Annotated in this window: 49 protein-coding genes and 1 riboswitch (1 of these 50 only partly in view); of the genes, 19 read left to right on the forward strand and 30 right to left on the reverse strand. The window is 70.9% G+C overall.

The window, feature by feature from the left end; all coding sequences use genetic code 11:
- Positions 1-73: 73 nt before the first annotated feature.
- The 3 genes from ACFVUT_RS33930 to ACFVUT_RS33940 all read right to left on the reverse strand — a co-directional run bounded on the left by ACFVUT_RS33930 (position 74) and on the right by ACFVUT_RS33940 (position 3,477).
- Positions 74-1,630, reverse strand: a complete 1,557-nt coding sequence (locus ACFVUT_RS33930; RefSeq protein ID WP_389659047.1) for an ABC transporter substrate-binding protein — start codon at positions 1,628-1,630, stop codon at positions 74-76.
- A 186-nt stretch (positions 1,631-1,816) separates the two neighbouring features.
- Entirely contained in the window at positions 1,817-3,202 is a 1,386-nt protein-coding gene (locus tag ACFVUT_RS33935; protein WP_389659050.1) for a metallophosphoesterase, read from the reverse strand.
- Positions 3,203-3,231: 29 nt separating this feature from the next.
- The gene (locus tag ACFVUT_RS33940; protein WP_079182603.1) at positions 3,232-3,477 is read right to left on the reverse strand and encodes an SCO4848 family membrane protein; all 246 of its coding nucleotides are present in this window, start codon (positions 3,475-3,477) and stop codon (positions 3,232-3,234) included.
- Positions 3,478-3,598: 121 nt separating this feature from the next.
- Here ACFVUT_RS33940 and ACFVUT_RS33945 point away from each other — a divergent pair, with 121 nt between their 5' ends.
- Positions 3,599-4,858 carry a D-alanyl-D-alanine carboxypeptidase family protein gene (locus ACFVUT_RS33945; RefSeq protein ID WP_389659054.1) on the forward strand — a complete coding sequence of 420 codons (1,260 nt, stop codon included), beginning with the start codon at positions 3,599-3,601 and terminating at the stop codon, positions 4,856-4,858.
- On the opposite strand, the gene ACFVUT_RS33950 is transcribed toward ACFVUT_RS33945, so the two are convergent.
- Positions 4,806-5,735, reverse strand: coding sequence for a YihY/virulence factor BrkB family protein (locus tag ACFVUT_RS33950; protein WP_389659057.1), 930 nt, complete (start codon positions 5,733-5,735; stop codon positions 4,806-4,808). The two genes, ACFVUT_RS33945 and ACFVUT_RS33950, sit on opposite strands and share 53 nt — an antisense overlap.
- 140 nt (positions 5,736-5,875) lie before the next feature.
- On the opposite strand from ACFVUT_RS33950, the gene ACFVUT_RS33955 reads away from it, so the two are divergent.
- Complete coding sequence (locus ACFVUT_RS33955) at positions 5,876-7,225, forward strand: FAD-binding protein (RefSeq protein ID WP_389659060.1); 1,350 nt, start codon at positions 5,876-5,878, stop codon at positions 7,223-7,225.
- A 166-nt stretch (positions 7,226-7,391) separates the two neighbouring features.
- Positions 7,392-8,201, forward strand: coding sequence for a decaprenylphospho-beta-D-erythro-pentofuranosid-2-ulose 2-reductase (locus tag ACFVUT_RS33960; protein ID WP_389659063.1), 810 nt, complete (start codon positions 7,392-7,394; stop codon positions 8,199-8,201).
- Between the two features lie 60 nt (positions 8,202-8,261).
- On the opposite strand, the gene ACFVUT_RS33965 is transcribed toward ACFVUT_RS33960, so the two are convergent.
- Positions 8,262-8,852 (reverse strand): 2'-5' RNA ligase family protein, encoded by a 591-nt coding sequence (locus ACFVUT_RS33965; RefSeq protein ID WP_389659066.1) that lies wholly within the window; start codon positions 8,850-8,852, stop codon positions 8,262-8,264.
- Positions 8,853-8,981: 129 nt separating this feature from the next.
- On the reverse strand, positions 8,982-9,995 hold the full coding sequence (gene trpS, locus ACFVUT_RS33970) for a tryptophan--tRNA ligase (protein WP_389659069.1): 1,014 nt from the start codon (positions 9,993-9,995) through the stop codon (positions 8,982-8,984).
- Between the two features lie 232 nt (positions 9,996-10,227).
- On the opposite strand from trpS, the gene rocD reads away from it, so the two are divergent.
- Positions 10,228-11,433 (forward strand): ornithine--oxo-acid transaminase, encoded by a 1,206-nt coding sequence (rocD, locus tag ACFVUT_RS33975; RefSeq protein WP_389659072.1) that lies wholly within the window; start codon positions 10,228-10,230, stop codon positions 11,431-11,433.
- 120 nt (positions 11,434-11,553) lie between these two features.
- On the opposite strand, the gene ACFVUT_RS33980 is transcribed toward rocD, so the two are convergent.
- Positions 11,554-12,864: a glutathionylspermidine synthase family protein gene (locus ACFVUT_RS33980; protein ID WP_389659075.1), complete on the reverse strand. Its 1,311-nt coding sequence runs from the start codon at positions 12,862-12,864 to the stop codon at positions 11,554-11,556.
- A gap of 6 nt (positions 12,865-12,870) precedes the next feature.
- A complete protein-coding gene (locus ACFVUT_RS33985) occupies positions 12,871-13,146 on the reverse strand; it encodes a hypothetical protein (protein ID WP_389659078.1) in 276 nt (91 codons plus the stop codon).
- 140 nt (positions 13,147-13,286) lie between these two features.
- Here ACFVUT_RS33985 and ACFVUT_RS33990 point away from each other — a divergent pair, with 140 nt between their 5' ends.
- Complete coding sequence (locus tag ACFVUT_RS33990) at positions 13,287-14,159, forward strand: hypothetical protein (protein ID WP_389659226.1); 873 nt, start codon at positions 13,287-13,289, stop codon at positions 14,157-14,159.
- 221 nt (positions 14,160-14,380) lie between these two features.
- Here ACFVUT_RS33990 and ACFVUT_RS33995 read toward each other — a convergent pair whose 3' ends face one another.
- Positions 14,381-15,784, reverse strand: coding sequence for a PLP-dependent aminotransferase family protein (locus ACFVUT_RS33995; protein WP_389659081.1), 1,404 nt, complete (start codon positions 15,782-15,784; stop codon positions 14,381-14,383).
- A 47-nt stretch (positions 15,785-15,831) separates the two neighbouring features.
- On the opposite strand from ACFVUT_RS33995, the gene ACFVUT_RS34000 reads away from it, so the two are divergent.
- The gene (locus ACFVUT_RS34000) at positions 15,832-16,344 is read left to right on the forward strand and encodes a carboxymuconolactone decarboxylase family protein (protein ID WP_389659084.1); all 513 of its coding nucleotides are present in this window, start codon (positions 15,832-15,834) and stop codon (positions 16,342-16,344) included.
- Positions 16,345-16,499: 155 nt separating this feature from the next.
- Complete coding sequence (locus tag ACFVUT_RS34005; protein ID WP_389659087.1) at positions 16,500-17,240, forward strand: isocitrate lyase/phosphoenolpyruvate mutase family protein; 741 nt, start codon at positions 16,500-16,502, stop codon at positions 17,238-17,240.
- Between the two features lie 74 nt (positions 17,241-17,314).
- Here ACFVUT_RS34005 and ACFVUT_RS34010 read toward each other — a convergent pair whose 3' ends face one another.
- The 3 genes from ACFVUT_RS34010 to ACFVUT_RS34020 form a co-directional block, all read right to left on the reverse strand.
- On the reverse strand, positions 17,315-18,691 hold the full coding sequence (locus ACFVUT_RS34010) for a B12-binding domain-containing radical SAM protein (RefSeq protein WP_389659090.1): 1,377 nt from the start codon (positions 18,689-18,691) through the stop codon (positions 17,315-17,317).
- A 183-nt stretch (positions 18,692-18,874) separates the two neighbouring features.
- Positions 18,875-19,864 carry a malate dehydrogenase gene (locus tag ACFVUT_RS34015; RefSeq protein WP_389659093.1) on the reverse strand — a complete coding sequence of 330 codons (990 nt, stop codon included), beginning with the start codon at positions 19,862-19,864 and terminating at the stop codon, positions 18,875-18,877.
- Positions 19,865-20,014: 150 nt separating this feature from the next.
- Positions 20,015-20,215: a hypothetical protein gene (locus ACFVUT_RS34020; protein WP_389659096.1), complete on the reverse strand. Its 201-nt coding sequence runs from the start codon at positions 20,213-20,215 to the stop codon at positions 20,015-20,017.
- Positions 20,216-20,657: 442 nt separating this feature from the next.
- Here ACFVUT_RS34020 and ACFVUT_RS34025 point away from each other — a divergent pair, with 442 nt between their 5' ends.
- Positions 20,658-20,828, forward strand: a complete 171-nt coding sequence (locus tag ACFVUT_RS34025; RefSeq protein WP_389671105.1) for a hypothetical protein — start codon at positions 20,658-20,660, stop codon at positions 20,826-20,828.
- Here the strand turns inward: ACFVUT_RS34025 and ACFVUT_RS34030 are convergent.
- Positions 20,815-21,660, reverse strand: a complete 846-nt coding sequence (locus ACFVUT_RS34030) for a DUF3017 domain-containing protein (RefSeq protein WP_389659102.1) — start codon at positions 21,658-21,660, stop codon at positions 20,815-20,817. The two genes, ACFVUT_RS34025 and ACFVUT_RS34030, sit on opposite strands and share 14 nt — an antisense overlap.
- Before the next feature lie 29 nt (positions 21,661-21,689).
- Positions 21,690-22,553: a bifunctional methylenetetrahydrofolate dehydrogenase/methenyltetrahydrofolate cyclohydrolase gene (locus ACFVUT_RS34035; RefSeq protein ID WP_389659105.1), complete on the reverse strand. Its 864-nt coding sequence runs from the start codon at positions 22,551-22,553 to the stop codon at positions 21,690-21,692.
- 236 nt (positions 22,554-22,789) lie between these two features.
- Here ACFVUT_RS34035 and ACFVUT_RS34040 point away from each other — a divergent pair, with 236 nt between their 5' ends.
- A complete protein-coding gene (locus ACFVUT_RS34040; RefSeq protein WP_389659108.1) occupies positions 22,790-23,413 on the forward strand; it encodes a hypothetical protein in 624 nt (207 codons plus the stop codon).
- 200 nt (positions 23,414-23,613) lie between these two features.
- Here ACFVUT_RS34040 and purH read toward each other — a convergent pair whose 3' ends face one another.
- Positions 23,614-25,188, reverse strand: a complete 1,575-nt coding sequence (gene purH, locus ACFVUT_RS34045) for a bifunctional phosphoribosylaminoimidazolecarboxamide formyltransferase/IMP cyclohydrolase (protein WP_389659111.1) — start codon at positions 25,186-25,188, stop codon at positions 23,614-23,616.
- Positions 25,175-25,831, reverse strand: a complete 657-nt coding sequence (gene purN, locus ACFVUT_RS34050; protein WP_389659114.1) for a phosphoribosylglycinamide formyltransferase — start codon at positions 25,829-25,831, stop codon at positions 25,175-25,177. Before purN ends, purH begins: the two co-directional genes overlap by 14 nt.
- A 331-nt stretch (positions 25,832-26,162) precedes the next feature.
- On the opposite strand from purN, the gene ACFVUT_RS34055 reads away from it, so the two are divergent.
- Positions 26,163-27,164 carry a hypothetical protein gene (locus tag ACFVUT_RS34055; protein ID WP_389659117.1) on the forward strand — a complete coding sequence of 334 codons (1,002 nt, stop codon included), beginning with the start codon at positions 26,163-26,165 and terminating at the stop codon, positions 27,162-27,164.
- 128 nt (positions 27,165-27,292) lie between these two features.
- On the opposite strand, the gene ACFVUT_RS34060 is transcribed toward ACFVUT_RS34055, so the two are convergent.
- Together ACFVUT_RS34060 and ACFVUT_RS34065 are read right to left on the reverse strand one after the other, a co-directional pair.
- Entirely contained in the window at positions 27,293-28,897 is a 1,605-nt protein-coding gene (locus ACFVUT_RS34060) for a DUF6350 family protein (RefSeq protein ID WP_389671107.1), read from the reverse strand.
- A gap of 85 nt (positions 28,898-28,982) precedes the next feature.
- Positions 28,983-29,219, reverse strand: coding sequence for a hypothetical protein (locus tag ACFVUT_RS34065; protein ID WP_389659123.1), 237 nt, complete (start codon positions 29,217-29,219; stop codon positions 28,983-28,985).
- 133 nt (positions 29,220-29,352) lie between these two features.
- On the opposite strand from ACFVUT_RS34065, the gene ACFVUT_RS34070 reads away from it, so the two are divergent.
- Positions 29,353-30,177 carry an RNA polymerase subunit sigma-70 gene (locus tag ACFVUT_RS34070; protein ID WP_389659126.1) on the forward strand — a complete coding sequence of 275 codons (825 nt, stop codon included), beginning with the start codon at positions 29,353-29,355 and terminating at the stop codon, positions 30,175-30,177.
- A gap of 212 nt (positions 30,178-30,389) precedes the next feature.
- Here ACFVUT_RS34070 and sucD read toward each other — a convergent pair whose 3' ends face one another.
- From sucD to ACFVUT_RS34100, 6 genes are all read right to left on the reverse strand, one after another.
- Positions 30,390-31,274: a succinate--CoA ligase subunit alpha gene (sucD, locus tag ACFVUT_RS34075; protein ID WP_389659129.1), complete on the reverse strand. Its 885-nt coding sequence runs from the start codon at positions 31,272-31,274 to the stop codon at positions 30,390-30,392.
- Positions 31,275-31,295: 21 nt separating this feature from the next.
- Positions 31,296-32,477 (reverse strand): ADP-forming succinate--CoA ligase subunit beta, encoded by a 1,182-nt coding sequence (gene sucC / locus ACFVUT_RS34080; protein WP_389659132.1) that lies wholly within the window; start codon positions 32,475-32,477, stop codon positions 31,296-31,298.
- Positions 32,478-32,955: 478 nt separating this feature from the next.
- Entirely contained in the window at positions 32,956-34,203 is a 1,248-nt protein-coding gene (locus tag ACFVUT_RS34085) for a VWA domain-containing protein (RefSeq protein ID WP_389659135.1), read from the reverse strand.
- Positions 34,200-36,659: a DUF5682 family protein gene (locus tag ACFVUT_RS34090; RefSeq protein WP_389659138.1), complete on the reverse strand. Its 2,460-nt coding sequence runs from the start codon at positions 36,657-36,659 to the stop codon at positions 34,200-34,202. The genes ACFVUT_RS34085 and ACFVUT_RS34090 overlap by 4 nt, the downstream gene beginning before the upstream one ends.
- Entirely contained in the window at positions 36,656-37,765 is a 1,110-nt protein-coding gene (locus ACFVUT_RS34095; protein WP_389659142.1) for an AAA family ATPase, read from the reverse strand. Before ACFVUT_RS34095 ends, ACFVUT_RS34090 begins: the two co-directional genes overlap by 4 nt.
- A 174-nt stretch (positions 37,766-37,939) precedes the next feature.
- Positions 37,940-38,395: a hypothetical protein gene (locus ACFVUT_RS34100; protein ID WP_389659145.1), complete on the reverse strand. Its 456-nt coding sequence runs from the start codon at positions 38,393-38,395 to the stop codon at positions 37,940-37,942.
- 133 nt (positions 38,396-38,528) lie between these two features.
- Here ACFVUT_RS34100 and ACFVUT_RS34105 point away from each other — a divergent pair, with 133 nt between their 5' ends.
- Both ACFVUT_RS34105 and ACFVUT_RS34110 read left to right on the forward strand, forming a co-directional pair.
- On the forward strand, positions 38,529-40,064 hold the full coding sequence (locus ACFVUT_RS34105; RefSeq protein WP_389659148.1) for an SWIM zinc finger family protein: 1,536 nt from the start codon (positions 38,529-38,531) through the stop codon (positions 40,062-40,064).
- Positions 40,065-40,093: 29 nt separating this feature from the next.
- Positions 40,094-41,704, forward strand: a complete 1,611-nt coding sequence (locus ACFVUT_RS34110) for a DUF5691 domain-containing protein (RefSeq protein ID WP_389659151.1) — start codon at positions 40,094-40,096, stop codon at positions 41,702-41,704.
- A gap of 381 nt (positions 41,705-42,085) precedes the next feature.
- On the opposite strand, the gene ACFVUT_RS34115 is transcribed toward ACFVUT_RS34110, so the two are convergent.
- Complete coding sequence (locus ACFVUT_RS34115; RefSeq protein WP_389659154.1) at positions 42,086-42,499, reverse strand: cobalamin B12-binding domain-containing protein; 414 nt, start codon at positions 42,497-42,499, stop codon at positions 42,086-42,088.
- Positions 42,500-42,934: 435 nt separating this feature from the next.
- Between ACFVUT_RS34115 and ACFVUT_RS34120 the strand changes: the two genes are divergently transcribed.
- The gene (locus ACFVUT_RS34120) at positions 42,935-43,927 is read left to right on the forward strand and encodes an esterase/lipase family protein (RefSeq protein WP_389659157.1); all 993 of its coding nucleotides are present in this window, start codon (positions 42,935-42,937) and stop codon (positions 43,925-43,927) included.
- On the opposite strand, the gene ACFVUT_RS34125 is transcribed toward ACFVUT_RS34120, so the two are convergent.
- Positions 43,918-44,415 (reverse strand): HIT family protein, encoded by a 498-nt coding sequence (locus tag ACFVUT_RS34125; RefSeq protein WP_389659160.1) that lies wholly within the window; start codon positions 44,413-44,415, stop codon positions 43,918-43,920. The genes ACFVUT_RS34120 and ACFVUT_RS34125 overlap by 10 nt on opposite strands.
- Before the next feature lie 307 nt (positions 44,416-44,722).
- On the opposite strand from ACFVUT_RS34125, the gene ACFVUT_RS34130 reads away from it, so the two are divergent.
- Positions 44,723-46,381 carry a M23 family metallopeptidase gene (locus ACFVUT_RS34130; RefSeq protein ID WP_389659163.1) on the forward strand — a complete coding sequence of 553 codons (1,659 nt, stop codon included), beginning with the start codon at positions 44,723-44,725 and terminating at the stop codon, positions 46,379-46,381.
- Between the two features lie 178 nt (positions 46,382-46,559).
- Here ACFVUT_RS34130 and pcrA read toward each other — a convergent pair whose 3' ends face one another.
- On the reverse strand, positions 46,560-49,004 hold the full coding sequence (pcrA, locus tag ACFVUT_RS34135; RefSeq protein WP_389659165.1) for a DNA helicase PcrA: 2,445 nt from the start codon (positions 49,002-49,004) through the stop codon (positions 46,560-46,562).
- 257 nt (positions 49,005-49,261) lie between these two features.
- Positions 49,262-49,427: riboswitch (cyclic di-AMP (ydaO/yuaA leader) on the forward strand.
- Here pcrA and ACFVUT_RS34140 point away from each other — a divergent pair.
- A complete protein-coding gene (locus ACFVUT_RS34140; protein WP_389659168.1) occupies positions 49,426-50,571 on the forward strand; it encodes an NlpC/P60 family protein in 1,146 nt (381 codons plus the stop codon). Its footprint overlaps the riboswitch before it by 2 nt.
- 255 nt (positions 50,572-50,826) lie before the next feature.
- Here ACFVUT_RS34140 and ACFVUT_RS34145 read toward each other — a convergent pair whose 3' ends face one another.
- Positions 50,827-51,180: a hypothetical protein gene (locus ACFVUT_RS34145; protein ID WP_389659171.1), complete on the reverse strand. Its 354-nt coding sequence runs from the start codon at positions 51,178-51,180 to the stop codon at positions 50,827-50,829.
- Positions 51,181-51,536: 356 nt separating this feature from the next.
- Between ACFVUT_RS34145 and ACFVUT_RS34150 the strand changes: the two genes are divergently transcribed.
- Both ACFVUT_RS34150 and ACFVUT_RS34155 read left to right on the forward strand, forming a co-directional pair.
- The gene (locus ACFVUT_RS34150) at positions 51,537-52,583 is read left to right on the forward strand and encodes an NlpC/P60 family protein (protein ID WP_389659174.1); all 1,047 of its coding nucleotides are present in this window, start codon (positions 51,537-51,539) and stop codon (positions 52,581-52,583) included.
- A 185-nt stretch (positions 52,584-52,768) separates the two neighbouring features.
- Positions 52,769-53,524 (forward strand): GNAT family N-acetyltransferase, encoded by a 756-nt coding sequence (locus ACFVUT_RS34155; RefSeq protein WP_389659178.1) that lies wholly within the window; start codon positions 52,769-52,771, stop codon positions 53,522-53,524.
- Positions 53,525-53,598: 74 nt separating this feature from the next.
- Here ACFVUT_RS34155 and ACFVUT_RS34160 read toward each other — a convergent pair whose 3' ends face one another.
- Positions 53,599-54,294: a LuxR C-terminal-related transcriptional regulator gene (locus ACFVUT_RS34160; RefSeq protein ID WP_389659181.1), complete on the reverse strand. Its 696-nt coding sequence runs from the start codon at positions 54,292-54,294 to the stop codon at positions 53,599-53,601.
- Positions 54,278-55,576 carry a PspC domain-containing protein gene (locus ACFVUT_RS34165; RefSeq protein ID WP_389659185.1) on the reverse strand — a complete coding sequence of 433 codons (1,299 nt, stop codon included), beginning with the start codon at positions 55,574-55,576 and terminating at the stop codon, positions 54,278-54,280. Before ACFVUT_RS34165 ends, ACFVUT_RS34160 begins: the two co-directional genes overlap by 17 nt.
- A 286-nt stretch (positions 55,577-55,862) precedes the next feature.
- Between ACFVUT_RS34165 and ACFVUT_RS34170 the strand changes: the two genes are divergently transcribed.
- Positions 55,863-56,580: the 5' portion of a PspC domain-containing protein gene (locus tag ACFVUT_RS34170; protein WP_389659188.1), read on the forward strand. 620 nt of this gene lie beyond the right edge of the window; 718 of the gene's 1,338 nt are visible here — the first part of the coding sequence; the start codon lies at positions 55,863-55,865; its stop codon lies off the right edge, out of view.

A 56,580-nucleotide genomic window follows, 5' to 3' on the forward strand; every position in this document is an offset into this window, starting at 1 on the left:
CGTCCCGGCAGTGCCGGGACGGGCCGCCCCCTCAACGCTTGTCCGTCCGTGCCGGATCCGGCACTGCGGGCCGTCAGATCCGCTTCAGTTCCCACAGCCGCCAGATGCCGGTGCCGTCCGAGAGGTACTGCGAACCGGAGACGTCGGTCGTGCTGACGACGTAGTCCTTCTTCTGCCACAGCGGCACGAGCGGAACGTCCTCACCGACCAGCGCCTGGAGCTCCTTGAAGTCCGCCGAGGTGCGGCTGCGGTCGCCGTACTCCAGCGTGGCGCTGATCAGGGCGTCCATCTTCTTGCTGGTGTAGCCGTTGTGGAGGCTGTTGGTGCGGCCGACCAGCGGCTGGCTGAACGTGTCGGGGTCCGGGTAGTCGGGCAGCCAGCCGACGGTGTACACGTCGTACTTGCCGGACGCGTACCCCTTCTGGAACTGCTGCCAGTCGACGGCCTTGACCGTGACCTTGAACAGTCCGGTCGCCTCCAGCTGGCGGCTCAGCTCCGCGGTCTCCTTCTCGTACGCCTCGTCGCCGCCGCGGTAGGCGTAGGTGATGTGCAGCGGCGTCTGCACCCCGGCCTCCTGCATCAGCTGCTTGGCGCGCGCGGTGTCGGGTGAGGGGTAGGCGTCGAAGAACGGCGTGCTGTGCCCGATGAAGCCCTGCGGGATCAGCGAGTAGAGCGGTTCGACCGTGCCCTTGTAGACGTCGGTCACCAGCGGCCCGCGGTCGATGATCGACGCGACGGCCTGCCGGACCTTCTTGTCGGCGAACGGGGAGTTGTCGCGGACGTTGAAGACGAGGTTGCGGATCTCGGCGCTGTCCGCCTCGGTGACGCGCAGGTCGGGGTCGCCGGGGTTCAGTTCGGCGAGCGTGGCCGGCGGGAGCTGGCGGTGCGTCACCTCGACCTCTCCGGTCTTCCAGGCCGCCAGGAGCGCGTCCGACTCCTTGTAGTAGCGCACGGTGACCGGAACGCCGGTCTTGCTCAGCGCGCCCTTGTAACGGGAGTTGGGGACCAGTTCGGCGGTGACGCCGGGCCGGTACGACTTCAGGATGTACGGACCCGAGCCGTCGACCGTGTTTCCGGTCCGGAGCTTGTCGGCCGGGTACGACTCGCGGTCCACGATCGAACCCGCCCCCGTGGCGAGCTTCTGCGGGAAGGTCGCGTCACGCGAGGAGAGGTTGAAGGTGATGGTGCGGCCCTCGGACACCACGTTCTTGAGGCTCGGGAACAGCACCGCCGGACCGACATCCGTCTTGATCCTGATCATGCGCTCGATGGAGTACTTGACATCGGCGGCGGTGATCTTGCGGCCGTTGGAGAAGGACAGGTCGTCGCGCAGCTTGCACTGGTACGTCTGAAGCTTCTGGCCGATGAACTGGCAGCTCTCGGCGGCGTCGGGTTCGGGGACGATCGCCCCGGACTTGAACGTCAGGAGGGACTGGTAGAGGTTGCTGTACATCGCCCAGGAACCGGCGTCGTACGCACCCGCCGGGTCCAGCGAGGTGACCTCGTCCGTCGTACCGACTGCGATCGGTTCCTGCTTCGCCTTGTCCGAAGGAAGCAGCTGCCAGGCTCCGACGCCTGCGATGACCAATACCGCAAAAATCGCGAGAATCCGTGTCCGGATCGACCGCATTGCCGTGCTCTCCCTTGCCAGCCCCACCTCGGCGTTGCGCTCATACGCACATCACCGCATGCTCGCGCTCAGCAAATCACACGATTTTCACAACTGGAAGAGCAAAACTAGGACTCATAACCTTTTGTTCGACACTTGAAACATTGGGGGATTCTTCAGGGTCTGTAACCGGCCAACGACGGAACGTCAGATCTGCCCGGAGGCAAGCTCCACGACGGTGATGTCGGAGGGTGCGCCGACCCGTACGGGCGGCCCCCAGGCCCCCGCGCCCCGCGAGACGTACAGCTGGGTGTCGCCGTAGCGGTCGAGTCCGGCGACCGTGGGATTGGCCAGCTCGGCAACGTAATTGCCCGGCCAGAGCTGGCCGCCGTGGGTGTGTCCGGAGAGCTGGAGGTCCACCCCGTGGGCGACGGCGTCGTGGATGACGACGGGCTGATGCGCGAGGAGGACGGCGGCGCGGGTACGGTCCCGGTCACCGAGCGCCGCGGCGAAGTCCGGCCCCTGCCCCTCGCTCTCCCCTCCGATGTCGTTGACGCCCGCGAGATCGAATCCGGCGATCTCGACGCGGGCGTTCTCCAGGGGGTGGAGCCCCAATTCCCGCACGTGATCGACCCATTGGGCGGCCCCGGAGTAGTACTCGTGATTCCCCGTGACGAAGAAACTTCCCTGACGGGCGCTCAGCCGCGCGAGCGGCTCCGCCGCCGGACCGAGGTCCGCGACGGTTCCGTCGACGAGATCTCCGACGACGGCGACCAGATCCGGCTGGGTGCGGTTGATCGTGTCGACGATCCGCTGGGTGTGGGCGCGGCCGAGGATGGGGCCGAGATGGATGTCGCTGACGACCGCGATGCGGAAGCCGTGCGCGGAACGGGGCAGCTTGGCGAGCGGGACGGTGATCCGCTTGACCCGCGGCCCGCGCAGCACACCGTACGTGCCGTAACCGACCGTGCCGAGCCCGGCGACGGCGGCGGCACCCCCGACGGCCCGCGCGACGAACAGACGACGCGTGGGAACGGCGAGGCGACCCGCGGCGGGGGCGTCGGCGACGAGGACGTCCGTGGCGGGGGCGCCTGCGGCGGGGGCGCCTGCGGCGGGGGCGTCCGCGGCGGGGGCGTCCGTGGCAGGGGTGACCGTGCCGGCGGCCTCCGCGGCGGCGGAGGCGACCGCAGCGGGCGTGTCCGTGGCCGCGGTTCCGGGCGCGGGCGCATCCGGAGCCGACGGGCTGTTCGCGCCGTTTGACCGTTTCGCCCGGCCGGCCAACACCCGTCGGAGGATCGGCCGCACCACCTCACCCACCAGCAGAGCCAGTGTCAGATACAGCAGCGTGGCCAGCCACAGATAGCCCGGCCAGGCCAGCACCCGCTGGAGCCAGAAGGGCGCGCCCGTCCGGCCGGAGACCAGGGCGCCGACGCTCAGCAGCGGCAGGAGGAAGGCGGCCACCGTGCCGACGGTGCGCAGGACGCTGCCCTCGGCCGTCGTGTCACCGACGAGGCGGCGCCAGAGGTAGCGGTGCACGCCGACGAGCAGCGCGATCACCACGACCGCCATCACCACGAGACCGGCCACTGCCATGTGTACTCCCCCACCCGCCGTACGGCCTGTTATGCGCGCTCGCGGCGCAAGGCCCTGACGCCACGGAACCCGATCACACCAACGGCCGTCCCCAGGAGAAAGGACGTGATGGCGAGCAGCAGATGAACCCAGAAGTACGTGGTCGGGTCACCCGCGTCGTCGAAGGCGAGTCCGCTGCCGTCCTTCCACAGGTTCTTGACGAAAGTGATCCAGATGAACCAGCTCCACACCCCGAACGCGAGCAGGAACCAGGAGACGGGGCGGCTGAGCTTCATGGACTCAGTATCTCCGCCACGCCGCGGCGGAGTCGTCCGGGGTGGGCTGTCGCGGCGGTACGCGCGGCGGGTCACACAGTCCGACCCCATTTTCATATCGTCACCCTGTACGTTTCCGACCGTGCCTGCTCTCAAAAAGACCGCAGTGACGGTCCTCTCCGCCGCCTTGTTGTCCTCTTTTGTCGTCAGTCCGGCGTGGGCGGTCGACAAGGACGTTTCCGTCAATCAGCCGAAACCGCCGGCCGGCATGTCCCAGCTCGGTGGCGAACTGCTGGGGCGGACCGGCACGCAGGTCACGCTGGGGCCCGGCGCCCCGGTCCTTCCCAAGGACCTCACGGGCAGGTCCTGGATCGTCGCGGACGCGGAGAACGGCGAGGTCCTCGCCGCGCACAACCCGCACTGGCGGCTGCCTCCCGCCTCCACCCTGAAGATGCTCTTCGCGGACACGGTGATGCCCGGACTCCAGCCGAAGACACGCACGTACACCGTCCAGGAGGAGGACCTCGCCGGTGTCGGCGAGGGCAGCAGCCTGGTCGGCGTCAAGGAGCACCTCACCTATACGGTGCAGGACCTGTGGCTCGGGGTGTTCCTGCGATCGGGCAACGACGCGGTGCACGTGCTGTCCTCGATGTACGGCGGCGTCGCCAAGACCGTCGCCGACATGCGGGCGCACGCCGAGGAGTTGCAGGCGCTCGACACGAAGGTGGTGTCACCCGACGGCTACGACGCGCCGGGTCAGGTCTCCAGCGCGTACGACCTGACGCTCTTCGCCCGCAGCGGGCTGCAGAAGGCGGACTTCCGGGAGTACTGCTCGACCGCCGAGGCGGACTTCCCCGGTGAGGAGAAGAAGGGCAAGCGCGAAACCTTCAAGATCCAGAACACCAACCGGCTGCTCACCGGCGCGGACGGCGTCGACCCGTACAAGGGCATCGCGGGCGTCAAGAACGGCTACACCACACAGGCGGGCAACACCTTCACCGGTGTCGCCGAACGCGACGGCAAGGTGCTGCTCGTCACCGTCATGAATCCGTCGTCCAAAGAGCCGCACGCCGTCTACAAGGAAGCCGCGAGTCTTCTGGACTGGGGCTTCGACGCGAGCGGCAAGGTGACCCCGGTCGGCGAACTGGTGCCCCCGAGGTCCGCCGCCACCGGCACCGACAGCGGAACCGGTAAGGGCCCTGCGGCACAGGACAAGAACACAGGCAGCAACGGTCCTTCGCAGACCACCGGGGCCGCTGCCGCGACCGGGGGTGGTGGCGGGGGCATCGGCATCGCTCTGGGCATCGCCGGAGGTGTCCTGGTGCTGCTGTCGGCCGGGGCGTTCCTGGTCAACCGGCGCTGGCCGCTGCCGGACCTGGTGCGCCGCCTGCCCCGTCACTGACGGCTCCGGCCTCCTTCCGGGTGTCCTCGCTGCTCCGCGTCGCCGTCCAGGCGGCGCAGAACAGCAGCAGCTTGGCCGTGAAATTGATCCACAGCAGCAGCGCGATCGGCACCCCGAAGGCGCCGTACATGCTCTTCGACGCGACGCCCTTCATATAACTGCCCAGCAGCAGCTTGAGCAGTTCGAAGCCGACCGCGCCCATCGCCGCCGCGACCAGCAGCCTGCGGCGCGGAGGTTCGACGCCGGGCAGCAGCGTCAGCAGATAGAGCAGCAGCAGGAAACCGGCCAGGGCCGCCACGACCAGGGTGGCCACCTGGAGCACCACACCGCCCGCGCCACGGTCCGAGATGCCCAGCAGACGAGCGGTCCATCCCACGGCGACGGAACCGGCCGAGGAGACGGCGAGGGTCGCGAGCGCCGCCCCGCCGAGACCGATGAGCAGTCCGACATCCTTGAGTTTACGGATGACCGGATTGCCCAGGTCCATGTCGTCCATGTCCCACACGGCGCGCAGACAGCCCCGCATCGCACCGATCCAGCCGACACCGGTGAAGAGCAGCAACGCACCGGCGACCAGCCCGACCGTGCCGGCGTGGGCCACCAGGCTGCTGATGCCGAGCTGGTCGGAGATGCCCGGCACCTGCTCGACGACCTTGTTCTCGATCTTGTGGACCTGCTCGGTGGAGAGCAGCGCGGCACCGATCGCGGCACCGACCGCGATCAGCGGGAAGAGTGCCAGGAAGCTGATGAAGGTGATCGCGGCGGCGAGCCTGCTCCAGTGGACCCGTTCCAGCGTCTCGTACGAGCGCCACGCGTGCGTCGCCATCAGCCGGGAGACGATCGGCCCGATGACAGGGAGTTTCTTCAGCCAGTCCATGACGTACGACTACCCTCCCCGGCACGGAAAACCGGCGCCCCTTCACTGCCGCACGAGTCGAAACTTCCCCAATCACCCATATCGGTGAGTGCTGTAACAAATCCCTCGAATGGGTTTTGTCGGGCGATACGGTCACAGGCATGTCTGTCGACACCGTGTCCCTGACCGGCTGGGGCCGTACCGCCCCGACGGCCGCCCTGCGTTTCCGCCCCCGTACGTACGAGGAGGCGGCGGCGACAGTACGCGGCTGCGGACCCCGCGGCTCCATCGCCCGGGGCCTCGGCCGGGCCCACGGCGACGCCGCCCAGAACGCGGGCGGCTCCGTCCTCGACATGACCGCGCTGAACCGGATCCGTACCATCGACGCCGGGGCCGGCCTGGTGGTCTGCGACGCCGGGGTCACCCTGCACCGGCTGATGGAGGTCCTGCTGCCGCTCGGCTGGTTCGTGCCCGTCACACCGGCCACCCGTCAGGTCACCGTGGGCGGCGCGATCGGCACGGACATCCACGGCCGCAACCACCACTTCTCCGGCTCCTTCTCCCGGCACGTCCAGGAACTGGAACTGCTGACCGCCGAGGGCGAGATCCGTACGGTCCGGCCCGGCACGGACCTCTTCGACGCGACCGCGGGCGGCCTGGGCCTGACGGGTGTGATCCTCTCGGCCGCGCTCCGGTGCCACCGCGTCACCAGCTCCTGGATGTCGGTCGACACCGAACGGACCGTGGATCTGGACGACCTGCTGGCCAGGCTCTCCGCCGGAGACCACCGCTACCGCTACTCGGCGGCCTGGATCGACCTCCTCGCCCGCGGCCGTTCCACGGGACGTTCCGTACTCACCCGGGCAGAGCATGTGCCGCGGTACGCGCTCCCGACGCGCGCTCGGCGCGCACCGCTGGCGTTCCGCCCCGGACAGCTGCCGGCCGCACCCGCTCTCGTGCCGGAAGGGCTGCTGGGCCGCACCTCCGCCGCCCTCTTCAACGAGTTCCAGTACCGCGCGGCCCCCGCGTACCGCATCGGCGAACTCCAGAGACTGTCCACGTTCTTCCACCCCCTGGACCGGCTGCCGCACTGGAACCGGCTCCATGGCCGCAGCGGATCCGTGCGGTACCAGTTCGTCGTCGGACACGGAAAGGAGGAGGCGCTGCGCCGGATCGTGCGCCGTATCTCACAGCGGCGCTGCCCGTCGTTCCGCGCCGTGCTCAAACGATTGGGCGAGGGCGACCCCGGATGGCTGTCGTTCGCCATGCCCGGTTGGACGCTCTCCCTCGATCTGCCCGCCGCACTACCGGGCCTGGCCGGGTTCCTGGACGCACTGGACGAGGAGGTGGCGGGCGCGGGCGGCCGGGTCTGCCTGGCGAAGGACTCCCGGCTGCGGCCTCAGATGCTGGCCGCGATGTATCCACGACTGGCCGAATTCCGGTCGCTGCGCGCCGAACTGGACCCGAACGGGGCGTTCCGCTCGGACCTCTCGCGCCGTCTGTCGCTCTGACCGCGCCGGAGCCGTGCGCCCGCCGGTCACCTCACCCGCCGTCGCCACGCCCTCGTCCTATCCCTGTCTGCCCTCGTCCTATCCCTGTCTGCCCTCGTCCTATCCCTGTCTGTCCTCGTCTGCCCTCGTCTGCCCTCGTCTGCCCTCGTCTGCAAGGAGCGTCTCCGTGAAGGACGCCTTCGGTGCCCCGCAGTCCCTGCTCGTTCTCGGCGGCACGTCAACGATCGCTCTTGCCACCGCACGGCGGCTGATCGCCCGCCGGACCCGTACGGTCTGGCTGGCCGGCCGCCCCTCCCCCGCCCTCGACTCGGCCGCTGCGGAACTGCGCACACGCGGCGCCGACGTGCACACGGTCGACTTCGACGCCCTCGACCCCGAGTCCCACGAGACCGCACTCGGCAAGATCTTCGCCGAGGGCGACGTCGACATGGTGCTCCTCGCCTTCGGCATCGCGGGCGACCAGGGCCGTGACGAGGAGGAACCGCTCGCCGCGGTCCGCGTCGCCCGGACCAACTACACGGGGGCCGTCTCCGCCGGGCTGGTGTGCGCCGGTGCGCTCCAGGCGCAGGGGCACGGTTCGCTGGTGGTGCTGTCCTCGGTTGCGGGCGAACGCGCCCGCCGCGCCGACTTCATCTACGGGTCCAGCAAGGCGGGCCTGGACGCGTTCACACAGGGGCTGGGGGACGCGCTGTACGGCACGGGGGTGCATGTGATGGTCGTGCGCCCCGGCGTCGTACGGACGGCAGCGACGGCAGCGACGGCGCGGCCGGCGACACCGCGGCTCGCCGCGGCGCGGTTCGCCGCCGCCCCGCTGGAGGCGTCGCCTCTCGCGACGACTCCGGACGCGGTCGCGGCGGCGATCGTGACGGGGCTGCGGCGGCGTTCGGAGACGGTGTGGGTGCCGGGGTCACTGCGCGTAGTGATGTCGGCCCTGCGGCATGTGCCACGCCCGCTGTTCCGGCGCCTGCCGGTCTGACCGGAATCCCGGGGCGGGGGCCTCAAGGAGCGGGAACGGCCCGTCGGAGCCGTTCCCCCCTCAGGAGTGCAGTGAGGGCTCGTCCACGGAGGAGCCGCCCTGGGCGGGCACGGCGGGAGCGCCGTCCCCGGCGCCGAGCGGGAACTCGTTGATCTGGCGCCAGACGCCGTCCGGGCCCTGCTCGTACAGGGCGAAGGAGCGGCAGGTCCAGGCGGCCTCGTATGCGGCGAGCTCCTCGTACGCCCGGTCCATCGCCTGCTCGGCGATGGCGTGCGCCACGGTCACATGCGGGTGGTACGGGAACTGGAGTTCGCGCACCAGCGGCCCGGAGGTGTCCCTGACCCGCTTCTGCAGCCACGAGCAGGCCGAGACCCCCTCGACGACCTGGACGAAGACGACCGGTGTGAGCGGCCGGAAGGTCCCTGTGCCGGACAGCCTCATCGGAAAGGGGCGGCTGCCCGTGGCGATCTGCGCGAGATGCGCCTCGATCGCGGGCAGGTCCGCCGCCTCGGCCTCGGTCGGCGGGAGGAGGGTGACGTGGGTGGGAATGCCGTACGCGGCAGGATCCCCGAAGCTCGCGCGCCGCTCCTGGAGCAGGCTGCCGTAGGGCTCCGGGACCGCGATCGAAACGCCGAGCGTTACGGTCCCCACGTCGTTCTCCTCAATCCTCGGTGAGCGAGGGTGTTCAAGGGCCGACAGCCTGTTTTCGGCCATCGACCGGATCAGCTTCCCCTCGCCAGTGTGACGCCTCCGGCCGTCAATCCGCCAGGGTCCTTGGACTCAGTGCTTCGCGGGCAGAAAGCCCATCCGGTCGTACGTCCGGGCCAGCGTCTCAGCGGCTACGGAGCGGGCCTTCTCCGCGCCCTTGGCCAGGATCGAGTCCAGCGTCTCCGGATCGTCCAGGTATTCCTGGGTGCGGGTCCGGAACGGTGTGACGAACTCGACCATGACCTCGGCAAGGTCGGTCTTGAGCGCACCGTAGCCCTTGCCCTCGTACTTCTGCTCCAGATCCGTGATACCGGTGCCGGTCAGCGTGGAGTAGATGGTAAGGAGGTTGCTGACGCCGGGCTTCTCGGCCCGGTCGAAGCGGATGACCGTGTCCGTGTCGGTGACGGCGCTCCTGACCTTCTTGGCGGTGGCCTTCGGCTCGTCGAGGAGGTTGATCAGGCCCTTCGGCGTGGCCGCCGACTTGCTCATCTTCGACGACGGGTCCTGAAGGTCGTAGATCTTCGCCGTCTCCTTGAGGATGTACGGGTCCGGCATGGTGAAGGTGTCGCCGTAGGTGCCGTTGAACCGCTCGGCGAGGTTGCGGGTCAGCTCCAGGTGCTGGCGCTGGTCCTCGCCGACCGGGACCTGGTCGGCCTGGTACAGGAGGATGTCCGCGACCATCAGCATCGGGTACGTGAAGAGACCGACCGTGGTGCGGTCGGCACCCTGCTTGGCGGACTTGTCCTTGAACTGCGTCATGCGGGACGCCTCGCCGAAGCCGGTGAGGCAGTTCATGATCCAGCCGAGCTGGGCGTGCTCGGGGACATGGCTCTGTACGAAGAGCGTGCAGCGCTCCGGATCGAGACCGGCGGCGAGGAGCTGGGCGACGGCGAGCCGGGTGTTCGCCCGCAGCTCCGCGGGGTCCTGCGGGACGGTGATCGCATGCAGGTCCACGACCATGTAGAAGGCGTCGTGGGATTCCTGCAGCGCCACCCACTGGCGGACCGCGCCGAGGTAGTTGCCGAGGTGGAACGAGCCTGCGGTGGGCTGGATTCCGGAGAGCACGCGGGGGCGTTCAGAGGCCATGAAACCCATTGTCTCAGGTACGGAACCGATGTCCGGCAGCCGGTACGGAAGGTGCGCGGAGGCGGGACGCGCACCGCGGGGGCTGAGACCAGGAACACACTCGGACCGGCGCCGAGGGCCGTGCGCGGCCGACGGGCGCGCCGTGAATCGAAGGTTTCCTCGCCCGGGTTCCGACCGACGATAAAAAGTGGGCACCACCCTCCGCCCACGCCGCACGACGAACGGAGATCCCGTGTCGACCACGGAAAACGCCATCGCCTCCGCCGAGGCACACAGCGCGCACAACTACCACCCGTTGCCCGTCGTCGTCGCTTCGGCGAACGGGGCCTGGATGACCGACGTGGAAGGCCGGCGCTATCTGGACATGCTGGCCGGATATTCGGCGCTCAATTTCGGCCACGGCAACCGGCGCCTGCTCGACGCGGCCAAGGCACAACTGGAGCGGGTGACCCTCACTTCGCGCGCCTTCTACCACGACCGGTTCGCCGATTTCTGTACGCAGCTCGCCGAGTTGTGCGGCATGGAGACGGTACTGCCGATGAACACGGGGGCGGAGGCCGTGGAGACCGCGGTGAAGACCGCCCGCAAGTGGGGCTACCGGGTGAAGGGCGTCCCGGACGGCATGGCGAAGATCATCGTCGCCTCGAACAACTTCCACGGCCGGACCACCACGATCATCAGCTTCTCGACCGACCAGGAGGCGCGGGAGGACTTCGGTCCGTACACGCCGGGGTTCGAGATCGTGCCGTACGGGGATCTGACCGCGCTCGCGGAGGCGATGACCGAGAACACCGTGGCGGTGCTGCTGGAGCCGATCCAGGGCGAGGCCGGGGTGCTGGTGCCGCCGCCCGGCTATCTCCCCCGGGCGCGTGCGCTCGCCCGTGAGCGGAATGTGCTGTTCATCGCGGACGAGATCCAGTCGGGCCTGGGCCGGACCGGGAAGACCTTCGCCTGTGAGCACGAGGGTGTGGTGCCGGACATGTATGTGCTCGGCAAGGCGCTGGGTGGCGGTGTGGTGCCGGTGTCGGCGGTGGTCTCGTCGCAGGAGGTGCTCGGGGTGTACCGGCCCGGTGAGCACGGTTCGACGTTCGGCGGCAACCCCCTCGCCTGCGCGGTCGCGCTGGAGGTCATCGCGCTGCTCCGTACCGGCGAGTTCCAGCAGCGGGCGACCGAGCTGGGCGAGCACCTCCACCAGGAGCTGGGGCTGCTGGTGGGCGGGGGTGCGGTGGAGGAGGTCCGGGGCCGCGGACTGTGGGCGGGCGTCGACATCGCGCCGAGCCACGGAACCGGCCGGGAGATCTCCGAGAAGCTGATGGACCGTGGCGTGCTGGTCAAGGACACCCACGGCTCGACGATCCGGATCGCACCGCCCCTGGTGATCAGCAAGGAGGACCTGGACTGGGGGCTGGAGCAGCTCCGCGGAGTCCTGCGCGGCTGAGATCCCTCGCCGGTCGCGGGGCGGCCGGGATCCCCCGCCGGTCGCCCCGCCCGTCGCTGCGAGCAGCAGACGGCAGACGGCAGACAAGGCAGCAGGCGGGGGTGGGGCAGCAGGCAGGCTTCAGAGGATCACGTGGGGCAGGAAGCGGGCGTACTCGTCCGTGACCAGCCCCGCCGATTCACGGATACCGAGCCCGGCCGCCTCGTCCTCGACGACCCACGCGCCCAGCACCACCCGGTTGCCGTCGAAGTCCGGAAGCGGCGCCAGTTCCTGGTAGCAGCACGGCTCGTCCCGCAGCACCGCCGGGCTTCCCGGCTCGTGGACCGTGACCCCGTCCCCCTCACGGCCGAGCAGCGGCTTGGCGACGTAGCCGTGGCCACCACCGCCCGCCGCGACCTCGCCCGAACCCGACACCCCAGCCTCGCCCGAACCCGACACCCCAGCCCCGCCCGGACCCGACACCCCAGCCCCGCCCGGACCTGACGCGGCGGCCTCGCCCGAACCCGGTGCGGCAAGTTCGCGCGGACCGTCGAGGTACGAGGGGAGCAGATTCGGGTGGCCGGGAAACAGCTCCCAGAGGATCGCCAGCAGCGCCTTGTTGGAGAGCAGCATCTTCCAGGCCGGCTCGATCCAGCAGGTGGTGCCGGTGCCGCCACCGTTGTCGAGGGTGTCCAGCACCTGCGGCCCGAAGCGGTCGGTCGCCAGCCACTCCCACGGGTACAGCTTGAAGCAGCTGCGGATGAAGCGGAGCCGCTCGTCCACGAACCGCCCGGTCAGCCGGTCCCAGCCGATCTGTTCGACGGAGAGCGCCTCCGTGTCGATGCCGGCCTGCTCGGCGGTCTCCCTCAGGTAGGCCACCGTCATCAGGTCCTCGCCCAGTTCGTCGCCCTCGGAGTGCGCGAAGTGCAGCGGTCCGGGCGGCAGCAGGGCAGCCTGCCGCCGCCACGCGTCGACGAGGCGTTCGTGCAGGGAGTTCCACTGGTCGGCGCCCGGGAAGCGGTCCTCCATCCAGAACCACTGGGCGCTCGCGGCCTCCACCAGAGAGGTGGGGGTGTCCGCGTTGTACTCCAGCATCTTCGCCGGGCCGCTCCCGTCGTAGCGCAGGTCGAACCTGCCGTACAGGGAAGGCAGTTCGTCACGACGGCGCCAGGACTGGGCGACGAGCCCGGCCAGCCGGCGGTCGGTGATGCCGAGTTCGGCGTAACGGTCCTGCTCCACGATGTGCGCGGCTGCGACCAGACACATGGAGTGCAGTTCCTCGACGACGTCCTCCAGTGCCTCGACTTCGGACAGCGAGAAGACGTAATAGGCGCTCTCGTCCCAGTACGGACGCAGTGATCCGTCCGGGTAGCGGGTGAGCGGGTAGACGATTCCCTGCTCCTCCACGATCTGCTGCCAGTTGGGACGCGGCTGTGCGGTGCGGCGCTCCATGCCGGTTCAGCCGCCGCCGATGCCCGAGCAGCCGAAACCGCCGCGGTCGACCGCGGACTTGTTGAAGCTGCCGCCTTCCACCTTGCCGTTCTTGTTGCTGCCGCCGTAGTAGTACGACCCCTTGCCGTCGCTGTTCTTGCACTCGTAGCTCGGCAGCTTGTCCCGGGTCAGCGGGTCGACGCACCGCTTGTCCGGTTCCGAACCGCAGGAGGTGATCATCGCCGCGAGCACCCCCATGCCCCCGAGCACCACGGTGCTCGACCTCAGCCTGCGTATGGCCATGCTTCCGTCTCCCCCGTACGAATCAAGCCAGTGTGGCCACTCGTCAGATTAAAGGGCTGCCGATGGCGACGGGAAGCGGGTGCACCGGACGTGCCCACGTACCGGACGTGCCCACGTAGAGTCCCTGTGTGTTCTTGGGGATGATCTGCGCGCTCGGTGCCGCCGTCTGCTTCGGTACGGCCTCCGTCCTCCAGGCCGTCGCCTCACGGGCCGCCGCCCAGCCGGGGTCGGACGCGGGAGTCGATCCCGCGCTGCTGCTGCGCGCCCTGCGCCAGTGGCGCTACCTCGCCGGACTCGCCCTCGACGGCTGCGGTTTCGTCCTCCAGATCATCGCCCTGCGGTCCCTGCCGATCTACGCGGTGGGCGCCGCCCTGGCCGCGAGCCTCGCAGTGACGGCGGTGGTCGCCGCGCGGCTGCTCACGGTGCGGCTGAGCGCGGTCGAATGGACGGCGGTCGGCGTCGTCTGCGCGGGCCTCGGCATGCTGGCCCTCGCCTCCGGCGGCGAGGGCCACGGCACCGGTCCGGCGGCCCTGGCCTGGTGGATGCTGGGGATCTCCCTCGGTATTCCGCTGATGGGTGCCGCGGCCGGGCGACTCCCGGAGAGGTCGCGGGCCCTGGTCCTGGGGCTCGGCGCGGGGTGCGGTTTCGGTGTGGTCGAGGTCACCGTCCGGTTGATCAACGACGTGTCCTGGGCGGCGCTGCTCACCAACCCGGCCGTGTACGCGCTGCTGTTGGGCGGCGCTTCGGCGTTCCTGCTGCTCACCTCGGCGCTGCAGCGCGGTTCGGTGACGACGGCGACGGCCGGCATGGTGCTGGGAGAGACGATCGGCCCGGCGCTGGTGGGCGTCTGCTGGCTCGGGGACCGCACCCGTGAGGGTCTCACCTGGCCGGCGGTGGCCGGCTTCGTGGTGGCGGTGGCGGGCGCACTGGCCCTGGCCCGGTTCGGCGAGGCCCCGGCGGACACCCACGATCCGGCCGGACCGTCCGAGCCGACCCTCCCGGACACGCGGTAAGGCGTACATCTGCGCCCAGTTCGCCACGGGGACATCCCACCGCCGCGCGGCCCCGCCCTGACCGGACCACTTTTTCGGGCCGGGCTGCCGGGCTTTCGCGTTCCCAACCTCATGACCTCATGACCTCACGACCTCATGGCCTCATGGCCTCATGGCCTCATGGCCTCATGGCCTCATGGCCTCATGGCCTCATGGCCTCATGGCCTCATGGCCTCATGGCCTCACGAGAGCACGCGCACCAGCGCCTCCAGCGCCCCCGCCCAGGCGCTGTCGGTCGGCGTCCCGTAGCCGATGACCAGCGCGTCTCGTTCCGGCGCCGCCTCCGGGTGCCGGAAGCGCGACATCCCTTCCAGCGCCAGCCCCTGCCAGGCTGCCGCACGCAGCACCGACGGCTCGCTGCCCGCCGGGAGTTCGAGCACGGCGTGCAGCCCGGCGGCGATGCCGCTGACCCGGACATCGGGGACACGCTCCGCCAGCACCGCGACCAGCTCGTCACGACGGCGGCGGTAGCGCAGCCGCATCGAGCGCACGTGACGGTCGTACGCACCCGACGCGATGAACTCCGCGAGCGTCAGCTGCTCCAGCGCGCTCGACGACCAGTCACTCAGCCCCTTGGCCTCGGCAACCTCCCCCACCAGCCCCTCCGGCAGCACCATCCACCCCAGCCGCAGCCCCGGCGCCAGCGACTTGCTCGTCGTCCCCAGGTGGACGACACGTTCGGGGTCGAGGCCCTGGAGCGCGCCGACCGGCTGCCGGTCGTAGCGGAACTCCCCGTCGTAGTCGTCCTCCAGGATCAGCCCGCCCGTGGCGCGCGCCCAGTCGACCGCGGCGGCCCGCCGGTCGGGATGGAGCGGCACGCCCGTCGGGAACTGGTGCGCGGGCGTCATCAGGACCGCGCCCACGCCGCGCAGACCGGCCAGTTCACCGGTCCTGGCCCCGAGTCCGTCGACCGCCAGACACGGCGTGCGCAGCCCGGCGTCCGCGAACAGCTTCCAGTGCACGTCCAGTCCGTACGACTCGACGGCCACCTCCCGCACCCGCCGTTCGCGCAGCACCGTCCCCATCAGCTTCAGTGCCTGTACGAATCCGGCACAGACCACGATCCGCTCCGGGTCCGCGTACACGCCGCGGGCACGGGCCAGGTAGTCGGCGAGTACGGTGCGCAGCTCGATGCGCCCGCGCGGATCTCCGTAACCGAAGGCGTCGTTGGGCGCGGTGGCCAGGGCGCGGCGGGCCGCCTTGAGCCAGTCGGCGCGGGGGAACGTCGCGAGGTCGGGCGATCCGGGCATCAGGTTGTGGTCGGGCCGCGACCGCACCGTCCGGGTCCGCGCCGCCCTCGTAACCACCCTGCGCGGCTCGGCCCGCTGCGCCACCCTGGTCCCCGATCCCTGCCGGGCGGTGAGCCAGCCCTCGGCGACCAGTTCCGCGTACGCGTCGGCGACGGTGTTCCGGGCGATACCGAGGTCGGCGGCGAGGCCGCGTGAGGACGGCAGCCGGGTGTCGGGGGCCAGCCGCCCCGTCCGTACGGCCTCGCGCAGGGCGTCCATGAGCCCGGCCCGCAGCCCCGCCGCACCGGCCGTTTCAAGATGCAGGTCGGCACCGAAAGTGGCCCATGAATCTGTCATGCAAATGGACCATACCGTTGTGCCATTCCGCGCGTAACGTCGTACCCATGACGACGAACGAGCACAGCCACCCGACCTCCGCACTCTGCCCCGAGCACACCCCCCGCACGCGCTGGGCCGAGCTCGCCCCCGACGTCTACAAGGCCATGGTCAGGCTGGATGCGGCATCCCGCAGAGGTCTCGACCCGGTCGTCGGGGAGCTGGTGAAGATCCGGTCCTCGCAGCTCAACCACTGTGCGTTCTGTCTCGACATGCATACCAAGGACGCCCTTGCGGCGGGCGAGTCCATCGAGCGGATCGTCCAGCTCAGCGCGTGGGAGGAGTCGCAGCACTTCTACACGCCCAAGGAGATCGCGGCCATCGAGCTGACCGAGGCGGTGACCGTGCTGACCGACGGCTTCGTGCCGGACGAGGTGTGGGAGAAGGCCGCCAGGCACTTCGACGAGACCGAGCTCGCCCACCTCGTCGCGGCGATCACGACGATCAACGCCTGGAACCGGTTCGCGGTGACCACCCGCATGGTCCCCGGTCACTACAGGCCGGGTGACATCAAGCACTGATCCGGCACGCCCGGCCCACGCGCAATCCACCCGCCCGGCCCACACGCGATCCACCCGCCCCGCCCTTCAACCGGCCCACGCGCAATCCGGCACGCCCGGCCCACGCGCAATCCACCCGCCCCGCCCTTCGACCGGCCCACCCCGGGAGCCCCGCGATGACCGCATCCGTCCTCCGTGCGCTGCACCACGACCGCGCCCCCGGCGACCCACTGGTCCTGCCCGGCCCCTGGGACGCGGCGAGCGCCCGCGCCTTCGCCGACGCGGGCTTCCCTGCGCTCGCCACGCCCAGTGCCGGGATCGCGGCCTCGCTCGGTTACGAGGACGGGGCGACGCCCGCCGCCGAGATGTTCGCCGCCGTGGCCAGGATCGTGCGCGCCGTCCCGGCCGCCGTCCCCGTCTCGGCGGACATCGAGGCGGGGTACGGGCTGGCGCCGGAGGAACTCGTGGAACGCCTCCTGGCCACCGGAGCCGTCGGCTGCAACCTGGAGGACTCCGCCGACGGCACCCTCGTCGACGCGCGGCGGCAGGCGGACCGTCTGGCCGAGGTACGGGCGGTCGCGGGCGACCGGCTCTTCGTCAACGCCCGCGTCGACACGTACATCCACGGCGACCCCGCAGGCACAGCCGAGGAGACGGAGGCGGAGACGGTCCGCCGTGCCCTGCTGTACGTGGCGGCGGGTGCGGACTGTGTCTACCCGATCGCGGCCCCTCCCGAGGTCCTGCCCCGGCTCGCCGCCGCCGTACCGTCCCCGCTCAACGCCCTGTCCCGGCCCGACGGCCCGGGGCCGCGCCGGCTGGGGGAGCTGGGCGCCACCCGGATCACCTTCGGCCCCGGGCTGCAGCGCCGGGCCATGGCAGCCGTGCGCGAGATCGCGGACGAGCTGCGGAAGGCGTAGGCGCCCTCCCTGGGCCGCGGGCGCTCACGCCCTGCAGCCACCGCCCGGCAGCCCGCCCTCCCGGAACCGCACGCTCACGCCCGTCTGTTGCCGAAGGCCGCCAGGGTCCGCTCCAGCATCGGCATCGCCCGCACCACATTGCGGGAGCGGATCAAGGCGTCCCAGGCGGGCTCGAACTTCTTCCAGCCGCCCGCGTACGCCAGATGCCGCAGCCGCTCGTGCGTGCCCGGCTGGACCGCCGCCCCGCGCCAGATGTTGGACCATCGGTAGAAGTCCCGGTACGCGCGCCAGTAGCCGGTCTCCAGCTGGCGCGGAGTCATTCCCTTCGGGCGGTACACGACATGGCGGGTGTCATAGAGATCCCAGTCCCGGTGGACGATCCGGTCCTCGGCCACCATCTGCTTCCACAGGCCGGTGGACGGATACGGGGTCATGATGTGGAACGTCGCCGTCTCGATGCCCTGCCCGACGGCCCACTCCACCGTGCGGTCGAAGACGTCCGGGCCGTCGTGGTCGAGCCCGAAGACGAAGCTGGCGTTGACCATGACACCGGCGTCGTGCAGCCGGCGCACGGCCGCCGCGTAGTCCTCGCCGATGTTCTGGTCCTTGCGCCGCTCGGCGAGGTTCGCACGGTTGACGGTCTCGAAGCCGACGAACAGGCTGCGCAGCCCCGCGTCCACGGCCCGCTCCAGCAGATCGGGCTGGAGCACGGACTTGACCGTGCCTGCCGCCTGCCAGAGCCGCCCCATTCCGGCCATCCCGTCGAAGAGCGCCTCCGCGAAACGGCGGTTGCCGAGCAGATGGTCGTCGAGGAAGTACAGATGCCTGCCGGGCAGCCGCTCGATCTCGGCGAGCGCGTCGTCCACGGCCTGGGTGTAGAAGGACTTGCCGCCCTCGAAGAACGCGTCCTTGTAACAGAAGTCGCAGTGATGCGGGCAGCCGCGCGAGACGACGAGCGAGTTGGGCACCAGATACAGATGTCGCTTGATCAGATCCCGCCGCACGGGCGGCAGTCCGGCCAGGGTGCGCAGCTTCGAGTCGTATCTGCGCCCCGGCACACCGTCCCGGAACTCCTTGAGGAACAACGGCCAGGTGTCCTCCCCCGGCCCGGTGAAGATCGTATCGGCGTGTGCCGCGGCCTCGTCCGGGAGTGAGGTCACGTGCAGGCCGCCCATGGCGACGTGTACGCCGCGGGCGCGGAAGTGGTCGGCTATCTCGTAGCCGCGCCGGGCGGAGGTGATGTACGGCTGGACCACCAGCAGATCGGGGCTGTCGAGCGCCTCGATGTCGACCCGCTCGACGTGCTCGTCGAGAAGCGTCACCTCGTCGTCCGGATCCAGGTAGCCGGCGAGGGTCGCCAGGCCGAGTGGCGGGAAGAGCGAGTACTTGATGGGCCGGAACAGCGGGCTCGTCGCCTCGGTCAGGGCCGGAAGGATCATCGTCACACGCATGACAACCCAGACTCGGGAAGTGGTGCGGTCAGTTCCCGGCCACGTACCCGTCCACGCGGGACGGGCCGGACGGGGGGAAGCGGTGCGGTCGGCTCCCGGCCGCGGTCCCGTACCGACACAGCCGCCCCCGCCGACAGCGACTGTCGGCGGGGGCGGCTGCGGTACGCCTCGGCGGCGTACGGATCAGATCAGGCCGAGCTCGCGGACGGCGTCGCGCTCCTCGGTGAGCTCCTGCACCGACGCGTCGATGCGCGCACGGGAGAACTCGTTGATGTCCAGGCCCTGGACGATCTCGTACGTGCCGTCCTTCGTGACGACCGGGAAGGACGAGATGAGGCCCTCGGGCACGCCGTAGGAGCCGTCCGACGGGATACCCATCGAGGTCCAGTTGCCGGGTGCGGTGCCGTTGACCCAGGTGTACACGTGGTCGATGGCGGCGTTGGCCGCGGAGGCGGCCGAGGACGCGCCACGGGCCTCGATGATCGCGGCGCCGCGCTTGGCGACGGTCGGGATGAAGGTGTCGGCCAGCCACGCCTCGTCGTTGACGACCTCGGCGGCGTTCTTGCCGGCGATCTCCGCGTGGAAGATGTCCGGGTACTGGGTCGCCGAGTGGTTGCCCCAGATCGTGAGCTTGCTGATGTCGGAGACGGCGGCACCGGTCTTGGCGGCCAGCTGCGAGATCGCGCGGTTGTGGTCGAGGCGGGTCATCGCGGTGAAGCGCTCGGCCGGTACGTCCGGGGCGGCGGCCTGCGCGATGAGCGCGTTGGTGTTGGCGGGGTTTCCGACAACGAGGACCTTGATGTCGTCCGCGGCGTTGTCGTTGATGGCCTTGCCCTGCGGCTTGAAGATGCCACCGTTGGCGGAGAGCAGGTCACCGCGCTCCATGCCCTTCGTACGCGGGCGGGCACCGACGAGCAGGGCGACGTTGGCACCGTCGAACGCCTTGTTGGCGTCGTCGGTGATCTCGATGCCGCGCAGCAGCGGGAAGGCGCAGTCGTCGAGTTCCATGGCGGTGCCCTCGGCGGCCTTCAGGCCCTGCGGGATCTCCAGGAGGCGCAGGTTGACCGGCACGTCCGGGCCGAGCAGGTGGCCGGAGGCGATGCGGAAGAGCAGCGCGTAGCCGATCTGGCCGGCTGCGCCGGTCACGGTGACATTCACGGGAGTGCGGGTCATGGCGATCTCCGTTAGACAGCTGGCGGTGGGGGTCCCTGCCCCTGGTGCGGGACATCCCTGAATCTTGATGTGAAGAGATATCCGGCGTTCAGGCTATCCGACCGGGAACCTTCCGACAGTCCGGCCCCCTGTGGCACCGCACACAACCCGTCACACAGCGCTCACCCGGCCGTACGTGCTCACCCGGGAGGCGGTCGTTCGCAACGCGGTCGCCCGGAAGGCGGTGCGCCACGGGGTTCTCACCACCGCGGCGATGCTCATCCCCCCGCGGTCCACGAGCCTGCGCAACTGACCGGCGAACTCCCGCACCTGCGGATCGAGTTCATCCGACAACGCCTTCCAACGAGGCATCGCTTCCCCCTGCGCGGATCCGGTCCTGCTTACGTCTCCGTTCCGGACTGCCCAGGAGGGCGCGCGAGCGCAGGGCGGATGTTCCCGAAGACGGGGCGCACAGGGGCGTTCGGGATTCCCGGCGCAGCCGCGCACGCCCCGGCGTCGGCGTGATGCGGCGATCGCGCCGTGAATGGTCCTGCGGCGCCCCGAGGCTCCGGGCGGCTCCATGACCTGCCGCGATGTACACAATGTGCCGTGCTGTGCCGTGCTGTGCCGTGCTGTGTCTTCACATCGTTGCGTCGCGATCACACCGTGGCGGAATGGTCACTTCCGTGCCACAGGCCACAGGGTTCTCTTGTACCGGTCTCCGCCGTCCAGGAGGCTGAAGCCAGGACGGGGGCAAGGCCGCTCAACTCGCCGCATTCCGGAGCGCGTGCGCTCCGATGGCCCCCGCTTCCGGGTGTCCGTCCCTTCTCGGGGGAGGGGACGGGCACCACCCTCAAGCAACGCAGCCGCGGCCACGCCGCACGGCTACGGCTACGGCTACGGCTACGGCTACGGCTACGGCTACGGCTACGGCTACGGCTACGGCTACGGCTACAGCCGTACAGGGTGCTTCAGCGGATCGTGAAGTGGACCGCGTCCTCCAGGAACGGAACGTCGAGCCACGGTTTGGGCTGCGCCAGGAGCGCCAGCATGACGATGAGGAAGCCGAGCACCCCGTACGTCACCAGGTCGGTGAAGCGGGAGCGGACCGCCAGCATCCCCACCGACGGGACCACGAGCCGCAGCACGGCGCCCCCGATGAGACCCGCACCGATCACCATCACGCCGATCCTGAACGCCTCGGCGAAGGGGTCGGCAGCCACGATCAGCAGCCCGATCGCAGCCGTGCCGAGCACGGCGAGCAGCGGCCACTGGCGCGCCGGAGCGGGCGCTTCCCCCGACGCTGCCCGGCCGCCACCCTCGGGTCGGGCAGTGTCCCGGGTGAACGACGGAAACCTCCGCGAAGGACGGGGACCGCCGTCCGGGGCGTCGGTGGGTGCGCTGCCGCCGGGACCGGCGACCGCGGCAGTCTCCGGGGTGCCCTCGCCCCGGCTCCCTCCGCCGGACTCCTTACCGGCGTCCGCGCCGGAGTCCTCAGCGGAGCCCTCAGCGGAGCCCTCAGCGACATCCGCGTCCACGTCGGCCCGGACGGTCGCCCCCTCCGCAGCAGCCGCCTCACCGGCCCCGCTGTCACCGGCCTCGGCCTCCTCACGGGGCTCGGCCCGATCCGGCTCGGCCCGATCCAGCGCGGCACCATCCGACGTGACCCCATCCGACGCGGCCTCGGCCGCCGTGATCCGATCCGACGCGGCCTCGTCCGCCGTATCCGTACCGGACACGCGTGCGTCCGACGGCACCGCCGAAGACGCCCTGCCCGCCTCAGCGGCCGGGTCGGCCGGACTCGTACCAGCACCCATGGGGTTCCTTCCGGATCGGATCGGTCGGCTCAGACAGCGTCGGCTGCGGTGCGCTCGGCCGCCTCGACCACATTGACGAGCAACTGGGCGCGCGTCATCGGGCCGACACCGCCCGGGTTCGGGGAGATCCAGCCGGCGACCTCGGCCACACCGGGGTGGACGTCCCCGACGATCTTGCCGTGCTCGTCCCGGCTGACGCCGACGTCGAGAACAGCCGCGCCCGGCTTCACGTCCTCGGGCTTGATGATGTGCGGCACCCCGGCGGCGGCGACGATGATGTCGGCCTGCCTGAGCTGGGCGGAGAGGTCACGCGTACCGGTGTGGCACTGGGTGACGGTGGCGTTCTCGGACTTACGGGTCAGCAGCAGCGGGATCGAGCGGCCGATGGTGACACCGCGGCCGACGACCACGACGTGCGCCCCGTTGATCTCCACGTCGTGGTGGCGGAGCAGCTGGACGACACCCTGCGGGGTGCAGGGCAGCGGCGACGTCTCGTTCAGCACGAGTCGGCCCAGGTTCATCGGGTGGAGGCCGTCGGCGTCCTTGGCCGGATCCATCAGTTCCAGGATCCGGTTGGTGTCGATGCCCTTGGGGAGCGGAAGTTGCACGATGTAACCCGTGCACTCGGGGTTGTCGTTCAGCTCCCGTACGACGGCCTCGATCTCCTCCTGGGTGGCGGTGTCGGGGAGTTCGCGCTGGATGGAGCCGATGCCGACCTGCGCGCAGTCGCGGTGCTTGCCGTTCACGTACCAACGGCTGCCCGGGTCGTCCCCGACGAGCAGGGTTCCCAGGCCAGGGTTGATGCCCTGCGCCTTGAGGGCCGCCACGCGGACGGTCAGATCGGACTTGATCGCGGCTGCGGTGGCCTTGCCATCGAGAATCTGGGCAGTCATGCACCCATACTCGCGGATGACCCCGCCCCCATACCAATTCAGGGTGTCGACGATGGCCATCAGGTTGCGCTTGCACAACACATTCCGCAGTTGACTGGACAAAAAGTCGCTGTCAAGACCACGATGAGCCGCGCAGTACCGCGGACCGTGCCGGGGGGACAGACCGTATCAATTGCGCATGCTTCCTCCGTTCGGACCGCGTCGTCCCCGCACTTTTTCAACGGAGGAACTTCGCCATGAGCTTCGGCGACCCGAACAACCCCTACGGCCAGCAGCAGGGCGGGCAGCCGGGGTACGGCTATCCGCAGCAGGGTGGTGGACAGCCGGGGTACGGCTATCCGCAGCAGCCCCCGCAGGGCGTGCCGCAGCAGGGCGGCTACCCCGCGGCCCCGCCCGTGCCGGGCGGTTACGGCTTCCCCGGCGTGCCCACCGAGATGCCCGGCGGCGTGAAGGCCGCTCGCGTCATGCTCTACGTGATCACCGGTCTTCAGGTCATCGGCGCGGTGATCTTCGCGATCGCCGCCGCGGCCGTGCACGCGGCCAAGAACGACGAGACGCTGAAGGACGACGTCCAGTTCCAGCAGCTTGCGGACTACTCCGGCAATGCCCTGTGGGGCATCGTCGTCTTCGCGGTGCTGTGGGGTGTCTTCGCCGTGTTCCTCGCCGTGAAGTTCGGCAAGGGCGGCAACGGCATACGCATCACGGCGATCGTGTTCGGTGTGATCACCGCGATTCTCGGTATCTACCCGTTCGTCATCTTCGGTCTCGTCCACACGGTTCTCGCCGTGCTGATCGTCGTCTTCGTCGCGAAGTCCGACGGCGGCGCCTGGTTCAACCGCCAGCAGCAGCCGCAGTACTGATCCGGCCGCGGGCCGGCCGGCCCGCAGTGTCACGGCACCGGAACCGCACGAAGGCCGTACCCCCGCGAATGCGCGGAGGTACGGCCTTCGGCCGTTCTGCGGGTCAGCCGAAACGGGTCACTGGACGCGGGTCACCGGAAGCCGGTCGCTGAAAGCCGGTCAGTGAAAACGGCTCACTGAAGCGGGGCAGTGAAATCGGGTCAGTGGAAGAAGTGCCGCGTGCCCGTGAAGTACATCGTCACGCCCGCCTTCTTCGCGGCTTCGACAACCAGCTCGTCACGGACCGAACCGCCCGGCTGGGCGACCGCCTTGACGCCCGCCGCGGTCAGGATCTCCAGCCCGTCCGGGAACGGGAAGAACGCGTCGGAGGCGGCGTACGCACCCCGTGCGCGCTCCTCGCCCGCCCGCTCGACGGCCAGCTTCGCGGAGTCGACCCGGTTGACCTGGCCCATGCCGACGCCGACCGAGGCACCGCCCTTGGCGAGCAGGATCGCGTTGGACTTGACCGCGCGGCAGGCCTTCCACGCGAAGGCGAGCTCCTTCAGCTCGTCCTCGGAGAGTGCCTCACCGGTGGCGAGGGTCCAGTGGGCCGGGTCGTCGCCCTCGGCCTGGAGACGGTCGGTGACCTGGAGCAGCGCGCCGCCGTCGATCGGCTTGACCTCGACCGGAGCGATGGGGGCGTCGGGGCAGCGCAGCACGCGGATGTTCTTCTTGCGGGCCAGGATCTCGACGGCGCCGTCCTCGTACGCCGGGGCGACGATGACCTCGGTGAAGATCTCCGCGACCTGCTCGGCCATGGCGACGGTCACCGGACGGTTGACGGCGATGACCCCGCCGAAGGCCGACAGCGGGTCGCAGGCGTGCGCGTTGCGGTGCGCCTCGGCGACGTCGTCGGCGATGGCGATGCCGCACGGGTTGGCGTGCTTGATGATCGCGACACACGGCTCGGCGTGGTCGTACGCGGCCCGGCGCGCGGCGTCGGTGTCCGTGTAGTTGTTGTACGACATCTCCTTGCCGTGCAGCTGCTCCGCCTCGGCCAGGCCACCGGAGCCGGAGGTGTACAGCGCGGCGGGCTGGTGCGGGTTCTCGCCGTACCGCAGGACGTTCTTGCGCGCGTACGTGGCGCCGAAGAAGTCGGGGAAGCCCGAGTCGTCGGCGGGCGCGTACGCGTCGTCGGCTTCGCCGCCGGAGCCGGCGAACCAGGAAGCGACGGCCACGTCGTAGGCGGCGGTGTGCTGGAACGCCTCGGCGGCCAGCCGCTTGCGGGCGGTCAGGTCGAAGCCGCCCGCCCGGACCGCGGCGAGGACGTCGGCGTACCGCTCCGGGCTGGTGACGACGGCCACGGACGGGTGGTTCTTGGCAGCGGCGCGGACCATGGACGGACCGCCGATGTCGATCTGCTCCACGCACTCGTCGGCGGACGCGCCGGAGGCGACGGTCTCCTTGAACGGGTACAGGTTGACGACGACGAGGTCGAAGGGCTCGACACCCAGCTCGGCAAGCTGCTCGCGGTGGGCGTCCAGGCGCAGGTCGGCGAGGATGCCGGCGTGGACGCGCGGGTGCAGCGTCTTGACGCGGCCGTCGAGGCACTCGGGGAATCCGGTGAGCTCCTCGACCTTGGTGACCGGTACCCCGGCGGCGGCGATCCGCCCGGCGGTGGAGCCGGTGGAGACGAGCTCGACACCCGCCTCGTGCAGACCGCGGGCGAGGTCTTCGAGCCCCGTCTTGTCGTAGACACTGACCAGGGCGCGGCGGATGGGCTTATTCACCGACATGACCGAGATGAACCTTTCGTCCCTCAATGCGATAGCCGTCGCGGGCGAGCCGCCCCACGGCCTCGACGAGCAGCTTGCGCTCGACTTCCTTGATGCGTTCGTGGAGAGCGGCTTCGCCCTCCGCCGTGTCCTCTTCGGCCACCTCGACCACGCCCTGCGCGATGATCGGGCCGGTGTCGACGCCGTCGTCGACGAAGTGGACGGTGCACCCGGTGACCTTCACGCCGTACGCGAGTGCGTCACGCACCCCATGGGCACCGGGAAAGCTGGGGAGCAGGGCGGGGTGGGTGTTGATGAAGCGGTCACCGAACCGGGCGAGAAACGCCTTGCCCACGATCTTCATGAACCCTGCGGAGACCACCAGGTCCGGACGGTGCTCGGCCGTCGCGGCCGCCAGGGCCGCGTCCCACTCCTCGCGGGTGGCGTGGTCCTTGACGCTGCACACGAAGGTCGGCAGGCCGGCGCGCTCCGCCCGTTCCAGACCGGCGATGCCGGACCGGTCGGCACCGACCGCGACCACCTGTGCGCCGAACCCCTCGGGGTCGTCAGCGATGGCGTCGAGCAGGGCTTGAAGGTTCGTACCTGAGCCGGACACCAGCACGACCAGACGGGCCGGTGCGGCGGAAGGGGGCGGGGAGGCCACGGCTGGGCCCTTTCTCGCGTGGTGAAGCAGAGCAACGCTGATTTGTATGGTCGTACGAATGGACCGAGCCCCTCGATACGGGGAACTCTACGAACGATTCGACCGTCAGCAACGATACCGGCACCTCGCGGGCCCTCCGCGGGACGGGGGTGACAGGCTGCGGTCAGGCTGCGGATCCGCCCCGGCGGACCGCGACGGGGCCCGGAGCGAAGGCTGCCGCCCACCTGTGCCGCGCTCCCAGCTTTCGGCCCCTCCTGGCCGGGAGGTAGCGTCTGGGGACAGGGAACCGCCCGCGAGGCGGAAATGACGAGATGGGGAAGACGTTCACCACATGCCGGACCGACGCCGCCGCACCGCCTTCCGCCACCCGCTGCCCGAGCGGGCCTCACTGCTGCTGCGGGAGCGCCAGTCCCCCACGGGCCCTTCCTCCTCTTCCTCTTCTTCCTCCTCACCTTCCGGATCTTCGGGTCCTGCCGGATCTTCGGGCTCTCCTGCCGGGGCTTCGGGCACCGGGGACGACAACCCGTTCGCCGCACCGCCCGAGGGTCGGCCCGACCAGCCCTGGCAGCCCCGGCATCCTTCGAACACCGGTCACCACGGCAACAACGGCAACGGCCAGGGGAACGGCGGCCGGGGCGACGGCGACGGATCCGCCGAAGGCGGCTCCTCCGACGACCGGCCGGTCTGGGGCAGCCAGTGGAGCAGCCGTCAGCCCGGTCGCCAGAGCGGCGGCTTCGGCGGGCAGCCCGGAGGCCCAGGAGGCCCCGGCGGGCCGAACGGCCGGGGCGGCCCCGAGGGCAACCCCGGCGGGCTGCGCTGGGATCCGACCGACCCCGCCCAGCGCCGCGCGCGCTACGCGCTGCTCTGCGGCATGTGGGCCTTCTTCTTCGCACTCTTCGACTTCCCGGAGATCGCCCTGCTGCTCGGCGCGCTCGCCGTGTACTGGTCGATCAGCTCGCTCCGGGCGAAGCCGAAGGGCACGTCCGCGCCGGGTGGCGCCGCCGGAGCACCCGGGGCGGCCCCGGCTTCCGGACCGCCGGCCGCCGGCCCCCTCCAGGGCTCCGGTTCCGGACGCGCCCCGGCGTCCGCGCCCGGCGCCGCCACAGCTCCGGGTTACAACAGCCCGGGTTACAACAGGCAGACCACGGCCGCGGTCAGCGGACTGGTCACGGCACTGCTCGCGCTCTCGATCGTCGCGACGACCTTCACGGTGCAGCTCGTCTACCGCGACTACTACACCTGCGTGAACGACGCCCTGACCAAATCGGGGCAGCTGGCCTGCAACGACCTGCTGCCGAAGCCCCTGGAGCCCTTCTTCGGCATCCGGAAGTAACCCCTCACGCACGGATCACGTACGCGCAGATCACAAACGCGCAGATCACGTACGCGCACATCGCAAACGCGCGGATCGCGGATCGCGGACACGCGGATCGCGGACACGCGGATCGCGGACACGCGGATCTACGGCTTCATGGACGGACCGGTCTCCCGAGGCGGGTCCGTCCGCGCGTGCCAGGGGTCGGTCGGCAGGAAGTCATAGACCTCGGATGCGTCGTCGCTCTGCTCTTCCGGCTGCTCTTCCGGGGCGGGCTCCGGGGCGGACTCCGATCCACTGCCGCCGGCCGTGGAGGGAGCCGCTTCGGCGGTCGTGTTCCCGGAGGTGCGGGCGGACACGGATACGGATACGGGCATGGGGACAGTTCCCGGACCGGGCACCGGCTCGGTCTCCCCGCCCTCGTCCCGGCGGCCGGATCGCCGCGCCCCCCACCGGTCGCCGCCGGCCGGTTCCTGACGCACCTGTCCACGCAGGCGCCAGGCCCGCAGCAGCAGTGCGCCGGAGATGCCGAGCAGCGCCGTCCACGCCAGGGCCGCCGCTCCTGTGAGCCACCACACCGGACCGAACTCCACCAGCTTCCCGGTGCCGAGCGGTCCCCCCGCCGCCGCGGCGAGCACTGCCGTTCCGGCCCCGCACGCCACCGCCCCCAGCCCGGCCGTCAGCGCGGTCTCCGGCAGGCTCCATGCCTTCTCCCGCGTGACGCGGACGGGCGCGGCCCTCCGTACGGTGAACCAGGCGACCGTCAGCCCTGCCACGACCGGCACCGCTCCTGCCGCCCAGTTCAGGACCGTCCCCGGCCCCCGGTCCGGCACCGCGGCGAGCAACGGGAAAACCGGCAGCGCCGGGCGCCCCGAGAAGGCCAGCGGGGTGACTGTGGACGCCGTACCGAGCGCGAACCCCGGCCCGAGCCCGTACGCGGCGCCCCACACCGCCGCGTTCGGCACCAGCACGAGAGCGAGGAGCAGGACCGAGACCCCGCCCGCCCAGTCGCCCGAGAGCTGGACGAACGACTGCTGAGCCGCCTGTGCATGCCACACCAGCGCCACCGCGACCAGCAGCGCCCCGCCGCCGAGCAGCACCGCGACCCCGGCCGCACCCGACCGGTACACCGTCTCCGCACACTCCGTGAACCGGCCGCCCGCCACCTTCTCGCGCAGGCGCACCGGAGCCCACACAGGCAGCGGCCCGAACGGGCGCCCGGCGGCCGTCCAGACCCCGGCAGCCGCCGCGCCCATCACCACGAAGACCGGAGGAAGGAGCGAGGCCGGCCCGTCCACGGACAGCCAGCCCTCCCGCGCATAGACCGCGACAGCGGCGCCGACGAACAGGTACCCGCCGCCGACCATGGCGAACGCGCCCAGCGCCGAGGGCGTCCGGCGACCCTCGACAGGCACCAGGACATCTCGGGCTGTGCGGTGCACCAGCCACACCGGCACCACCGCGAGCAGCAAGGGGAGGAGGCCGACCGGGGCGGGGGCTCCGCCCGTGGTGTCGACCCTGGCCAGCTCGACACCATGGGCGAGCAGCCAGAGCCCCGCGGCCGCGTGGAGAGCCCCGCCGGGGCCGTCGTCCGGGGCCGGGGAGCTGATCCACAACACCATGACGAGCACGGTGAGCGCCCCCAGTCCCAGCCCGGCCGCGAGCATCCCCCGCAGGAAGGTGATGGCCGACACGGCGGACCGGCCCTGCTCTCCGGACAACGACAGGCTGTTTTCGGTCACTTGGGTCACACCGCCATGCTCCCAACGACACGCGCTCAATCCGTGTAACGGGCGAACAGCCGCTGTGTCGCTCAATATACGGTTATGTACTTTTTCACCCGGTGCCGGGCTGCGGGGGATCCTTCATGACGGCGACGCCGATGACGGTCGTCGCAGGACCGTCCGAGCCAGTGGCGTCCGCGAAGCCGACGCCACGTCCGCCGACCCTCGTCGAAGCCACCGGGAGCACCGTCATGGCGCCGACCGAGCCGGGCACCACCCCAAAACCGCCCGTCACACCCGACACGTCCGACACACCCGTCACGCCCGGTGCGTCGAGCGCGCCTGTCACGGACCGGGCATGCGCCGGCCCTACGGCACGTGCCGCAACCGACGTGCCTGACGGACCCGCCTCATCCGACGTACCTGACGTGCCCGAAGTGCCCGAAGTGCCTGACGTGCCTGGCGTGCCTGGCGTGCCTGGCGTGCCCGAAGCAGCCGTCGAGGCGTTCGACACCTTGTACAGGAGCTGCGCCGCGGACCTGTTCCGTCAGACGTTCCTGCTGACGGGGCGCCGGAGTCTCTCCGAGGAGTCGGTCGCACGGGCCTTCGCGCTGGCCTGGGAGCGCTGGCCGGAGGTTTCGGTGGACGCCGATCCGCCGGGCTGGGTACGCGCCGCGGCGTACGAGTACGCGCTGTCGCCGTGGCACCGGCTGCGCCGCTCGCACCGCCGGTTCGACCCGCCGCCCGCCGATCCCGGTGCGCACGCGCTGCTCGACGCGCTGCTCGGCCTGCCGCCGTCGTACCGCCGCACTCTGGTGCTCTTCGACGGCGTCGGCCTGGGGCTGCCGGAGACCGCGGCGGAGACGGAAGCGAGTACCCCGGCGACGGCGAGCAGGCTGACGAACGCCCGGGCCGCGGTCGCCGAACGGCTGCCCGAACTGGCGGAACGATCATCGTCCACCGAACAGTCGGCGCTCCTGCGTCAGCGGCTCGACACGCTCGCCCAGGCCCAGCCGCCCGCCTCGCTCCCCTCGCCCGACGCGGTCCGCACGGGCAGCGAGCGCAGGGCCCAGCTGTGGACCAGAGCGACCATTTCCTTCACGGTGCTGCTCATCGGCCTCACGCTGTTCACCCTGGCGACGGCTCCGACACGGTACGAAACCCCGGAGTCGCCCGCGCAGGAGGTCGTCGGAGTGCCGCCGCGAGGCGGTCCGCCGCAGCTGACGCCACAGGACCTGAAGCTGCGGCAGGATCTCCAGAGCGAACTCGTGCAGGGGCCGGCCCGGCTGGTTCCCGAAGCCGGCTGACCCACAGGCGCGGCAGACAGGCGCGGCAGGCGCAGGCGCAGGGGCACGGGCGAAAACGGCGCGGGCCCGTACCCCTGACCGGGGTACGGGCCCGCGCCGTCTGTGCGGTGACGCGATACTGCGCTGCTGCTCCTTCGCGGTGCAGCTCCGTCGCGGTGCAGCTCCTTCGCGGTGCAGCTCCTTCGCGGTGCTGCTCCTTCGCGGTGCAGCGATCAGGCGCTGAGGATCTCGCGCGCCAGCTTGGCGGTCTCGGTCGGCGTCTTGCCGACCTTGACGCCGGCGGCCTCAAGGGCCTCCTTCTTCGCCTGCGCGGTGCCGGAGGAGCCGGAGACGATGGCGCCGGCGTGGCCCATGGTCTTGCCCTCGGGGGCGGTGAAGCCCGCGACGTAACCGACGACCGGCTTGGTGACGTTCTTCGCGATGAAGTCGGCCGCGCGCTCCTCGGCGTCGCCGCCGATCTCGCCGATCATCACGATCAGGTCGGTCTCGGGGTCGGCCTCGAACGCCGCGAGGGCGTCGATGTGCGTCGTACCGATGACCGGGTCGCCACCGATGCCGACGGCGGACGAGAAGCCGATGTCCCGGAGCTCGTACATCATCTGGTAGGTCAGCGTGCCGGACTTGGACACGAGACCGATGCGGCCGGGCTTGGTGATGTCACCCGGGATGATGCCGGCGTTGGACTGACCGGGGGTGATCAGGCCGGGGCAGTTCGGGCCGATGATCCGGGTCTTGTTGCCCTTCGAGCCCGCGTACGCCCAGAAGGCGGCGGAGTCGTGGACGGCGATGCCCTCGGTGATCACGACGGCGAGCGGGATCTCGGCGTCGATCGCCTCGACGACGGCGGCCTTGGCGAAGGCCGGCGGCACGAAGAGAACCGACACGTTCGCGCCGGTCTTCTCGATCGCCTCGGCGACGGTCCCGAACACGGGTACCTCGGTGCCGTCGAAGTCGACCGACGTTCCGGCCTTGCGCGGGTTCACGCCGCCGACGATGTTGGTGCCGTCAGCGAGCATGAGCTTGGTGTGCTTCATGCCGGTGGCACCGGTCATCCCCTGGACGATGACCTTGCTGTCCTTGGTGAGGAAGATAGCCATGCTGTTGGAGTCCCTCGTCCCTTACTTCGCAGCCGCGGCGAGCTCGGCGGCCTTGTCAGCCGCGCCGTCCATGGTGTCCACGCGCTGAACGAGCGGGTGGTTGGCGTCGGAAAGGATCTTGCGACCCAGCTCCGCGTTGTTGCCGTCGAGGCGCACGACCAGCGGCTTGGTGACTTCCTCGCCCTTGGACTTGAGCAGCGCAAGCGCCTGGACGATGCCGTTGGCGACCTCGTCGCACGCGGTGATGCCACCGAAGACGTTGACGAAGACGGACTTGACGTCCGGGTCGCCGAGGATGATCTCCAGGCCGTTCGCCATGACCTCGGCGGAGGCACCGCCACCGATGTCGAGGAAGTTGGCGGGCTTCACGTTGCCGTGGTTCTCACCGGCGTACGCGACGACGTCCAGCGTCGACATGACCAGACCGGCACCGTTGCCGATGATGCCGACCTCGCCGTCCAGCTTGACGTAGTTGAGGTTCTTCGCCTTGGCGGCGGCCTCCAGCGGGTTGGCCGCGGCCTTGTCCTCAAGCGCCTCGTGCTCGGGCTGGCGGAAGTCGGCGTTCTCGTCGAGCGAGACCTTGCCGTCCAGCGCGAGGATGTCACCGGAGGCGACCTTGGCGAGCGGGTTGACCTCGACGAGGAGCGCGTCCTCGGCGACGAAGGTCTCCCACAGCGTGACCAGGACCTCGGCGACCTTCTCGGCGACCTCGGCCGGGAACTTCGCCTGGGCGACGATCTCGCGGGCCTTCTCGATCGTGACTCCGGAGTTGGAGTCGACCGGGACCTTCGCGAGGGCCTCGGGGGTCTTCTCCGCGACCTCCTCGATGTCCATGCCGCCCTGCACCGAGGCCATGGCCAGGAAGGTGCGGTTGGTGCGGTCGAGGAGGTACGAGACGTAGTACTCCTCGATAATCTCCGGCGCGGTCTCGGCGATCATCACCTTGTGGACCGTGTGGCCCTTGATGTCCATGCCGAGGATGTCGGTCGCACGGGCCACCGCCTCGTCGGGGGTGGCGGCCAGCTTGACGCCGCCGGCCTTGCCACGGCCGCCGACCTTCACCTGCGCCTTGATGACCGACTTGCCGCCCAGCCGCTCGGTCGCCTCGCGGGCTGCCTCAGGCGTGTCGATGACTTCACCGGCCAGCACCGGTACACCGTGCTTGGCGAAGAGGTCCCTCGCCTGGTACTCGAACAGGTCCACGCGCGTCCGTCCCTTAATCAATGGTCTCGCGGTTCGTTTTCAGCGTGGGCGTGCCGCGAGGGGCAACGTGACTGCTCTGTCACAAGGAAGGCGCACACGGTGACCCCGGTACGCGGCATGTCCATCTCGCAGGTTATCCCCGCGCTCCGCAGGACCCTAAATCGCAGATCCCACCTGAGCGGTGATTACGGTCACAGATCGCGCTGGTGACCGGGTCGCAGTGGACAAAACACCACTCGTGCGGGGCAGCAGGTACGAGCCCCGGGACCGGAGGGCCGACCGGCCCGTGGAGCGGGTCCGCTGGTCCGGCGAGCAGGGTCCGCTGGTCCGGCGAGCAGGGTCCGTTGGTCCGGCGAGCGGGGACGGCGGTCCGGCGAGCTGGGGGCGGCTGGTACGGCGAGCGGGAGGCGGCTGGTGCGGCTGGTCCGGCGAACGGGAGACGACTGGTCCGGCGAGCGGGGGGCGGCGAGCCGCCTGGTCAGCGACCGGCCTCCTTGTCCGGGACGGGAAGCGGCCTCTTCTCGATCGCCGCTGCCATCACCTCCGGGAAGAGGTCCGGCGTGCACGCGAACGCCGGTGCGCCCAGGGCGCCGAGCGCGGCCGCATGGTCACGGTCGTAGGCGGGTGCGCCCTCGTCGGACAGTGCGAGCAACGTCACGCACTGCACACCGGACGCCTTCATCGCGGCGACCCGTTTCACCATCTCGTCGCGTATACCGCCCTCGTAGAGATCGCTGATGAGAACGACGACGGTGTCGGCGGGGCGGGTGATCTTCGACTGGCAGTAAGCGAGCGCCCGGTTGATGTCGGTGCCACCGCCGAGCTGGGTGCCGAAGAGGACGTCGACGGGGTCGTCGAGCTGGTCGGTGAGGTCGACCACCGCTGTGTCGAAGACGACGAGTCTCGTCCGGAGGGTGCGCATGGAGGCGAGCACCGCGCCGAAGACGGAGGCGTAGACGACGGACGCCGCCATCGACCCCGACTGGTCGATGCAGAGGATGACGTCCTTCTTCACGGACTGCGCGGCCCGCCCGTAGCCGATGAGCCGTTCGGGGACGACGGTGCCGTACTCCGGGAGGTAGTTCTTGAGGTTGGCCCGGATGGTGCGGTCCCAGTCGATGTCGTGGTGACGGGGGCGGTTGATCCTGGCCGAACGGTCCAGCGCACCGGTGAGTGTGGCCCGGGTGCGGGTGGCGAGCCGCTTCTCCAGATCGTCGACGACCTTGCGCACCACCGCTCTTGCGGTTTCCTTCGTCGTCTCGGGCATGGCCTTGTTGAGCGAGAGGAGCGTCCCCACGAGATGGACGTCCGCCTCGACGGCTTCCAGCATCTCCGGCTCCAGGAGCAGCGCGGAGAGGCTGAGCCGGTCGATCGCGTCACGCTGCATGACCTGGACGACGGAGCTGGGGAAGTACGTGCGGATGTCGCCGAGCCAGCGGGCCACGGAGGGCGCGGAGGCGCCGAGCCCGGCCGAGCGACTGCTTCCGCCGCGGGCCCCCGGCTTGGCTCCGCCGCCGTACAGCGCGGTCAGCGCGTCGTCCATCGCGGCGTCGCGTCCGGTGAGGGTGCAACCGGTGCTCTCGGCGCTGTCCCCGCCGAGGACCAGCCGCCACCGGCGCAGCCGCTCGTCATGCGCCGGAGCACCGTGGGCCGTCGTCCGGTCCGCTCGGCCGGACGGCGAGCTGTGGGCCGGGCGCGATGCGCTGCCGGCTGTGTCCGTGGTCATCCCGTTGCCCCCAGCGGTTCCGGATCGGTGTCGGTGTCCATGCCGAGCAGCAGGCGCAGCACCGGCACCACCGCGTCGGCCCGGGCCCTGTCGAGTCCGGGTCCGAAGCCGGGCGCCGTCGCCGCGGTCACGGCGGCCGGTGCTCCGTCGGCGGCCGGACCACGCCGCACGAGTTCGCCGAGTGTGCGCCGTACGCCCGCTTCATACGCCGAGAAGGTGCGGCGCAGCAGGGGCAGCACATCGGCGAAGGTGTCGGCGGGAACCCCGGTGAGCCAGGCGTCGACCAGGCCCAGCAGCCGCTCGTCGTGGACGAGGAGCATGCCTCCCCCGGCGGACCCGCCGACGAACCCCTCGATCCAGGCTGCCGCGTCGGCCGGGGGTGTGCCGGGCGAGAGGGCCAGGCCCATCAGCCGGGCCGCGTCATCCTCCGCGAGCCGTCCTTCGTCGAGGAGCAGACGGACCGCGCGGCCCCGGATGACGCCCGCGACCGTGTCCCGCGAAGCGAGCTTGTGCAGGACGCCGGTCCAGCGCTCGCGCAGCCCGTCCCCGTCGGCGTCCGCATGAACGGCTCCGGCGAGCAGTCCGATCGCGGTGTGGACACCGTCCACCCGGCTGCGCAGTTCGGCGGCGCCGTCGGCGTCCAGCCCGGTGCAGGCGGGTGGAAGGCCGACGCAGATCCGCTCGGCCAGTCCGGCCGCGACCTCGCGGAGCGCCGCGGTGCCCGTGGACCGTACGTCGCCGTAGCGCAGGGTGCGGGCCAGCGCGGGCAGGGCGTCGGCGAGACGGCCGACATCGGCGTCGAGTGCGGCACGGTCGGCGAGGGCCCGCATCACCACGGGCAGTGCGTCGGGCAGCTCTGCGAGGAGACAGTGCTCGGCAAGTGCGGTCACCTCGGCGAGGGCGGTCGCCGAAGCGGCCTGGGCCTCGGCCTTGGCGGTCGCCGCGGAGAGCACGGTGGTGCCCCATGTCCCGGCCTCCGCGACCCGTACGTACAACTCGGGTTCCCAGCGCAGCCGCCAGCTCTCGCGGAAGGTGCCGGTGCTCGCCCGGCCCGTGGTGGGCTCGCCCCAGCCGACGGCGAGGATCCGCAGCCGGTGGAGCAGCCGGCTGCGGGCCGCGTCGGTGTCCTTGCGCAGGTCGAGTTCCAACTCCCGCTCCAGCGCTTCCGGTTTGAGCCGGAGTGTGCGCTGCTGTCGGGTGAGGTCGCGCTGAAGGGGTACGACGGGGGCGGTGTCCGGTACCTCACCGAGTGTCTCGCCGACGATCAGCCGGTCCTGTACGAGCGCGAGTGGCACATCGGAGCCTTCGCACATCACGGCCCGGATCGCGTCGGTCGTCTCGCTCAGCCCCGCCAGCGGTCGGCCGCGCAGCGCGGCGAGGGTCTCGGCGAGCCGGACGGCCTCGATGACATGGGCGGACGACACGAACCGGTCCTCGTCGCGCAGGAGTCCGGCGACCTTGGTCATCCACCTCTCGATCGGACGGTCGGTGGCCTCGAAGAGGTGTCCGTACCAGCCGGGCGAGTCGATGCCCGCGCCGTATCCGCTGTGCCGGGCGAGCCGCCGATGCGACCAGGGCACCCACGTCAGCTCGGCCTTGACCTTGGGCAGCCCCTTGAGCAGGGCCCGGTCGGCGGCGAGTGTGGTCCGCGTGCCGAGTGCGGGTACGTGCCATGCGCCGCAGACGACCGCGATGTCGTCACCGAACTCCTTGCGCGCCTTGCGCAGTTGGATGCGCATGTACGCCTCACGGAGGGTGTCACGGGGGCGGTCGCCGTCCCCGTACACCTCGCGCAGCGCCGTCATTGCCTCGGCGAGCGCGGCGAACGGTGCCCGTGGGTCGGCGGCGTCGCCGTCCTGGGTGCGGTGTTCGACGACGTCCTCCCACCAGCGCTCCGGGTCGTCGTAACCCGCTGTCTCGGCCAGTACACCGATGGGGTCGATCGGGGCAGGCGTGGCCGGGCGGCCGGGCGGCGGCTCCCCGGCTGCGGACCGGTCCGGCGCCCGGTCTCCCTCCGCTTCACCGTTCCCGTCCGCCGCCCCTGCCTCGTCTCCTTCTCCTTCCCCTCCCGACACCCCGTTTCCGTCGTGGTCGGGTTCGTGTTCCGCCGCCTGCGTCATGGCGAGGGAGTTCGCCGCGGGCAGGTCGATGAAGCGGACCGGCACGTCGTGGGCCAGGGCCCAGCGGATCGCGACCCACTCGGGCGAGAACGCGGCCATCGGCCAGAACGCCGCCTGCCCCGGGTCGTCCACGGCATGGGCGAGCAGCGCGACCGGCGGTCGCATGCCCTCGTCGGCAGCGAGCCGCAGGAGCGCATCGCCCTCGGGAGGTCCCTCGACGAGCACCGCCTGCGGACGGGCGGCCTCCAGAGCGGCACGGACGGCTCGGGCGGAGCCCGGCCCGTGGTGCCGCACCCCCAGCAGCAGCGGTCCGGCAGGACGCGCGTCCCGGGTCATGCGGATACCTCGCGGCAGGCGCGGTAGAAGTCCTTCCACCCGTCCCGCTCCCGGACCACGGTCTCCAGGTACTCCTGCCAGACCACGCGGTCGGCCGCGGGATCGCGGACGACCGCGCCGAGGATGCCCGCCGCCACGTCACCGGGGCGGAGCACCCCGTCGCCGAAGTGCGCGGCCAGGGCCAGGCCGTTGGTCACGACGGAGATCGCCTCAGCCGTCGACAGCGTCCCCGAGGGGGACTTGAGCTTGGTGCGGCCATCGGTGGTGACACCGTCGCGCAGTTCACGGAAGACGGTGACGACGCGCCGGATCTCGGCCAGGCCGTCGGGGGCGGCCGGGAGGTCGAGCGAACGCCCGATCTGGTCGACGCGTCGGGAGACGATGTCGACCTCTGCGTCGGGGGTGGCCGGCAGGGGCAGCACCACGGTGTTGAACCGTCGGCGCAGGGCGCTGGACAGCTCGTTGACGCCGCGGTCACGGTCGTTGGCGGTGGCGATGACGTTGAAACCGCGGACCGCCTGGACCTCCTGGCCCAGTTCGGGGACGGGCAGCGTCTTCTCCGAAAGGATCGTGATCAGTGAGTCCTGCACATCGGCGGGGATACGGGTGAGTTCCTCGATCCGCGCGGTCATGCCGTCGGACATGGCGCGCATGAGCGGGCTCGGCACGAGGGCGTCCCGGCTGGGCCCGTGGGCGAGCAGTTGCGCGTAGTTCCAGCCGTAGCGGACGGCTTCCTCCGGGGTGCCCGCCGTGCCCTGGACGAGCAGCGTCGAGTCGCCACTGACGGCGGCCGCGAGGTGCTCGGAGACCCAGGTCTTGGCCGTGCCGGGAACGCCGAGGAGCAGCAGGGCCCGGTCGGTGGCGAGTGTGGTCACGGCCACCTCGACGAGTCGCCGCGGTCCGACGTACTTGGGCGTGATCACCGTGCCGTCGGACAAGGTGCCGCCGAGCAGGTAGGTGGCGACAGCCCATGGGGACAGCCGCCAACGTGCCGGCCGTGGACGGTCGTCGGCTGCGGCAAGGGCCTTCAGCTCCTGGGCGAAGGCGTCCTCGGCATGCGGTCGCAGGGCCTGCACACCAGCGGCGGCGGTTTCGGACACGGTCATGGCTCCCCCTCCAGATCGGTCGACCTGATGTGGTTCCCACCGTGCACCATGCCACTGACAATCGGCCCGGCCGCAGTCAGATCCGCAGGTCAGGTCCCCAGATCGGGGCCGCAGACCAGGGCCGCAGACCAGGGCCGCAGACCAGGGCCGATCCACCGGCTGTGGGCGGAGAGTTCAGCCGGCCACCGGCGAGACCGCGACGCACCCGCCCGCGGTGATGAGCCCTTCGCCCTCGGCCTTCTTGATGACCTTGCCCTCGTGCGTGATCGAGCAGGCGACATCCGCCCGGTCCTCGTCCAGGACGACCGGCATGACAGCGGGCGGCATGATTCCGCGCAGCGTGACGGTCTTCCGCCACGGCAACGTCGGGGACGTGACCGTCTCGGTCTCCGGGTCCATGGCCTTGCCCCCGCCCGCGTGGAACTGGATCTCGTCGACGTTCGTGCCCGTGACCTCGTAGGTGACTTCGTACGTCTCGTCCACGGCCTTGTCCACCTGCTCGACGGTCTCCGAGCAGGCACCCAGGACGGCCGCGAGACCGAGAACGAGTGCTGCGGAGACGACAGTCCGGACGAGGCGGGTGTCACGGATGTTGTGGGTGTTGTGGGTGTTGTGGATGGTGTGATTCATCGGTCGGTCCCCCCAGATCCAAAGGTCGCTGCCTGGCAGCGAATCGCAAGGAGAAAGTCAGGTCAAGAGGCTTGCTCGACAGCGAAAGAGCAGGTCAGGGCGATTGTCAGTGGTGCGTTCTACCGTCGTTCCCATGCTGCTATCTCACGGGGGAGAATCCTCGCGGACCGCCGACCCGGCGGTGCGTTGGACGGTGGAGCAGGTCCTGGCCCTGGCTCCTGACGAGGCATCACGCAAGGCGGGGAGCAAGCTCGGTTCAGCCGGTTCGTGGTCGAGCGGCGGGTGTGACGGGGCGGGCGGGGTGTGGGGGCTGTGCAAGGGAAGCGGAAGCAAGCCGTATCAGACGGTGGTCGACACCACCGGTCCCGCGTACACATGCAGTTGTCCCAGCAGGAAGTTCCCGTGCAAGCACGCGCTGGGTCTGTTGCTGGTCTGGGCGTCCGGCGAATCGGCCGTGTCCGCCGGCGAGGTGCCGGACTGGGCCGGTGAGTGGCTGACGGGCCGTCGCAGACGCGCGGCGGACAAGGGGGAGAAGAGCGGCGCGGCGGGCGGCGTCCCGGCGGCGGGCCCGGCCGACCCGGAGGCGGCCCGGCGGCGCGCGGAGCGCCGGGCCGAGCGGATCACCGGCGGTGCGCAGGAACTGGAGCAGCGGCTGGCGGATCTGTTGCGCGGTGGTCTGGCGGTGGCCGATCAGTCGGGCTACGGGCTGTGGGAGGAGACGGCGGCTCGCATGGTCGACGCCCAGGCTCCCGGACTGGCCGCGCGGGTGAGGGAGTTGGGCTCCATCCCGGCGTCCGGGCCGGGCTGGCCGGTGCGGCTGCTGGAGGAATGTGCGCTGCTGCATCTGCTGGACAGGGCCTGGCTGGGGATCGACCGGTTGCCGGACCCGCTGGCCGCCACGGTCCGTACGCGCGTGGGGCTGACCGCCCCCGCCGAGGGCCCACCGGTCCGCGACCACTGGCTGGTCCTCGCCCAGTACGACTCGCCGGACGGCAAGATCGTCACACGGCGTATCTGGCTGTACGGGAGGGGTTCGGGCCGCACAGCGCTGCTGCTCTCCTTCGGGGCCGCCGGGCGCTCCCCCGGGCTGGCGCTGCCGGTCGGCGTCACGATCGACGCCGAGATCACTCCCCACCCGGGCGCCGGACAACTGCGGGCGGAGCTGGGGGAACGGTTCGGTGTCCCGTCACCGGCCGGTACACCACCACCGGGCAGTACGACCGCCGCCGCGCTCGGCGCGTACGGGGACGCCCTGCGGGACGACCCCTGGCTGGACACCTGGCCGGTGACCCTGCGCGACGTCATACCCGTGCCGTCCGGAAAAGGCTGGCAGCTCGTCGACGCGGACGGCGATACGGCTCTGCCCGTCGCCCCGTCCGCACTGTCCCGGCCGGGGCTGTGGAAGCTCGTCGCTCTCTCGGGCGGCTCCCCGGTCACGGTCTTCGGCGAATGCGGCCACCGCGGGTTCGACCCACTCGCGGCCTGGGCCACCGACACGGAGACAGCCACCGGCGCCGAAGCAGGCTCCGGTACTGGCGGAGTCGAAGCCCGTTCGGGCGCCGGCGGAGTCGATGCCGACGGCTTCGACATCGGCGGCATCGGCATCGGCATCGGCGGCTTCGGCATCGGCGGCTTCGATACGACGACCGAGACCGTGCTGCTCGTCTGACGCCGCATCCGAGATTCGGAGGGGGACCAATGCCTCGCACCACCACACCCACACCCGCACCCACACCCACACCCTGGGAACAACTCGTCACCTCGGCGCTTCTCGGCACCGACCGGCGCCCGGCCGAGGGAGGCGGCGGACCGGGCGCGCTGCTGGACGCGGCGGCGCTCCACACCGTGCGGTGCCGAGCGGGACTGCTGCCCGCCTCCGCTGCCGCCCGGCCGGAGCCCGCTCCCGTCGACCGTCGGCCCGCGCTGCCCCCGGCAGCGCGGCGCAGGCTCGCCCAACTGCTCGCGGACCGAGCGGCACCGGGCGGCTCGGGCGGCAGGCGGGGGACGGCCCCCGACCTCACGGAGCTGATCCCGCAGTGGCTGGCCACCGCCAACCAGCAGGGCTACCGGGCCCCGGCCGCGCTGCTCCCTCCGCTGCTGGACGCCGCCAGATCCCGTACGGATCTGCGACCGCAGGCCCTGGCCTTCGCCGGACCCCGCGGGCTGTGGCTGGCCGGGCTGAACCCCGAGTGGAAGTTCGCGCTGCGCGGCTCGTCCGGCGGCTCGTCGCTGCCCGACGTCACCGAACCGGAAGCGGTCGCCCGGCTGTGGGAGGAGGGCCTGTTCGCCGAACGCGTCGCCCTGCTCGGCGCCGTACGCGCGCACGATCCCTCCGAGGCACTCACCCTGCTCGCCACCACATGGACCACCGAGCGCGCCGAGGACCGGCTGATGTTCCTCGACTCCCTGCGCACGGGCCTGTCCGGAACCGACGAGAGCTTCCTGGAGCAGGCGCTCTCCGACCGCAGTCGCAATGTCCGCTCGACAGCCGCCGAACTGCTGTCCGCGCTGCCCGAGTCGGCGTTCGCCGAACGGATGGCGGCCCGCGCGTTGTCCTGTGTGAGCCCGGACCTCTCGGGCGACGTGGCCACCGTCGCCGTGGAGGCCCCGCACGAATGCGATGCGTCGATGGAGCGTGACGGCGTGGTGGCGGCGCCGCCGACAGGACGGGGTGAACGATCCTGGTGGCTGGGCCAGTTGGTGGAGGCGGCCCCGCTCGCCACCTGGCCGGTACGGTTCGGCGGGCGCGGCGCGCAGGAGATCGTCGGCCTGCCGGTGGCCGACGGCTGGGCCGAGGAACTGCACGCGGCATGGTGCCGGGCGGCGGTGCGGCAGCGGGATCCTCAGTGGGCCCGCGCACTGCTGGGCGCCCCGGCCGTCCCACCCTCGAACGGCCCGGGTACGGCGTCGCTCGCCGAACGGTCGAAGCTCCTCGCCGTACTTCCCGCAGCCGAACGGGCCGCGTGGGTGGCCGGCTTCATCGCGGCGCACGGGCTGTCGGAGGCCTTTCAGCTGCTGGGAGTCTGCCCGACGCCCTGGGCCGAACCGCTCGGCCGCTCAGTCGTCGATGCCCTGGACATCGCCCGGGACGCGGGCAGCTACCCCTGGAGCTTCAGCGGCGTCATGGGCCTCGCCGAGCGCTGCCTGAACCCGGCCGAGGCGGACCGCCTGGAGGTCCTCACCACCACGCCGGACGAACCGGAGAACGCCTCACCGGGCGCGAACGGCTACTGGTCGGAGGCATTCCAGCGACTGGTTTCCACGCTGCGGCTGCGTGCCGCGATGGACGCGGAGCTGACGCGAAGCTGAAAGGGGGCCCAGGAGAACCGCACGGTGGGAACCCGAAAGGAGGCCATGGGCGCAAGCGGCCCTCGGCCCCACCGTGCCGATCGCGTCCCGTGCCGACCCGCCCACGCAGTCCGGCACACGCAGTCCGCCCCGCGCAGACGCCCTCCCGGCGGCGGCCTGGTGGTGGCCCGGCCCAGGCCGGTCTCGCGACAGCCAGCCCGGCGCAGACCGATTCCCACCGTCTCGCGGCAGCCGACAGCTGGCCGCCGCGCTGCGACGCCCCATGCCCCGACACCCGACGCGTCGGCGCACCGCCGCCCTGCGGGCAGGCGAGGCCGTCCGCCTCCCGCGATGCGAGGGAAGGTAAGCGGGAGAGGGAGGGAGGGAGAGGGAAGGAAGGGGTCAGGCTTCCGCGGGGTGGCGGACGTTCGCGTTGACCCAGGCGACGATCGACGCCGTTGTCGCACCCGGAGTGAAGATCTCCGCGACGCCCTGGTCCTTCAGCGGTGCGATGTCCGCCTCCGGGATGATCCCGCCGCCGAAGACCTTGATGTCCTCCGCATCGCGCTCCTTCAGCAGCTCGATCACCTTGGCGAAGAGCGTGTTGTGCGCACCGGAGAGGATCGAGAGGCCGATCGCGTCGGCGTCCTCCTGGATCGCGGTGTCCACGATCTGCTCGGGCGTCTGGTGGAGGCCGGTGTAGATGACCTCCATACCGGCGTCGCGGAGCGCCCGTGCGATCACCTTGGCCCCGCGATCATGGCCGTCCAGGCCCGGCTTGGCCACCACCACACGGATCGGACCGGTCACACCCATCACTGCCTCCACATGCGTCTCCCGTGCCTGAAGGGCCGGGGATGTGAACGAACGTTATCGACAGCATCCCGCACCCCGCCGTTTCGCGGTGGACGGGGAGGGGGAAATCACACGTGGGACATGTTCACCGAGCGCCGATCCCACGTTGACGCAGCACTCCTGCCGCGCGGGACCGGCCGCCAGGGGAGCCGCGACAAAGGTCGCCGTACCACCGTGCCGCCAGCCGCGCGGCACGGTGGTACGGGCTGCCGGGCCCCTGCGACATCGGGCGCGTCGGCCGGTCTCCGCCGGTCACCACCCGTGAGCACGGCCTGCGATCGGTGTCGCACCCCGGCCGGACGGCCGGGCGAGTCGCTCGTACCTCCGCAACGGCGCCCCATGAGGGCATACCGGGACCGGAGCCGCCTCCCCGCCTGCCGAAGCAGGAGGTCGGCCATGAACGCCGTGCGTTTCCTTCGCCCCTTGCGACGCGGGCCGTGCCTGTGCCGCACGCGCCTGTCATCCGCGCTACTCAAAGCCACCGCGCTCGAACTGGTGGTACTGGCCGGGCATGTGCTCCTCTACCCCACAGGGATCACCGGGATCACCGGGATCACCGGGATCACCGGGGAACGACGGCCCACCCCTCGCCCGGCCGCATCGACCACCGCTTCCCGCACCGTTCGCCGCACCGCGTCGCCCACCTCCACCAGCCCGGCCGGCACGTCCGCCTCCGCCGATGAGGGCGATGAGCGGCTGCCCGTCGTGTTCCTGCACGGCTTCATCGACAACCGTTCGGTCTTCGTCCTCCTCCGCCGCTCCCTCGCCCGACACGGCCGGCACCATCTTGAGTCGCTCAACTACTCGCCGCTGACCTGCGACATCCGCACGGCGGCGGAACTGCTCGGGCGACACGTCGAGGAGATCTGCGCGCGCACCGGCCACCATGAGGTCGACATCGTCGGACACAGTCTCGGCGGCCTGATCGCCCGTTACTACGTACAGCGGCTGGGTGGTGACCAGCAGGTCCGCACACTGGTCACCCTCGGCACACCGCACGGGGGCACGGCCGTCGCCCCTCCGGCGAACGCGCACCCCATCGTGCGCCAGATGCGCAGGGGCTCCGCGCCGATCGAGGAACTACGCAGGCCGGCGCCCGGCTGCCGCACCCGGTTCGTGAGCTTCTGGAGCGACCTGGACCGGGTGATCGTCCCGGCCGAGGCGGCCTGCATCGACCATCCGGATCTCGACGCGCTGAACGTACGCGTCAGCGGCATCGGCCATCTCGCACTCCCGGTGCACCCGGTCGTCGCCGCCGCAGTCCGGCAGGCGCTGGACTCCCCCACATCGATGGCCGAAGAGGCGAAAGCCTCAGGCACAGCGGAAAACTCAGGAACCACGGGAACCACGGGAACCAGTTGGCCATCAGACGTCAGCCGTCAGTCCTGAGAAAGCGCCGTGCGCAAGCGTTCCCCCAGGGCAACAGCCTCCTCGTCCGTGAAGGACAGCACACCGTTCTCCGCCATCAAGGCGTGGAACTGCTGGTGCCGGTACGGGGTTCCCGCAGGGAGACCGGCGATATGCCAATGAAGATGTGCGTTCCCCTGCTGACTCCCGAGGGACAGCAGATACGTGCGCTCGGGCTTCACCACCGTCTCCATCGCCAGTGCCACCTTCCGGACCACCGACATCAGCCGCAGGAAGGCAAGCTCGTCCAGATCGCGAACAGCGTGCTCGATGTGCGCCTTCGGGGCCACGAGCACCTTCCCCGGCACTGTCGGATACCGGTCGAGGAAGGCGACGTGCTGATCGTCCTCGTACACCGTGACATGCGCCGCGCCCGGGGCACCCGCCACGAACGCACACACAAAGCACGAGCCGTTGCGCACCCGGGCCTCGTAGGCACCGAGGTCATGGGACTGCTGCTCCGGTGACACGCGCTCTCCCCTCTGCCGGTGCGGCCCCTGCGACGGCACACACGCACAACGCCGAGCGCGGGGCCTCGGGCTCAACCCCGCCGTCCGTTCCGACGCCGTATGAATAGAACGCATTTCGAACATAGAGCCAAGGCTGTGTGGACGGGCCGCCGAAAGACGGCCGATTGCCCGTTTCCTGAGCCGTCCGAGCCTGCCGAAGATTGTCGACGTCACGTACCGCCGGGTACAGTCGCGCCACTGCTTCCCCCTGGGATTCACCACCCGATCCCAGACCACAGGTCCTGCTGCCGAGGCGAGAGAGAAGTTGGTGAACGACCAGCACCCCCACGCCGGGTACGCCGGATACGACAGCCAAGCCACCGGAAGCTTCGACAGCGACCCGCTCTTCGGCTCGCTCCCCGGCAGCTACGACGGCACGTACGCCAGCGGCTACGACACCGGCCAGTCCGGGTACAGCGGTCAGTACGACGCCACGCAGTGGGACACGGGCGCACACACCACCACCTCGTACGACGCCTACGCCGCGTACCCGGCGGAGCCCCAGCAGCAGTACGCCACGGGCCCGACCTACGACACCACGGCCACCTGGACCCCCAGCGCCGACTACGGCACGGCAACGACCACGGACGCCACCGGCACCTTCGCCGACATTCCGGCACAGGGTGGCACGGACGCCACGGGCCAGTGGGACACCAACGGCTGGTACCAGACCGGCCAGTGGGCGCCGACCGGTACGACCACGTACGACAGCGGTGCGTACGACGCCACCGCCTGGAACACCGGCGCCACGCCCGAACACGAGCAGCAGGCCGCACAAACCGCTTACGCCGCACAGACGTTGCACGAGGCACCGGCGGCAGATGAGGCGTTCGAGGCACAAGAGGTGTACGGGGCGCACGAGGCGCACCAGCCGTACGCGCCCTATGGCGATCAGGCCTCCTACGATCCGTACGAGCCCCAGCCCACCTCCGAGTTCAGCCTGCCGGAGCCGGATTCGGAGACCGCCCAGGACTTCGGCGCCGCCGGACACATCGATCACATCGATCACATCGATCACATCGATGACGGTCACGGCGATGACGGACATGGTGATGACGGTCACGGCGGCGACAGGCACAGCGACGGGCACGAGGCCGCAGCCGACCTGTCCGACGACCGAACGGCCGACACCGTGCCCGGTGCCCGGCGTTCGGTCAGCCGGCCCGCCACCCGCAGCGGCGGCGGCCGTAGTCGGCGGCGTTCGCCCGCGAAGCGTTCCGCGCTCCTCACCGTCGCCGTTCCTTCCGCCTGTGTGATGAGCGTGGCCGGAATCGCCGCGGCCTCCGTCAGCGGACTGGGCGGCGAGGACACGAAGGACGACAGCACCACGGTGGCCGCCGCCGATCCCGGTTCCGTCAAACCGGTCGCCGCCAACAACAAGCTGGACACCCAGCTCGCCAACCTCAGCGCCGACGCGGAGAACTTCGCCGACCGCGCCAGCCGTACCCAGGAGCGCATCGACCTGAGGGAGCGGCAGGCAGCGGAGAAGAAGAAGCGGGAGGAAGAGGCCGCCCGCAAGGAGGCGCTGCGCCCCAAATTCGTCGTGCCGGTCGCGCAGCACGGCCTCAGCGCGTACTTCGGCCAGGCGGGTGTCAACTGGATGTCCGTGCACACGGGCATCGACTTCCCCGTCTCGTACGGAACACCCGTGATGGCCGCGACCGACGGCACCGTACGCACCCAGTGGAACAGCGCCTACGGGAACATGGCCATCGTCACCATGGCCGACGGGACCGAGACCTGGTACTGCCACCTCAGCAGCACCAAGATCCGCTCGGGTCCGGTCAAGGCCGGCGACGTCATCGCGTACTCCGGCAACTCCGGCAACTCGACCGGCCCGCACATGCACTTCGAGGTACGGCCCGGTGGCGGCGCGGCAATAGATCCGCTTCCCTGGCTCCGCAGCCACGGCGTCGACCCGACCTGAGCCACCCCGGCCGATCGGCTGCCCAGTCCTCGGCCGCCCGGTCTGGACCAGTCCACCGAACGCCTACCGGCTACCGGCTACCGGCTACCGGCTACCGGCTACCGGCTACCGGCCGACGCCTACTCGCCACCGTCGGGCGACAGGCCTACCGCCTTGTCGCCCGTCCCACCCGCGTCACCTACAGCTTCTCGACCGGCGCGTACCGCAGCAGCAGCTTCTTCGGACGCTCGTCCCCGAAGTCGACTGTCGCCTTCGCCTGGTCGCCGACGCCCTCGACCGCCGTCACCGTGCCGAGCCCGAACTGGTCGTGTGTGACGCGGTCTCCGACGGCCAGCGTGATCGTCGGCTTGTCCGAGGTCCGCCGGGTCGCGAAGCCCGAGGGGCCGGAGCGCGCACGCGACGAGGACAGCGACGAGGTGATCCCCGACGTCGGTCCGGCCGGGGCCGCCATCGGCCCGGTCCGCTTCCACTCCAGGTGCTGGTCCGGGATCTCCTCCAGGAACCGCGAGGGCGGGTTGTACGAAGGCTGGCCCCACGCGCTGCGCATCGCCGCACGGGTCAGGTAGAGGCGCTCGCGGGCCCGGGTGATGCCCACGTACGCGAGCCGCCGCTCCTCCTCCAGCTCCTTGACCTGGCCGAGCGCCCGCATGTGTGGGAAGACGCCGTCCTCCATGCCGGTCAGGAAGACCACCGGGAATTCGAGCCCCTTCGCGGTGTGCAGCGTCATCAGCGTGATGACGCCGGAGCCGTCCTCGTCCTCGTCGGGGATCTGGTCGGAGTCGGCGACGAGGGCGACCTTCTCCAGGAACTCGGCGAGCGTGCCCGCCCCCTCCTCGCCGGCCTCACCCCGCTCCTGCTCGAATTCGAGGGCGACGGCCGCGAGTTCCTGAAGGTTCTCGATGCGGGTCTCGTCCTGCGGGTCGGTGGACGCCTGGAGTTCGGCGAGGTAGCCCGTGCGCTCCATTACGGCCTCCAGGACCACGGCCGGGCCCGCACCGGACTCGACGATCGTGCCCAGCTCCTCCATCAGCGTGTTGAACCGTTTGACGGCGTTGGCCGACCGGGCCGCCATGCCGTACGCCTCGTCGACCCGGCGCAGCGCCTGCGGGAAGGTGATCTTCTCGCGCAGGGACAGCGCGTCGATCATCGCCTCGGCGCGGTCGCCGATGCCGCGCTTGGGCACATTGAGGATGCGGCGCAGCGGGACGCTGTCCTCGGGGTTGGCGAGGACCCGGAGGTAGGCCAGGACGTCCCGGACCTCCTTGCGCTCGTAGAAGCGCACGCCGCCGACGACCTTGTAGGGCAGGCCGACGCGGATGAAGATCTCTTCGAAGACACGGGACTGCGCGTTCGTCCGGTAGAAGATCGCGACGTCGCCCGCCTTGGCGTCACCGGCGTCGGTCAGCCGGTCGATCTCGTCGGCGACGAACTGTGCCTCGTCGTGCTCGGTGTCGGCGACGTAGCCGGTGATCCGGGCGCCCGTGCCGGCGTTCGTCCAGAGGTTCTTGGGGCGGCGGCTCTCGTTGCGCTCGATGACCGCGTTGGCGGCGGACAGGATCGTCTGCGTGGAGCGGTAGTTCTGCTCCAGGAGGATCGTGGTCGCGTTCGGGTAGTCCTCCTCGAACTGGAGGATGTTGCGGATGGTCGCGCCTCGGAAGGCGTAGATCGACTGGTCCGCGTCACCGACGACGCACAGCTCGGCGGGGGCGTCGCCCTCGCCGGCCGGGCCGACCAGTTCGCGTACGAGGGTGTACTGGGCGTGGTTGGTGTCCTGGTACTCGTCGACCAGGACGTGCCGGAAGCGGCGGCGGTAGTGCTCGGCGACGTCGGGGAACGCCTGGAGCAGGTGGACCGTCGTCATGATGATGTCGTCGAAGTCGAGTGCGTTGGCCTCGCGCAGCCGGGACTGGTACATCGCGTAGGCCTGGGCGAGGGTCTTCTCGAAACCGTCGGCAGCCTGGCCGGCGAAGGTCTCCTCGTCGATCAGCTCGTTCTTCAGGTTGGAGACCTTGGCCGTGAAGGACTTCGGCGGGAAGCGCTTGGGGTCGAGGTCGAGATCGCGGCAGACCAGGGCCATCAGCCGCTTGGAGTCGGCGGCGTCGTAGATGGAGAACGACGAGGTGAAGCCGAGCTTCTTCGACTCACGGCGCAGGATGCGTACGCACGCGCTGTGGAAGGTCATGACCCACATGGCGTTGGCCCGCGGTCCGACGAGCTGTTCGACGCGCTCCTTCATCTCGCCCGCGGCCTTGTTGGTGAAGGTGATCGCCAGGATCTGGCCGGGGTGCACTCCGCGCTCGGCGAGGAGGTGGGCGATCCGGTGGGTCAGCACCCGGGTCTTGCCGGAGCCCGCCCCGGCGACGATGAGCAGCGGGGAGCCCGCGTGCACCACGGCGGCGCGCTGCTCGGTGTTCAGCCCGTCGAGCAGCGCCGCGGCGTCGATCACTGGGCGGTGCGCGCCGTCGCGGTAGTACGCGTCCCTGGGCGGTGGGGGCCCGTCGAACACGCCCGCGAAGAGGTCCTCCGGCACCTCTTCGGGTGCGGAGTCCTCGGGGGGCGGCGGGGGCCCTTCCTCCGTGTGCTGGAGGCCGGCCAGGAAGCTGTCGTCAAAGAGGCTGCTCATCGCTTGTCGAGTCTAGGCCGCCGCACCGACACGCGAGGGCCGCATGGCGAACCGCACCCCGCAGACGGGCACGCAAAGAGAGCGGATCTCCACACCGGGTGAGGGATTCCGGGCTGCCGTCCGCCCTGGCCGCCCCACCGCACCCAGGTCACGAAAATGTATCGGGCATATCGAACATCGACCTTCACAGCGGCCCCACGGGTTGGCTAGCGTGCTCGACCGGGTGGTCCGTACCCCCTGAGGCGAACCACGCCGAGCGGACACCCGCGCCGAATCCGGGCTGCCCTCAGAGGAGTTCGGAACCGGGGACCCATACGCAGCACCGGGGTGAATCGGTCCATGTCCCCCACTCGGACCGTAGGGCAGCCTTCCGTTCCGCCCGAACCCGACAGCTAACCCGGTAGGCGCGCCACGGAAGGAGATGCCGGCCTTGGCGTCGCATCGCAAACCGCGCACCCGCGTGCGCACCACCACACCGGCTGTCGGCCTCACGACGGCCGCACTGGCGACCGTGACCCTGCTCTCCACGCAGAGCGCCACAGCCGCCCCCGCTCCGAAGCCCAGCGTCGAGGACGTCCAGAAGAAGGTCGACGACCTCTACCGGCAGGCGGGCACCGCGACCCAGCAGTACAACCGGGCGAAGGAAGCCTCCGCCACCCAGCGCGCCAAGGTCGACGGCCTGCTGGAGGAGGTGGCGAAGCGCGCCGACAAGCTCAACGAGGCCCGCAGGACGCTCGGCGCCTACGCCGCCGCCCAGTACCGCACCGGCTCCATCGCGCCGACCGCCACCTTCTTCCTGGCCGACGACCCGCAGTCGTACTTCGACCAGAAGCAGCTGATGAACCGGATGACCGATCAGCAGCAGAAGGCGGTCTCGGACTTCCGTACGGAGCAGGTCGAGACGTCGAAGAAGCGCGCCGAGGCGGTACGGAGCCTGGAGACGCTGACCACGGCGCAGAGCACGCTGCGCACCAGCAAGGAGAACGTCCAGCAGAAGCTGGGCGAGGCGCGCACGCTGCTGTCGAAGCTCACCGCCGAGGAGAAGGCACGGCTCGCGGCGCTGGAGCGCAAGAAGGAGGAGGAGGCCAAGCGCAAGGCGGCGGAGCTCGCCAAGCAGCAGGCCGCCGCCAAGGCCGAGGCGGAGCGCAAGGCGGCGGAGGCCGCGAAGGAGGCGGGCTCCGGCAGCGGCACCGGAACCGGTGCGGACAGCAGCGCCACCACCAAGGCGGAGAAGGCCCTCGCCTTCGCCGCGGCCCAGATCGGCAAGCCGTACGTATGGGGTGCGACGGGCCCGTCCTCGTACGACTGCTCCGGGCTCACCCAGGCGGCATGGAAGGCCGCCGGCGTCGACATCCCGCGCACCACCTGGGACCAGGTGGAGATAGGTACCCGGATCGCGACGGCCGATCTCCAGCCGGGCGACCTCGTCTTCTTCTACGACGACATCAGCCACGTCGGCATCTACAAGGGTGACGGGATGATGATCCACGCACCGAAGCCGGGGGCGAATGTGCGCGAGGAGTCGATCTACTACATGCCGATCTACGGCAGCGTGCGCCCGGCGTAGCACGCGGAGCACCTCTGCCCTTGTCCTTCTACGGACCTCGGGGCGATCCCTGTCCGGGCCCGAGGTCCGGGCGGGGCCCGAAGTCCGGGCGGGAGCCGAAGTCCGGGCGACGGCCGAAGTCCGGGCAAGGGCCGAGGTCCAGGAAGGGCCCACGGCCCGGTCGAGGGCCGACGCCCGGGCAGGGACTCAAGACCCGGTCAAGAGCCGACGTCCGGGCAGGATCCAGAGCGCCCGGAAGGACGACGCGGGCCGGGCTCAGGTCCAGAGCGTGGCGATGAAGATGTTGACGAGCGTCAGCCCGCCCACCGCCGCGAAGGCCCCCTTGTCGACCTTCTCCTCGTCCCGCTTGATGTAGACGAGCGCGAGGATCACGACCAGGAACAGCAGCTTGATGCCGATCTTGATGTTGTTCACCTGATGATCGTCGGCCTGGTTCAGCCCGACCAGCGCGACACCGGTCACCAGCATCGTCAGCGCGCCGTGCAGCATCGCCGGGACGAACCGGGCCGTGCCCGCGCCCATCGCCTTCATCTGGGTCAGGAAGCCGCCCAGCAGGCAGGCGATACCGATGATGTGCAGCGCGACGAAGACATTGATGAGTACGTCCATGGGTCCGCAGCCTAGCCCCGGCCATATCACCATCCCACGGGCGGGTGCGACTTCCTGGCACTTCACTCGCGTCTGCACCAATTGCCTGACTCTGGTGCAATTTTTCCGATCAATCTGCGACAAGGCCGCGCCAACTTCGGACAATAGGCGTCATTACGACTCTTCCCCTGGCCCCGGGCTTAGCGTCCTGACCAGGTGACCGGCTTCACCGCCGCTCCGCACCCGGACGGCATCCCGGTCACCCCGCCGAGAGATCCGGCGGCGGGCCGCTCCCCCTGTTGGCGGCCTGCCCCGGGCCTCCGGCGGGCCCGCCGGTAGTCCCCGACGGGCAGTCGCCAGGAAGGACGCACGCCCTCGTGGCAGCGCACCGGAAACCCAAGCAGCGCCCGTACATCGGCTCTGCTGCCCGCACCGCAGCCACCCTCGCCTTCGCCGGGGCCGCCACAGCTGCCGCTCTGCCAAGCTCCGCGCACGCCGATCCCCAGCGCACCCCGGCCCAGGTCAGGGCCGAGGTGGACCGGCTGTACCAGGCCGCGGAAGTCGCCACCGAGCAGTACAACGGCGCGAAGGTGAAGGCGACCGCCGCCGCCGAGGCCGTCGACGCCCTGCGCGACGAGGCCGCCCGCCGGACCGAGCGCCTCAACGCCGCGCGCAACGCCCTGGGCTCGCTCGCCGCCGCGCAGTACCGCACCGGCAGCATCAACCCTTCCGTACAGCTGGCGCTCTCCTCCGACCCCGACCAGTATCTGGAGCGCGCCTCCTACCTGGACCGGATCGGCGACCGCCGGGCCACCGAGGTCGACGGGGTGGAGCGGCACGTCGCCCGGATCGCCCAACTGCGCTCGCAGGCCAAGGGAGAGCTGGCCGCACTGGCCGCACGCCAGGCCGAGCTGAAGAAGCACAAGGCCACGATCAGGACCAAACTGGCCGACGCGCAGCGGCTCCTGGCCACGCTGTCCCCCGCCGAACGCGCCGCCTACGACGACGCGGACAGTGCGCGCGCCGCCGGTCGTGCGGACCGCGGCATCGCACGCGGCCCCGTCCAGGCACCGAGTGGCCGCGCCGCCGCGGCCATCGCGTTCGCCTACGGGGCTCTCGGCAAGCCCTATGTCTGGGGTGCCACCGGACCGTCCGCGTTCGACTGCTCCGGGCTCACCCAGGCCGCCTGGCGCTCCGCCGGTGTCTCACTGCCCCGGACCACGTACACCCAGATCAATGCCGGCCGGCGCGTGTCACGCTCCGAGCTCGCCCCGGGCGACCTGGTGTTCTTCTACTCCGGCCTCAGCCACGTCGGGCTCTACATCGGCAACGGTCAGATGATCCACGCCCCGCGCCCGGGAGCACCGGTCCGGATCGCGCCGATCGACCAGATGCCCCTCGCCGGGGCGACCCGGGTGGCATAGGCTCCCGACGCCGATGCGCACCGACCCGGCGCCGGACCGGCCACCACCGGACCCGTCACCACCGGACGGACCGTCACCGGACCAGCCGCCACCGGACGGGCCCGGCGTCGGACCGACCCGGCGTCGGACGAGCCCGCATCGGACCAGACCCGCCCTCGCGTCAAGCGACCGGAGGACCACCGCACATGCCCATGGACGCTGATGTCCAGACCCACGCCCGTACGCTCGCCCTGCGCTCCCCCGACCATCTCCGGGTCGGGCCCTTCACCGTCCGGTACAACCCGAACTGGTCAATCAAGTACGCCAATTACGCGATACCCGACCAGGACGCGGAGCCGACGGCCGAGGACGTCGACGCCCTGATCGCGGTGTTCCGCGAGCACGGGAGGCTGCCGCGGCTGGAGTTCCTGCCCGGCTGGGCGCCCGCCGTCGAACCCGCGCTGCTCGCCGCCGGGTTCACCGTCGAGAACCGGGCCCCGATCCTGGCCTGCGCGCCGGGCGACCTACTGCCGCCGAAACCGGTGGACTCCCTCGCGATCGCCGAACCGGCCACCGACGCCGAGTTCGACGCCGCGGCGCTCGTCCAGCACCACGGATACGGCGGGACCGGCGAACCCGAGGGCGGCGAGGCGGCCTGGCTGCGCGCGGCGGTCGAGGGCGGCGGGGTCGCGGCCCTCGCCACGGTGGACGGAGTCCCGGCGGGCGCGGGCGGCTGCTCCGTCCCGGTCGACGGCCTCACCGAACTGGCCGGACTCGCCGTCGCCTCCGCCTTCCGCCGCCGCGGCATCGGCGCCGCGCTCAGCGCCCACCTGACCGCGACCGCCTTCGCGCGGGGCTGCCGGGTGGTGTGGCTGGAGCCGGGCGACGCGGCGGTGGAACGGATCTACGCGGCCATCGGCTACCGCCGGGTCGACGAGAAGCTGAACATCTCGCTCGGCTGATCCCTCCCGACCGTCGGCACGTGCGTCGTTCGCCCCCGCTCGCCGGCCGGGACACACCCATCGATCCGACCGGTTCAGACCAGCCGTCGCGCCGTCGCCCACCGGGTCAGCTCGTGCCGGTTGGAGAGCTGCAGCTTCCGCAGCACCGCCGAGACATGCGACTCGACCGTCTTCACCGAGATGAACAGCTGCTTGGCGATCTCCTTGTACGCGTAGCCGCGGGCGATCAGCCGCAGCACCTCGCGCTCGCGCTGCGTCAGGCGGTCCAGGTCCTCGTCGACCGGCGGCGCGTCCGTGGAGGCGAACGCGTCGAGGACGAAGCCGGCCAGCCGCGGCGAGAACACCGCGTCGCCGTCCTGGACCCGGAAGACCGAGTCGACCAGGTCGCTCCCGGTGATGGTCTTCGTGACGTAGCCGCGGGCGCCGCCCCGGATGACGCCGATGACGTCCTCGGCGGCGTCCGAGACGGACAGCGCCAGGAACCGGACCGGGTTCTCCACGGCACCCATCAGCGGGGAGCAGCGGCGCAGCACCTCGACGCCGCCGCCGCCGGGCAGGTGGACGTCGAGGAGGACGACCTCGGGGCGGGTCGCCGTGATGACGGTGACCGCCTGGTCGACGTCGGCGGCCTCGCCGACCACCTCGACGCCCGTCTCCTCGGTGCGGCCGATCTCGGCCTGCACGCCCGTGCGGAACATCCGGTGGTCGTCGACGAGCACGACCCGCACCCGGCGCTCCGGGCCTCCGGTCGGCTCAGTGGTCTCCGTCATCGTTCGCCCTCTCCATCTCCAGCTCGACTTCCGTGCCCCCGCCGGGCACCGAACGCAGCCGCGCCGTACCGCCGTTGCGCTGCATCCGGCCGATGATTGATTCTCGTACGCCCATTCTGTCCGCCGGTACGGAATCCGGATCGAATCCCGGACCCCGGTCACGCACCGAGACGAAGACCGTGCGGCCCTCGACCTCCGCGTAGACCTGCACGGCGCCGCCCTCGCCACCGTACTTGGCGGCGTTGACCATCGCCTCGCGTGCGGCCTGCATCTGCGCGACCAGCTTCTCGTCCAGCGGGCAGTCGCCGACGACGACGACCTCCAGCGGGACGCCGTGCTTGTCCTCGACCTCGGCGGCGGCGCGCTTGACCGCCTCGGCGAGGCTCTCCGGTTCGTCGTCCTCGTCCTTGCCGGTGCCCTCGGGGTTGTACAGCCAGTTGCGCAGTTCGCGCTCCTGGGCGCGGGCCAGTCTGCGGACCTCGCCGACGTCCTCCGCGTTGCGCTGGATCAGGGTGAGGGTGTGCAGCACCGAGTCATGGACGTGGGCGGCGACCTCGGCGCGCTCCTGGGCTCTGATCCGCATCAGGCGTTCCTCGGAGAGGTCCTGGGTCATGCGGACGAGGTAGGGGCCGGCCAGCAGCGCGATGCCGGTGAGCACGGCGATCGCGGCGGTCAGGACGTTGCCGAACTGGGCCGCGGAGCCGCGGACGACCAGGAAGACGGCCAGCCCCAGGCCGACCAGGGCGACCCCGGCGAGCCCCCGGGCGAGATGCAGGACCCGGCGGCGGCTGCCGATCTCCATCCAGCGGGCACGCCGGGCGTTGTCGGCCTGCCGCCACACCAGTACGGAACCGGCTCCGATCAGCAGCACGGGCCAGATGTAGCGGTCGGCCTCGCCGCCCATGTCGACGTTGCCGACGAAGATGAGCGCGCCGACGAACAGTGCGACAAGGGCGAAGACCTGCCCCTTGTCCGGTTTGCGGAGTCTGCGTCTGCCGTCCGGTGCGGTCTCGAAGAGCGAGCGCGGCGCCTCCACACCACCGACACCGAGCGGGACGACGATCCAGAACACGGCGTAGAGCAGCGCACCGAGCCCGTCCGCGAAGAACAGCCCGAGGAAGACGAACCTCACCCAGGCGACCGGCAGCCCGATATGTCCGGCGAGTCCGCGAGCGACGCCGCCGAGCAGCCGTCCGTCGGCACTGCGGTACAGCTTGCGCAGCGGCGGCTCCTCCGGGTCGGCGCTGAGGGAGCTGGCGGCTCGGGACGTGGCGGCTGGCATGACCCGATCGTCACATGTCCGTACGCGCCACGGCATCAGGGTCCGCCCCCGACAGAACCCTGACCCCGGGCAGAGCCCCGCCCCGCCCGCCCCACCAGCCGCCGGGATCCGTACGCGGCGCGCTCTCCCCGCAAGCTGTCGGCGCCCGGCGCGCTCTCCCCACGAGCCGTCGGCGCCGTGCGGGCGTGCCGCCGTGCCTCCCCCAGGGGGCCGCCGGGGCAATATCAGGGATCGTCCAGGGTCGGCGCCGGTCCCGGACGGGCGGGCGGCCCGTCACCATGGAGCCATGACCGTTCCCCAGGACGCCTCCCCCGGTGTCGCGCCGTCCCCCGGGCCGGGACCGCAGCTGCGGCGCAGCCCGCAGCACAAGGTCGTGGCCGGTGTGTGCGGCGGGCTCGGCCGGTACTGCGACGTCGATCCGGTGATCTTCCGGATCGTGCTCGGTGTGCTGTCCGTCACCGGCGGCATCGGGCTGATCTTCTACGGCTTCGCCTGGCTTCTGATCCCGCTGGACGGCGAGGACGAGAACGAGGCGCGCAGGCTGCTGTCCGGCCGTGTCGAGGGGGCGCCGCTGATCGCGGTGCTGCTCGCGCTGATCGGCTGCGGCCTGTTCCTCTCCATGCTGGGCAACGGTGGCATGCTGGCGTTCTCCGCGATGCTGTCGCTCGCGGTCGTCGGCTTCGCCGTCTGGACGCAGAACCGCAGGACGGCGGCGCCCGAGGATCCGCTGCGTCCGTCCGCCGCGCAGGCCGCCACTGACGCGCCGCCCGAGGTGAAGGCCCCGCCGACGCCGGGCACCCCGTCGTGGTGGCGCGATCCGATCGTCAAGGACGGCACCTCGGGGCCCGTGGGCCCGGGCTATCTGTGGGGTCCGGCCGACGCGATGCCCGGCGGCCCGGCGGCCCGGCCCCGGGGAGCGACGCCCCAGGACCCGTTCCGCGCGCCCCGGCAGGAGGCCGGAACCAGGGGCCCGGTCTCGATCGGCGGTCTCGTGTTCCTGTTCG

Origin of the sequence: Streptomyces sp. NPDC058051 (assembly GCF_042885475.1) — a bacterium.
In the GTDB taxonomy this organism is placed as follows: domain Bacteria; phylum Actinomycetota; class Actinomycetes; order Streptomycetales; family Streptomycetaceae; genus Streptomyces.

Coding starts and splice junctions, on each gene's coding strand:
- ACFVUT_RS33930 (WP_389659047.1), bottom strand. CDS start 1,630: ATGCGGTCGATCCGGACACGGATTCTCGCGATTTTTGCGGTATTGGTC.
- ACFVUT_RS33935 (WP_389659050.1), bottom strand. CDS start 3,202: ATGGCAGTGGCCGGTCTCGTGGTGATGGCGGTCGTGGTGATCGCGCTG.
- ACFVUT_RS33940 (WP_079182603.1), bottom strand. CDS start 3,477: ATGAAGCTCAGCCGCCCCGTCTCCTGGTTCCTGCTCGCGTTCGGGGTG.
- ACFVUT_RS33950 (WP_389659057.1), bottom strand. CDS start 5,735: ATGGACTGGCTGAAGAAACTCCCTGTCATCGGGCCGATCGTCTCCCGG.
- ACFVUT_RS33955 (WP_389659060.1), top strand. CDS start 5,876: ATGTCTGTCGACACCGTGTCCCTGACCGGCTGGGGCCGTACCGCCCCG.
- trpS (WP_389659069.1), bottom strand. CDS start 9,995: ATGGCCTCTGAACGCCCCCGCGTGCTCTCCGGAATCCAGCCCACCGCA.
- ACFVUT_RS33980 (WP_389659075.1), bottom strand. CDS start 12,864: ATGGAGCGCCGCACCGCACAGCCGCGTCCCAACTGGCAGCAGATCGTG.
- ACFVUT_RS33985 (WP_389659078.1), bottom strand. CDS start 13,146: ATGGCCATACGCAGGCTGAGGTCGAGCACCGTGGTGCTCGGGGGCATG.
- ACFVUT_RS33990 (WP_389659226.1), top strand. CDS start 13,287: ATGATCTGCGCGCTCGGTGCCGCCGTCTGCTTCGGTACGGCCTCCGTC.
- ACFVUT_RS33995 (WP_389659081.1), bottom strand. CDS start 15,784: ATGACAGATTCATGGGCCACTTTCGGTGCCGACCTGCATCTTGAAACG.
- ACFVUT_RS34000 (WP_389659084.1), top strand. CDS start 15,832: ATGACGACGAACGAGCACAGCCACCCGACCTCCGCACTCTGCCCCGAG.
- ACFVUT_RS34005 (WP_389659087.1), top strand. CDS start 16,500: ATGACCGCATCCGTCCTCCGTGCGCTGCACCACGACCGCGCCCCCGGC.
- ACFVUT_RS34010 (WP_389659090.1), bottom strand. CDS start 18,691: ATGCGTGTGACGATGATCCTTCCGGCCCTGACCGAGGCGACGAGCCCG.
- ACFVUT_RS34015 (WP_389659093.1), bottom strand. CDS start 19,864: ATGACCCGCACTCCCGTGAATGTCACCGTGACCGGCGCAGCCGGCCAG.
- ACFVUT_RS34020 (WP_389659096.1), bottom strand. CDS start 20,215: ATGCCTCGTTGGAAGGCGTTGTCGGATGAACTCGATCCGCAGGTGCGG.
- ACFVUT_RS34030 (WP_389659102.1), bottom strand. CDS start 21,660: ATGGGTGCTGGTACGAGTCCGGCCGACCCGGCCGCTGAGGCGGGCAGG.
- ACFVUT_RS34035 (WP_389659105.1), bottom strand. CDS start 22,553: ATGACTGCCCAGATTCTCGATGGCAAGGCCACCGCAGCCGCGATCAAG.
- ACFVUT_RS34040 (WP_389659108.1), top strand. CDS start 22,790: ATGAGCTTCGGCGACCCGAACAACCCCTACGGCCAGCAGCAGGGCGGG.
- purH (WP_389659111.1), bottom strand. CDS start 25,188: ATGTCGGTGAATAAGCCCATCCGCCGCGCCCTGGTCAGTGTCTACGAC.
- ACFVUT_RS34055 (WP_389659117.1), top strand. CDS start 26,163: ATGCCGGACCGACGCCGCCGCACCGCCTTCCGCCACCCGCTGCCCGAG.
- sucD (WP_389659129.1), bottom strand. CDS start 31,274: ATGGCTATCTTCCTCACCAAGGACAGCAAGGTCATCGTCCAGGGGATG.
- ACFVUT_RS34085 (WP_389659135.1), bottom strand. CDS start 34,203: ATGACCACGGACACAGCCGGCAGCGCATCGCGCCCGGCCCACAGCTCG.
- ACFVUT_RS34090 (WP_389659138.1), bottom strand. CDS start 36,659: ATGACCCGGGACGCGCGTCCTGCCGGACCGCTGCTGCTGGGGGTGCGG.
- ACFVUT_RS34095 (WP_389659142.1), bottom strand. CDS start 37,765: ATGACCGTGTCCGAAACCGCCGCCGCTGGTGTGCAGGCCCTGCGACCG.
- ACFVUT_RS34100 (WP_389659145.1), bottom strand. CDS start 38,395: ATGAATCACACCATCCACAACACCCACAACACCCACAACATCCGTGAC.
- ACFVUT_RS34105 (WP_389659148.1), top strand. CDS start 38,529: ATGCTGCTATCTCACGGGGGAGAATCCTCGCGGACCGCCGACCCGGCG.
- ACFVUT_RS34110 (WP_389659151.1), top strand. CDS start 40,094: ATGCCTCGCACCACCACACCCACACCCGCACCCACACCCACACCCTGG.
- ACFVUT_RS34115 (WP_389659154.1), bottom strand. CDS start 42,499: ATGGGTGTGACCGGTCCGATCCGTGTGGTGGTGGCCAAGCCGGGCCTG.
- ACFVUT_RS34120 (WP_389659157.1), top strand. CDS start 42,935: ATGAACGCCGTGCGTTTCCTTCGCCCCTTGCGACGCGGGCCGTGCCTG.
- pcrA (WP_389659165.1), bottom strand. CDS start 49,004: ATGAGCAGCCTCTTTGACGACAGCTTCCTGGCCGGCCTCCAGCACACG.
- ACFVUT_RS34140 (WP_389659168.1), top strand. CDS start 49,426: ATGCCGGCCTTGGCGTCGCATCGCAAACCGCGCACCCGCGTGCGCACC.
- ACFVUT_RS34145 (WP_389659171.1), bottom strand. CDS start 51,180: ATGGACGTACTCATCAATGTCTTCGTCGCGCTGCACATCATCGGTATC.
- ACFVUT_RS34155 (WP_389659178.1), top strand. CDS start 52,769: ATGCCCATGGACGCTGATGTCCAGACCCACGCCCGTACGCTCGCCCTG.
- ACFVUT_RS34160 (WP_389659181.1), bottom strand. CDS start 54,294: ATGACGGAGACCACTGAGCCGACCGGAGGCCCGGAGCGCCGGGTGCGG.
- ACFVUT_RS34165 (WP_389659185.1), bottom strand. CDS start 55,576: ATGCCAGCCGCCACGTCCCGAGCCGCCAGCTCCCTCAGCGCCGACCCG.